The organism is Streptomyces sp. cmx-18-6, from assembly GCF_046548915.1.
Classification (GTDB): Bacteria; Actinomycetota; Actinomycetes; order Streptomycetales; family Streptomycetaceae; genus Streptomyces.
This window is the reverse complement of record NZ_JAEBEP010000019.1, coordinates 55,110-111,167: the sequence shown is the minus strand read 5'-3', so window position 1 is coordinate 111,167 and position 56,058 is coordinate 55,110. Positions and strand designations below refer to the sequence as shown.

Annotated in this window: 52 protein-coding genes, 1 pseudogene and 1 riboswitch (2 of these 54 running past the window's edge); of the genes and pseudogenes, 28 read left to right on the top strand and 25 right to left on the bottom strand. The window is 72.7% G+C overall.

Features of this window, described 5'->3' with window-relative positions; genetic code table 11:
• Both ACLJPL_RS31695 and ACLJPL_RS31690 read right to left on the bottom strand, forming a co-directional pair.
• Positions 1–60, bottom strand: the 5' portion of a protein-coding gene (locus ACLJPL_RS31695) for a response regulator (RefSeq protein WP_411084400.1). The gene continues 585 nt to the left of window position 1, outside the view; only the first 60 of its 645 coding nucleotides appear in the window; it begins with the start codon at positions 58–60; the stop codon falls past the left edge of the window.
• Positions 53–1,198 (bottom strand): GAF domain-containing sensor histidine kinase, encoded by a 1,146-nt coding sequence (locus tag ACLJPL_RS31690; RefSeq protein ID WP_411084399.1) that lies wholly within the window; start codon positions 1,196–1,198, stop codon positions 53–55. The genes ACLJPL_RS31695 and ACLJPL_RS31690 overlap by 8 nt, the downstream gene beginning before the upstream one ends.
• Before the next feature lie 345 nt (positions 1,199–1,543).
• Here ACLJPL_RS31690 and ACLJPL_RS31685 point away from each other — a divergent pair, with 345 nt between their 5' ends.
• The 3 genes from ACLJPL_RS31685 (at position 1,544) to ACLJPL_RS31675 (ending at position 4,768) form a co-directional block, all read left to right on the top strand.
• Positions 1,544–2,272, top strand: a complete 729-nt coding sequence (locus ACLJPL_RS31685; protein ID WP_411084398.1) for an SDR family NAD(P)-dependent oxidoreductase — start codon at positions 1,544–1,546, stop codon at positions 2,270–2,272.
• 353 nt (positions 2,273–2,625) lie between these two features.
• The gene (locus ACLJPL_RS31680; RefSeq protein ID WP_411084414.1) at positions 2,626–3,732 is read left to right on the top strand and encodes an S-adenosylmethionine:tRNA ribosyltransferase-isomerase; all 1,107 of its coding nucleotides are present in this window, start codon (positions 2,626–2,628) and stop codon (positions 3,730–3,732) included.
• 283 nt (positions 3,733–4,015) lie between these two features.
• Complete coding sequence (locus tag ACLJPL_RS31675; protein WP_411084397.1) at positions 4,016–4,768, top strand: transglycosylase SLT domain-containing protein; 753 nt, start codon at positions 4,016–4,018, stop codon at positions 4,766–4,768.
• A 102-nt stretch (positions 4,769–4,870) separates the two neighbouring features.
• Here ACLJPL_RS31675 and ACLJPL_RS31670 read toward each other — a convergent pair whose 3' ends face one another.
• The gene (locus ACLJPL_RS31670; RefSeq protein ID WP_411084396.1) at positions 4,871–7,456 is read right to left on the bottom strand and encodes an FHA domain-containing protein; all 2,586 of its coding nucleotides are present in this window, start codon (positions 7,454–7,456) and stop codon (positions 4,871–4,873) included.
• Positions 7,457–7,787: 331 nt separating this feature from the next.
• Here ACLJPL_RS31670 and serB point away from each other — a divergent pair, with 331 nt between their 5' ends.
• A complete protein-coding gene (gene serB, locus ACLJPL_RS31665) occupies positions 7,788–9,110 on the top strand; it encodes a phosphoserine phosphatase SerB (RefSeq protein WP_411084395.1) in 1,323 nt (440 codons plus the stop codon).
• A gap of 247 nt (positions 9,111–9,357) precedes the next feature.
• On the opposite strand, the gene ACLJPL_RS31660 is transcribed toward serB, so the two are convergent.
• From ACLJPL_RS31660 to ACLJPL_RS31645, 4 genes are all read right to left on the bottom strand, one after another.
• Positions 9,358–9,876 carry a SixA phosphatase family protein gene (locus ACLJPL_RS31660; protein ID WP_411084394.1) on the bottom strand — a complete coding sequence of 173 codons (519 nt, stop codon included), beginning with the start codon at positions 9,874–9,876 and terminating at the stop codon, positions 9,358–9,360.
• A gap of 91 nt (positions 9,877–9,967) precedes the next feature.
• Entirely contained in the window at positions 9,968–10,195 is a 228-nt protein-coding gene (locus ACLJPL_RS31655; RefSeq protein WP_411084393.1) for a hypothetical protein, read from the bottom strand.
• Between the two features lie 157 nt (positions 10,196–10,352).
• Complete coding sequence (locus ACLJPL_RS31650) at positions 10,353–10,469, bottom strand: SGM_5486 family transporter-associated protein (protein WP_015607728.1); 117 nt, start codon at positions 10,467–10,469, stop codon at positions 10,353–10,355.
• A gap of 17 nt (positions 10,470–10,486) precedes the next feature.
• Complete coding sequence (locus tag ACLJPL_RS31645) at positions 10,487–11,791, bottom strand: CynX/NimT family MFS transporter (RefSeq protein WP_411084392.1); 1,305 nt, start codon at positions 11,789–11,791, stop codon at positions 10,487–10,489.
• A gap of 152 nt (positions 11,792–11,943) precedes the next feature.
• On the opposite strand from ACLJPL_RS31645, the gene ACLJPL_RS31640 reads away from it, so the two are divergent.
• A complete protein-coding gene (locus ACLJPL_RS31640) occupies positions 11,944–12,618 on the top strand; it encodes a FadR/GntR family transcriptional regulator (protein WP_411084391.1) in 675 nt (224 codons plus the stop codon).
• A gap of 19 nt (positions 12,619–12,637) precedes the next feature.
• Here the strand turns inward: ACLJPL_RS31640 and ACLJPL_RS31635 are convergent, their stop codons facing one another.
• From ACLJPL_RS31635 to fabG, 3 genes are all read right to left on the bottom strand, one after another.
• A complete protein-coding gene (locus tag ACLJPL_RS31635; RefSeq protein ID WP_411084390.1) occupies positions 12,638–13,006 on the bottom strand; it encodes a hypothetical protein in 369 nt (122 codons plus the stop codon).
• 213 nt (positions 13,007–13,219) lie between these two features.
• Positions 13,220–13,987: an enoyl-ACP reductase FabI gene (gene fabI, locus ACLJPL_RS31630; RefSeq protein ID WP_411084389.1), complete on the bottom strand. Its 768-nt coding sequence runs from the start codon at positions 13,985–13,987 to the stop codon at positions 13,220–13,222.
• A gap of 5 nt (positions 13,988–13,992) precedes the next feature.
• Positions 13,993–14,712, bottom strand: coding sequence for a 3-oxoacyl-[acyl-carrier-protein] reductase (gene fabG, locus ACLJPL_RS31625; RefSeq protein WP_411084388.1), 720 nt, complete (start codon positions 14,710–14,712; stop codon positions 13,993–13,995).
• Between the two features lie 248 nt (positions 14,713–14,960).
• Here fabG and ACLJPL_RS31620 point away from each other — a divergent pair, with 248 nt between their 5' ends.
• The 3 genes from ACLJPL_RS31620 to tyrS all read left to right on the top strand — a co-directional run bounded on the left by ACLJPL_RS31620 (position 14,961) and on the right by tyrS (position 19,235).
• Positions 14,961–16,484 carry a TldD/PmbA family protein gene (locus ACLJPL_RS31620; RefSeq protein ID WP_411084387.1) on the top strand — a complete coding sequence of 508 codons (1,524 nt, stop codon included), beginning with the start codon at positions 14,961–14,963 and terminating at the stop codon, positions 16,482–16,484.
• Positions 16,481–17,875 carry a metallopeptidase TldD-related protein gene (locus ACLJPL_RS31615; RefSeq protein WP_411084386.1) on the top strand — a complete coding sequence of 465 codons (1,395 nt, stop codon included), beginning with the start codon at positions 16,481–16,483 and terminating at the stop codon, positions 17,873–17,875. Before ACLJPL_RS31620 ends, ACLJPL_RS31615 begins: the two co-directional genes overlap by 4 nt.
• Positions 17,876–17,963: 88 nt before the next feature.
• Positions 17,964–19,235, top strand: a complete 1,272-nt coding sequence (tyrS, locus tag ACLJPL_RS31610) for a tyrosine--tRNA ligase (RefSeq protein WP_411084385.1) — start codon at positions 17,964–17,966, stop codon at positions 19,233–19,235.
• 163 nt (positions 19,236–19,398) lie between these two features.
• Here the strand turns inward: tyrS and ACLJPL_RS31605 are convergent, their stop codons facing one another.
• A complete protein-coding gene (locus ACLJPL_RS31605; protein ID WP_411084384.1) occupies positions 19,399–19,674 on the bottom strand; it encodes a GlsB/YeaQ/YmgE family stress response membrane protein in 276 nt (91 codons plus the stop codon).
• Between the two features lie 206 nt (positions 19,675–19,880).
• Between ACLJPL_RS31605 and ACLJPL_RS31600 the strand changes: the two genes are divergently transcribed.
• Positions 19,881–20,261, top strand: a complete 381-nt coding sequence (locus ACLJPL_RS31600; RefSeq protein ID WP_411084413.1) for a DUF3099 domain-containing protein — start codon at positions 19,881–19,883, stop codon at positions 20,259–20,261.
• A 276-nt stretch (positions 20,262–20,537) separates the two neighbouring features.
• Positions 20,538–20,786, top strand: a complete 249-nt coding sequence (locus ACLJPL_RS31595) for a hypothetical protein (RefSeq protein WP_411084383.1) — start codon at positions 20,538–20,540, stop codon at positions 20,784–20,786.
• Positions 20,787–20,798: 12 nt separating this feature from the next.
• Here ACLJPL_RS31595 and moaA read toward each other — a convergent pair whose 3' ends face one another.
• The 3 genes from moaA to ACLJPL_RS31580 all read right to left on the bottom strand — a co-directional run bounded on the left by moaA (position 20,799) and on the right by ACLJPL_RS31580 (position 24,036).
• Positions 20,799–21,788, bottom strand: a complete 990-nt coding sequence (gene moaA / locus ACLJPL_RS31590; protein ID WP_411084382.1) for a GTP 3',8-cyclase MoaA — start codon at positions 21,786–21,788, stop codon at positions 20,799–20,801.
• 245 nt (positions 21,789–22,033) lie between these two features.
• Positions 22,034–23,674: a cation acetate symporter gene (locus tag ACLJPL_RS31585; protein ID WP_411084381.1), complete on the bottom strand. Its 1,641-nt coding sequence runs from the start codon at positions 23,672–23,674 to the stop codon at positions 22,034–22,036.
• Positions 23,671–24,036, bottom strand: a complete 366-nt coding sequence (locus ACLJPL_RS31580; protein WP_411084380.1) for a DUF485 domain-containing protein — start codon at positions 24,034–24,036, stop codon at positions 23,671–23,673. The genes ACLJPL_RS31585 and ACLJPL_RS31580 overlap by 4 nt, the downstream gene beginning before the upstream one ends.
• 345 nt (positions 24,037–24,381) lie before the next feature.
• Between ACLJPL_RS31580 and ACLJPL_RS31575 the strand changes: the two genes are divergently transcribed.
• From ACLJPL_RS31575 to ACLJPL_RS31540, 8 genes and pseudogenes are all read left to right on the top strand, one after another.
• Complete coding sequence (locus ACLJPL_RS31575; RefSeq protein WP_411084379.1) at positions 24,382–25,950, top strand: S8 family peptidase; 1,569 nt, start codon at positions 24,382–24,384, stop codon at positions 25,948–25,950.
• A gap of 122 nt (positions 25,951–26,072) precedes the next feature.
• Positions 26,073–29,180, top strand: coding sequence for an NACHT domain-containing protein (locus tag ACLJPL_RS31570; protein ID WP_411084378.1), 3,108 nt, complete (start codon positions 26,073–26,075; stop codon positions 29,178–29,180).
• A gap of 53 nt (positions 29,181–29,233) precedes the next feature.
• Complete coding sequence (locus tag ACLJPL_RS31565; protein WP_411084377.1) at positions 29,234–30,265, top strand: DEDDh family exonuclease; 1,032 nt, start codon at positions 29,234–29,236, stop codon at positions 30,263–30,265.
• A gap of 103 nt (positions 30,266–30,368) precedes the next feature.
• A complete protein-coding gene (locus tag ACLJPL_RS31560) occupies positions 30,369–31,262 on the top strand; it encodes an SURF1 family protein (RefSeq protein ID WP_411084376.1) in 894 nt (297 codons plus the stop codon).
• Between the two features lie 59 nt (positions 31,263–31,321).
• Complete coding sequence (locus ACLJPL_RS31555) at positions 31,322–33,133, top strand: glycoside hydrolase family 15 protein (RefSeq protein ID WP_411084375.1); 1,812 nt, start codon at positions 31,322–31,324, stop codon at positions 33,131–33,133.
• A 4-nt stretch (positions 33,134–33,137) separates the two neighbouring features.
• Positions 33,138–33,893 (top strand): SDR family oxidoreductase, encoded by a 756-nt coding sequence (locus ACLJPL_RS31550; protein ID WP_411084374.1) that lies wholly within the window; start codon positions 33,138–33,140, stop codon positions 33,891–33,893.
• 97 nt (positions 33,894–33,990) lie between these two features.
• Positions 33,991–34,860 (top strand): annotated as a pseudogene (locus ACLJPL_RS31545) (MFS transporter); the annotation flags it as partial.
• On the top strand, positions 34,850–35,452 hold the full coding sequence (locus ACLJPL_RS31540; protein WP_411084373.1) for a DinB family protein: 603 nt from the start codon (positions 34,850–34,852) through the stop codon (positions 35,450–35,452). The pseudogene ACLJPL_RS31545 and the gene ACLJPL_RS31540, both read left to right, overlap by 11 nt.
• 140 nt (positions 35,453–35,592) lie before the next feature.
• Here ACLJPL_RS31540 and amaP read toward each other — a convergent pair whose 3' ends face one another.
• From amaP to ACLJPL_RS31515, 5 genes are read right to left on the bottom strand one after another with little or no spacing between them, the layout of a single operon-like run.
• On the bottom strand, positions 35,593–36,171 hold the full coding sequence (gene amaP, locus ACLJPL_RS31535) for an alkaline shock response membrane anchor protein AmaP (RefSeq protein ID WP_411084412.1): 579 nt from the start codon (positions 36,169–36,171) through the stop codon (positions 35,593–35,595).
• A 5-nt stretch (positions 36,172–36,176) separates the two neighbouring features.
• A complete protein-coding gene (locus ACLJPL_RS31530; RefSeq protein WP_411084372.1) occupies positions 36,177–36,863 on the bottom strand; it encodes a DUF6286 domain-containing protein in 687 nt (228 codons plus the stop codon).
• Complete coding sequence (locus ACLJPL_RS31525) at positions 36,860–37,210, bottom strand: hypothetical protein (protein ID WP_411084371.1); 351 nt, start codon at positions 37,208–37,210, stop codon at positions 36,860–36,862. Before ACLJPL_RS31525 ends, ACLJPL_RS31530 begins: the two co-directional genes overlap by 4 nt.
• Complete coding sequence (locus ACLJPL_RS31520) at positions 37,207–37,398, bottom strand: hypothetical protein (RefSeq protein ID WP_411084370.1); 192 nt, start codon at positions 37,396–37,398, stop codon at positions 37,207–37,209. Before ACLJPL_RS31520 ends, ACLJPL_RS31525 begins: the two co-directional genes overlap by 4 nt.
• A gap of 40 nt (positions 37,399–37,438) precedes the next feature.
• Positions 37,439–37,924 (bottom strand): Asp23/Gls24 family envelope stress response protein, encoded by a 486-nt coding sequence (locus ACLJPL_RS31515; RefSeq protein WP_411084369.1) that lies wholly within the window; start codon positions 37,922–37,924, stop codon positions 37,439–37,441.
• A gap of 96 nt (positions 37,925–38,020) precedes the next feature.
• On the opposite strand from ACLJPL_RS31515, the gene ACLJPL_RS31510 reads away from it, so the two are divergent.
• Complete coding sequence (locus ACLJPL_RS31510; RefSeq protein WP_411084368.1) at positions 38,021–38,806, top strand: hypothetical protein; 786 nt, start codon at positions 38,021–38,023, stop codon at positions 38,804–38,806.
• A gap of 70 nt (positions 38,807–38,876) precedes the next feature.
• On the opposite strand, the gene ACLJPL_RS31505 is transcribed toward ACLJPL_RS31510, so the two are convergent.
• The 3 genes from ACLJPL_RS31505 to ACLJPL_RS31495 all read right to left on the bottom strand — a co-directional run bounded on the left by ACLJPL_RS31505 (position 38,877) and on the right by ACLJPL_RS31495 (position 41,962).
• Positions 38,877–39,668 (bottom strand): enoyl-CoA hydratase/isomerase family protein, encoded by a 792-nt coding sequence (locus ACLJPL_RS31505; protein ID WP_411084367.1) that lies wholly within the window; start codon positions 39,666–39,668, stop codon positions 38,877–38,879.
• A gap of 130 nt (positions 39,669–39,798) precedes the next feature.
• Complete coding sequence (locus ACLJPL_RS31500) at positions 39,799–40,020, bottom strand: helix-turn-helix domain-containing protein (RefSeq protein WP_006123601.1); 222 nt, start codon at positions 40,018–40,020, stop codon at positions 39,799–39,801.
• 343 nt (positions 40,021–40,363) lie between these two features.
• Positions 40,364–41,962, bottom strand: a complete 1,599-nt coding sequence (locus ACLJPL_RS31495; RefSeq protein WP_411084366.1) for an ABC-F family ATP-binding cassette domain-containing protein — start codon at positions 41,960–41,962, stop codon at positions 40,364–40,366.
• Positions 41,963–42,165: 203 nt separating this feature from the next.
• Here ACLJPL_RS31495 and ACLJPL_RS31490 point away from each other — a divergent pair, with 203 nt between their 5' ends.
• Together ACLJPL_RS31490 and ACLJPL_RS31485 are read left to right on the top strand one after the other, a co-directional pair.
• Positions 42,166–43,056, top strand: coding sequence for a neutral zinc metallopeptidase (locus tag ACLJPL_RS31490; protein ID WP_411084365.1), 891 nt, complete (start codon positions 42,166–42,168; stop codon positions 43,054–43,056).
• A 216-nt stretch (positions 43,057–43,272) separates the two neighbouring features.
• Positions 43,273–43,686, top strand: coding sequence for a VOC family protein (locus ACLJPL_RS31485; protein ID WP_411084364.1), 414 nt, complete (start codon positions 43,273–43,275; stop codon positions 43,684–43,686).
• A gap of 21 nt (positions 43,687–43,707) precedes the next feature.
• Here ACLJPL_RS31485 and ACLJPL_RS31480 read toward each other — a convergent pair whose 3' ends face one another.
• The 3 genes from ACLJPL_RS31480 to ACLJPL_RS31470 all read right to left on the bottom strand — a co-directional run bounded on the left by ACLJPL_RS31480 (position 43,708) and on the right by ACLJPL_RS31470 (position 47,237).
• Positions 43,708–45,033: a hypothetical protein gene (locus ACLJPL_RS31480; protein ID WP_411084411.1), complete on the bottom strand. Its 1,326-nt coding sequence runs from the start codon at positions 45,031–45,033 to the stop codon at positions 43,708–43,710.
• A gap of 185 nt (positions 45,034–45,218) precedes the next feature.
• The gene (locus ACLJPL_RS31475) at positions 45,219–46,346 is read right to left on the bottom strand and encodes an alpha/beta hydrolase (RefSeq protein ID WP_411084363.1); all 1,128 of its coding nucleotides are present in this window, start codon (positions 46,344–46,346) and stop codon (positions 45,219–45,221) included.
• 231 nt (positions 46,347–46,577) lie between these two features.
• A complete protein-coding gene (locus ACLJPL_RS31470; protein WP_411084362.1) occupies positions 46,578–47,237 on the bottom strand; it encodes a class II aldolase/adducin family protein in 660 nt (219 codons plus the stop codon).
• Between the two features lie 326 nt (positions 47,238–47,563).
• Between ACLJPL_RS31470 and ACLJPL_RS31465 the strand changes: the two genes are divergently transcribed.
• The 7 genes from ACLJPL_RS31465 to ACLJPL_RS31435 all read left to right on the top strand — a co-directional run.
• On the top strand, positions 47,564–48,823 hold the full coding sequence (locus tag ACLJPL_RS31465; protein ID WP_411084361.1) for an anion permease: 1,260 nt from the start codon (positions 47,564–47,566) through the stop codon (positions 48,821–48,823).
• Positions 48,824–48,835: 12 nt separating this feature from the next.
• Complete coding sequence (locus tag ACLJPL_RS31460) at positions 48,836–49,066, top strand: hypothetical protein (RefSeq protein ID WP_411084360.1); 231 nt, start codon at positions 48,836–48,838, stop codon at positions 49,064–49,066.
• A 149-nt stretch (positions 49,067–49,215) separates the two neighbouring features.
• Positions 49,216–49,348: riboswitch (cobalamin riboswitch) on the top strand.
• A gap of 127 nt (positions 49,349–49,475) precedes the next feature.
• Positions 49,476–50,471, top strand: a complete 996-nt coding sequence (locus tag ACLJPL_RS31455) for a cobalamin biosynthesis protein (protein ID WP_411084359.1) — start codon at positions 49,476–49,478, stop codon at positions 50,469–50,471.
• Complete coding sequence (locus ACLJPL_RS31450) at positions 50,468–52,297, top strand: cobyric acid synthase (RefSeq protein ID WP_411084358.1); 1,830 nt, start codon at positions 50,468–50,470, stop codon at positions 52,295–52,297. The genes ACLJPL_RS31455 and ACLJPL_RS31450 overlap by 4 nt, the downstream gene beginning before the upstream one ends.
• Entirely contained in the window at positions 52,294–54,333 is a 2,040-nt protein-coding gene (locus ACLJPL_RS31445) for a putative cobaltochelatase (protein WP_411084357.1), read from the top strand. Before ACLJPL_RS31450 ends, ACLJPL_RS31445 begins: the two co-directional genes overlap by 4 nt.
• Entirely contained in the window at positions 54,333–54,932 is a 600-nt protein-coding gene (cobO, locus tag ACLJPL_RS31440) for a cob(I)yrinic acid a,c-diamide adenosyltransferase (RefSeq protein ID WP_411084356.1), read from the top strand. The genes ACLJPL_RS31445 and cobO overlap by 1 nt, the downstream gene beginning before the upstream one ends.
• Positions 54,926–56,058, top strand: the 5' portion of a protein-coding gene (locus ACLJPL_RS31435; RefSeq protein ID WP_411084355.1) for a cobyrinate a,c-diamide synthase. The gene runs 217 nt beyond the window's last position; only the first 1,133 of its 1,350 coding nucleotides appear in the window; it begins with the start codon at positions 54,926–54,928; its stop codon lies off the right edge, out of view. Before cobO ends, ACLJPL_RS31435 begins: the two co-directional genes overlap by 7 nt.

Here is a 56,058-nt window from a genome sequence, read left to right as displayed (position 1 = left end):
GCCGCGGCGGACCACCTGGTGGTCGTCGACCAGCAGCACCCTGATGGTCTTGTCAGCCACCGGGAACCTCCATCTCGATCGTGGCGCCCTTGCCGGGCTCCGAATCAACGGTGAGTCTGCCGCCGACGCCGTTCGCCCGGTGGCGCATGGAGACGAGGCCCAGGTGGCGGCCCGCCCGGCGGACGGCGGTGGGGTCGAAGCCGCTGCCGTCGTCGGTGACGCGCAGGACGGTCGCGGGGCCGCGCCGGGCCAGGGTGACGCTCACCCGCTCCGCGCCCGAGTGGCGCAGCGCGTTGTGCAGGGCCTCCTGGGCGACCCGGAGCAGCGCCTCCTCCTGGGCGGCGGGCAGGGCGCGTACGCCGCAGCTCTCGAAGGCGACCGTGGCGTCGTGGGCCCGGTCCAGGACGTGGATCTGGGTACGGAGGGTGGCGATCAGGCCGTCCTCGTCCAGGGCCGCGGGGCGTAGCTCCACGACCGCCGCCCGCAGCTCGTCGACCGCTTCGGCGGCGAGGGCGGCGACCTGCTGGAGCTCTCCCTTGGCGCGGGCCGGGTCGCGGTCGACGAGGGCGGCGGCGGCCTGGGCGGTGAGCCGGAGCGAGAACAGCTTCTGGCTGACCGCGTCGTGCAGCTCGTGGGCGAGGCGGGAGCGTTCCTCGGCGATGGTCAGCTCGCGGCTGCGCTCGTACAGGCGGGCGTTGGTGAGGGCGATCGCGGCGTGCTGGGCGAGGATCGAGAGCAGTTCCTCGTCCTCGGCGGTGAAGCCGCAGCCGCCCTCGGGCTTGGGGCACTGCTTGTTGGCGAGGAACAGGGCGCCGATGATCTCGTCGCCGTCCACGATGGGCAGGCCGAGGAAGTCGGACATGTCGGGGTGCGCGTCGGGCCATCCCTCGAAGCGGGGGTCCTCGCGGACGTCGGCGAGGCGCTCGGGCTTCGCCTGGTGCAGCATCGCGGCGAGGATGCCGTGCTGCCGGGGCAGCGGACCGATGGCCTTCCACTGCTCGTCGCTGACGCCGTCGACCACGAACTGGGCGAAGCCGCCGTGGTCGTCCGGGACGCCGAGGGCCGCGTACTGGGCGTCGAGCAGTTCACGGGCGGAGGCGACGATCGTCTTGAGGACGTCCCCCACTTCGAGGTGCCGGCTCATGGCGAGCAGCGCGGCACTCACCGCGGCGAGGCCCGACGGTGGGCGATGACTCATGGGATCACCGTACCGGCGGGGGTACGGCACCGTATCGGGCCGAGGTCGGCGGTCGCGGGGCGGTGGGCCTAGGCCGGTCGCGGGGTGCGCTCGGGCGCAGGTCCTGGGGCGGTCGCGGGGGCGCTCGGTCGGAGGTCCTGGGTCCCTGGGAGCGCGCTCGGGCGCAGGTCCTGGGGCGGTCGCCGTCCGTGTCCGTCGCAGGTCCTAGGTCCGCTCCGGTCCTAGGACGAAGTGCCGTGTACGGGTGCGGCTCCCGGGCGAGGCGCGGTGCGGTCCGGGCTTTCTACGTTGGAGTCGCCGGGGTCGGCCCGGTGGACGCCGATGGTTCTGAAGGAGACGGTCACCATGCCGGTCGCGTTGATCACGGGTGGTTCGAAGGGGCTGGGGCGCGCGCTCGCCGAGGCGCTGGCCCGGCAGGGGTGGGATCTGGTGCTGGACGCCCGGAGCTCCGGGGTGCTGGAGGCGACGGCGAAGGAGGTACGGGAGCGGTACGGGTCGCGGGTGGCGGCGGTGCCGGGGGATGTCACGGATGCGGCGCACCGGGCGGAGCTGGTCGCGGCCGCCGGGGAGCTGGGCGGGCTCGATCTGCTGGTGAGCAACGCGAGCGTGCTGGGCGCTGAGCCGCTGGTCCGGCTGGAGGCGCAGCCGTTGGACGGGTTGCGGCAGGCGCTGGAGACGAACGTGGTGGCGGCGCTCGGTCTCGTACAGGAGGCGTTGCCGCTGCTGCGGGGGTCGGGCGCGGGAGCCGTGGTGATGGTGAGCTCGGACGCGGCGGCGGAGCCGTACGAGACGTGGGGCGGTTACGGGGCGTCGAAGGCGGCGCTGGACCAGTTGGCGGCGGTGCTGGGCGTGGAGGAGCCGGGGCTGCGGGTGTGGGCGGTCGATCCGGGGGACATGGCGACGGATCTGTACGAGGCGGCCGTCCCGCAGGAGGAGGGCGAGGCGCCTCGGCCCTCGCCGCACAGCGTGGCCCCGGCGTTCCTGCGGCTGGTGCGGGAGCGGCCGGCCAGCGGACGGTTCGCCGCCCCGGCGCTGCTGGAGGAGCCGGCGGGAGCGGACGGGGGCGCGCGGTGAGCGCGGCGGAGGGGGCCGGACGGGGGCGCGCGGCGGGGGCGGTGGGGCTGGAGGGCGCGGTGGGGGCGGCGGGCGCGGTCGGGCGGGGGCGTGCGGTGGGGACAACGGACGCGGGCGAGCAGGGACGCGCGGTGGGGGCGGCGGGGGCCGGACGGGGGCGCGCGGTGGGGACAACGGACGCGGGCGAGCAGGGACGCGCGGTGAGCGCGGCGGGGGCGGCGGGGGCGGCGGACGCGGCCGGGCAGGGGCGCGCGACCGAGGTGGCCGGGCGGGAGACGGCCGGGCGGGGATCTGCGGCCGGCGTCGCCGGGCAGGGGCCTGCGGCCGGCGTCGCCGGGCGGGCGCCGGGTGGTGTGGCCTCCGCCCGGTCCGGGGCCTCGCCCCTGGAGGCGTTGCGGGTGCCCGCCGGACTCTCGGCCCGGGTGCCGGCCGAGCAGCGGGGGGCGGGGCGTGATGACGTACGGCTGCTGGTGACCCGGGGGGCGGAGGTGTCGCACCACGCGTTCCGGGAGTTGCCGGGGCTGCTGCGGGCCGGGGACGTGCTGGTGGTGAACACGTCGGCGACGTTGCCGGCCGCGGTGAACGGGCGGGTGGGCGGCGGGCGGGTCGTCGTGCACTTCTCGACGCGGGGCGAGGACGGGCGGTGGGCGGTGGAACTGCGCGCGCCCGGCGGTTCGGGGGCCACCGTGCCGCGTCCGGGCGGGCCCGCCGGGGCGGTGGTGCGGCTGCCGGGCGGGGGCCGGCTGGTGCTGGAGGACCCGTTGGGGCCCGCCGCGGACGCCCGGCTGTGGTGGGCGCGGACGCCCGAGGGGGTGCCGGAGCTGCTGCGGCGGTACGGGCGTCCGATCCGGTACGGGTACACGGAGCGGGATCAGCCGCTGGCCGCGTACCGGACGGTCTTCGCGGTGGACTCGCCGGACGGGAGCGGTTCGGCGGAGATGCCGAGTGCGGCCCGCCCCTTCACGGCCGCCCTGGTGGCGGAGCTGGTGAGCCGGGGGGTGCAGTTCGCTCCGCTGTCGCTGCATACGGGAGTGGCGTCGGCCGAGGCGCACGAGCCGCCGTACCCGGAGAGGTTCGCGGTGCCGCACACCACCGCGTGGCTGGTGAACGCGGCGCGGGCGGCGGGCGGCCGGGTGATCGCGGTCGGGACGACGGCGGTGCGGGCGCTGGAGTCGGCGGCGGGGGCGGACGGGGTGGTGCGGGCGGCCGCCGGCTGGACGGATCTGGTGGTGACACCGCGCCGGGGGGTGCGGGTGGTGGACGGGCTGCTGACCGGGCTGCACGAGCCGGAGGCGTCGCACCTGCTGATGCTGGAGGCGGTGGCGGGCCGGGAGGCGCTGCGCCGGGGGTACGAGGCGGCGCTGGAGCAGCGCTACCTCTGGCACGAGTTCGGCGACGTCCACCTCATCCTGCCGAATGAGGAACGTAACGCTCCGGATTGCTTCAGCAACGAAAGGTGAGACCGGTACGCCCCTGATACGCCCCCGATGTGAGCCCGGGCATAGGGCCCACGTCACTTACGAACGTCCCTAGTGGACATATAAGGGCGATTTGGGTAGCCATGGGCGGGGGTTATTTCGGACTAACGGGACCCTCTTCCACTACCTGGCTTCGTACGTCACACCTTTGCCACAGCATTTTGCTGCCGCTAAGAATTGCTCTCGTCCCCAACGGAGGTGCGCATCGCCGCCTCCGGTCTCGTCCTCCGTGAGGACACCTGAGCATTCGAAGAGGTAGCCCTACATGTCTGCGACTCGCATCCCCAGCCGTGTCCGTCGTCTGAACAAGGTCCAGAAGATCTCCGTGGCCGGTGTGTCGGCCCTTGGCGTCGCCGCCCTGACCTTCTCGCTCGTCCCGTCGAACGCCGAGGCCGAGATAGCCCCGCAGGCCGCTGCCGCCGCCGCACCCGTGGCCTTCACCTCCGCGGCGGGCTCCAAACAGGCCAAGACCGTGCAGGAGAGCCTCATCGAGCAGCACTCCACCGCCGAGCAGCTGGTCAAGGCCGCCGACGCCGCCAAGGCGAAGGCCGCCGCCGAGGCCAAGGCGAAGGCCGCGAAGGCCAAGGCCGCCGCGGACGCGAAGGACAAGGCCGAGAAGGCCGCCAAGGCCAAGGCCGACGCGAAGAAGCGCGGCTCCGAGGCCGCGAACCGCTCTACCGCGCGCAAGCCCGTCTACGCCAACAACCTGGACGGCTGGATCCGCGAGGCGATGTCGATCATGAAGAAGGAAGGCATCCCCGGTTCCTACGAGGGCATCCACCGCAACATCATCCGGGAGTCCAGCGGCAACCGCTGGGCGATCAACAACTGGGACATCAACGCCCGCAACGGCATCCCCTCCAAGGGCCTGCTCCAGGTGATCCAGCCGACCTTCGACCGGTTCCACGTCAAGGGCACCAAGAAGGACCTGTACGACCCGGTCGCCAACATCGTCGCCGCCTGCAACTACGCGGCCGACCGCTACGGCTCGATGGACAACGTCAACAGCGCGTACTGATCCCAGCGGTCCCAGCGACCGCCGCCGTACGTGTACACGCCGGAGGGCGGCACCCCATGGGGTGCCGCCCTCCGGCGTCGGCATGCGTGCCAGGGGGAACCGCTACTTGCGCATGACCTCCGGCTCGTGGCGGCGCAGCAGGCGGGAGACCACGAAGCCGCAGATGACGCCGAGCGCCAGCAGGACGGTGATGTTGATCCCCCACTGGCCCGCCGTGTGCTCCCACAGCGGATCGAGGTCGGTGGGGTTCTGCGGGTCCCACGGCGGCATCAGGCGGGCCAGGTCCAGCGTGGTGCCGGCCGCGGCCATCGCCCAGCGGGACGGCATGAGCCAGGCGAACTGCTCCAGGCCGGGCGACCCGTACACCTGGAAGAGCACACCGGTGAAGACGACCTGGATGATCGCGAACATGACCAGCAGCGGCATGGTCTTCTCGGAGGTCTTCACCAGCGAGGAGATGACCAGGCCGAACATCATCGAGGTGAAGCCCAGCGCGATGATGGAGAGGCAGATCTCGACGGCCGGGGGCATGATCAGGCCCTCGTCCGGGAGCTCGCGGGTGGCGAAGCCGATGCCGCAGATGATGACGCCCTGGAGGGCGGTGATCACGCCGAGGACGATCACCTTGGACATCAGATAGGCGGAGCGGGAGAGACCGGTGGCCCGTTCCCGTTCGTAGATGACCCGTTCCTTGATCAGCTCTCGTACGGAGTTGGCGGCGCCGGAGAAGCACATGCCGACCGCGAGGATCAGCATGATCGTTCCGGCTTTCCCGTTGAACCGGGCCGGCGGCGCGGGCTCGGCCAGTCCGAAGTCCGAGGGGATGACCACGCTGACCACGCCGAGCACGGCGGGCAGGATCACCATCAGGCCCATGAAGCCCTTGTCGGACGCGATGACGGAGACGTATCTGCGGATCAGCGTCCACAGCTGCGCCCCCCAGCCCTGCGGCTTCGGCGGGCGCATCTGCTGCGGCGGCGGCATGTGGACCGGCTGCGCGGCGACGGCGTCGATGTCCGCGGCGTACATCTGGTAGTGCTGCGAACCGCGCCAGCGGCCCGCCCAGTCGTAGTCGCGGTAGTTCTCGAAGGCGGAGAAGACGTCGGCCCAGCTGGTGTAGCCGAAGAAGTTCAGCGCCTCCTCCGGCGGGCCGAAGTAGGCGACGGAACCGCCGGGGGCCATGACGAGCAGCTTGTCGCAGATCGCCAGCTCGGCCACCGAGTGCGTGACCACCAGCACGGTGCGGCCGTCGTCGGCGAGCCCGCGCAGCAGCTTCATGACATCGCGGTCCATGCCCGGGTCGAGGCCCGAGGTCGGCTCGTCCAGGAAGATCAGCGAGGGCTTGGTGAGCAGCTCCAGGGCGACCGAGACGCGCTTGCGCTGGCCGCCGGAGAGCGAGGTGATCTTCTTGTCCTTGTGGATGTCGAGCTTGAGCTCGGCGAGGACCTCGGTGATCCGGGACTGGCGCTCGGCCTCGGTGGTGTCGGCGGGGAAGCGGAGCTTGGCCGCGTACTTGAGCGCCTTGGTGACGGTCAGCTCCTTGTGCAGGATGTCGTCCTGCGGGACCAGACCGATGCGCTGGCGCAGCTCGGCGAACTGCTTGTACAGGTTCCGGTTGTCGTAGAGGACGTCGCCCTGGTCGGCGGGCCGGTAGCCGGTGAGCGCCTTGAGCAGGGTGGACTTCCCGGAGCCGGAGGGGCCGATGACCGCGATCAGCGACTTCTCCGGGACGCCGAAGGAGACGTCCTTGAGGATCTGCTTGCCGCCGTCGACCGTCACCGTGAGGTGGCGGGCGGAGAAGGAGACCTCACCGGTGTCGACGAACTCCTCCAGCCGGTCCCCGACCAGGCGGAACGTGGAGTGGCCGACGCCGACGATGTCGTTGGGGCCCAGGAGCGCCGAGCCGGACTTGTGGAGCGGCTGGCCGTTGACGTACGTGCCGTTGTGCGAGCCGAGGTCGCGGATCTCGAACCGGCCGTCCGGCGTCGCGTGGAACTCGGCGTGGTTGCGGGAGACCTGGAGGTCGGAGACGACCAGCTCGTTCTCCAGCGCACGGCCGATGCGCATGACCCGGCCCAGCGCCAGCTGGTGGAACGTGGTCGGGCTGCGGTCGCCGTAGACCGGCGAGCTCCCCGCGCCGCCGCCGTGGGCCGGGGCGGCCGGGTGCCCCGGGCCGCCCTGCTGGTGGGGAACCTGCTGGTACGGGGCCGGGTGCTGGGGCTCCGGGGCCTGCTGCTGCCACGCCTGCGGCTGGGCGGGGGGCTGGTGCGGCTGGGCGGGGGCCTGGTGCTGCTGGGCCGGGGCCTGCTGGCCGGGCCAGGCCGCGCCGGCCTGCGCCGGCTGCTGGTAAGGCTGCTGCGCGGGGGCCTGCGGGGCGGTGGCCTGCTGGGCGGTGAGATTCAGCCGGGGGCCGTCCTTGGCGTTGCCCAGGTGTACGGCGGTGCCGGGCCCGATGTCGGCCCGCTGGATCCGGCGGCCCTCGATGTAGGTGCCGTTGGTGCTGCCGTGGTCCTCGATGAACCAACTCTGGCCGCCCCAGCTGATCGTGGCGTGCCGCCACGAGACCCTGGCGTCGTCGATCGTCAGGTCGCCCTGCGGATCACGCCCGAGGGTGTACGGCCTGGACGGATCGAGCGTCCAGGTGCTGCCATTCAATTCCAGTACGAGTTCCGGCACTCCGCGCCCCACTAGTTGTCCCCCGTGTTACCCCCGTCGCAGGGAGTCTAGGGATGCTGAACATCGTGGGGAACTATTCCAGGAGCAGTCCCCGATCCGAAAGTCGGGCGGGTGAAGACCGCGCGGAGACCTGCGCGGACGCCATATGGGCGGGGGAAAACATGGACGGAAGAGGAGAAGAGCGCATGAAAGCTCTCTTACCTTCCGGTAAAGGGCAAGCGACGTCATCCCGATGGATACGGGGCGGCGGGGCGGAGGCCGGAAGCGGGGCCCCGCAGCCTCCCGTCCGGCACTCGGGACGGGCGGCCGAAGGGGGCCCCGGGACCGATACGGTGGGAACACCATGAGCGCATCTCAGCCACCTCAGCCTTCCCCCTCCCCCGGGCTCCCCGACTCTTCCCGGGTCGGCGGCGAGCCCCAGCGGCACAGCGACGATTCCCTCCGGGAGGGCGATGTCCCCGTGCCCTCCGTCGACGACGCGCCCACGCTCCTCGTCAAGATCTTCGGCAAGGACCGCCCCGGCATCACCGCGGGCCTGTTCGACACCCTCGCCGCGTACTCCGTGGACGTCGTGGACATCGAGCAGGTCGTCACCCGGGGCCGCATCGTGCTGTGCGCCCTGGTCACCTCGCCCGTCGCGGGCGGCACGACCGAAGGCGATCTGCGCGCCACCGTGCACAGTTGGGCCGACTCCCTGAAGCTACAGGCCGAGATCATCTCGGGCACCGGCGACAACCGGCCCCGTGGGTACGGCCGTTCCCATGTCACCGTGCTGGGCCACCCCCTCACCGCCGAGTCGACCGCCGCCATAGCGGCGCGGATCACCTCGACCGGGGGGAACATCGACCGGATCTTCCGGCTGGCGAAGTACCCGGTCACCGCAGTGGAGTTCGCGGTCTCGGGGACCGGGACCGGGGAGCTGCGGACCGCGCTGGCGACCGCCGCCGCCGAGATCGGCGTGGACGTCGCGGTGGTCTCGGCCGGGCTGAGCCGCCGCGCCCAGCGCCTGGTCGTCATGGACGTCGACTCCACGCTCATCCAGGACGAGGTGATCGAGCTCTTCGCCGCCCACGCGGGCTGCGAGGACAAGGTCGCCGAGGTGACCGAGCAGGCGATGCGCGGCGAGCTGGACTTCGAACAGTCGCTGCACGCCCGGGTCGCGCTGCTGGCGGGGCTGGACGTCTCGGTGGTGGACAAGGTCCGCGCGGAGGTACGGCTCACGCCCGGCGCCCGCACCCTGATCCGTACGCTCAAGCGCCTCGGCTACCAGGTGGGCGTCGTCTCCGGCGGCTTCACCCAGGTCACCGACGACCTGAAGGAGCGCCTGGGCCTCGACTTCGCCTCCGCCAACACCCTGGAGGTGGTGGACGGCAAGCTCACCGGGCGGGTCGTGGGCGATGTCGTGGACCGGGCGGGCAAGGCCCGGCTGCTGCGGAGCTTCGCCGAGCAGGCGGGGGTGCCGCTCGCGCAGACCGTGGCCATCGGGGACGGGGCCAACGACCTCGACATGCTGAACACGGCGGGGCTCGGGGTCGCCTTCAACGCCAAGCCCGTGGTCCGCGAGGCGGCGCACACGGCGGTGAACGTGCCGTTCCTGGACACCGTGCTCTATCTGCTCGGCATCACCCGTGAAGAGGTCGAGGCGGCGGACGGCCTCGTCGACTGACGGCTGCGGGCGATCCGTTTCGGAGCCGTACGGGCTCCGGGGCGCAGGAGTTTCGAAGGCGTAGGAGTTTCGGAGGCGTAGGAGTTTCGGAGGCGTAGGAGTTTCGGAGGCGTACGCGTCTCGGAGGCGTACGGAAGTGGGCCCCGGCACCGCAGTGGGTGTGCCGGGGCCCAGCGCGTTCACGTGTTCGGTGGCACCAGCTCAGCGGGCCCCGTTCGGCCGCGCCTGTCCAGCGGGACCCGGGCGGTCAGTCGTTGGGCGTCCAGTACTCGGTGAGCCTGCCGGCCCCGTGCTCCACGCTCTTCCAGGAGCCGGGGAACTCCACCACCGCGTAGGACGCGGTCGGGAAGCCGTCCCGGGTCATCCTGGCCAGGGTGTCGCCCTCGGCCGAGCCGGAGAGGGCGTCGGCGGCTCCGTGCATCCCCGGGTTGTGCCCGATGACCAGGAGGTTGCGGACCTCGTCCGGGGTCTCGTTGAACAGGGCGATCAGTTCGCCGAGGGACGCCTCGTACAGCCTCTCCTCATAGACGGTCCTGGGGCGCTGGGCGAATTCGTGGACCGCCAGCTTCCAGGTCTCCCGCGTCCTGACGGCACTGGAGCACAGGGCCAGATCGAAGTCGATGCCGGAATCGGCGAGCCTGCGGCCGGCCACGGGCGCGTCCTTGCGGCCGCGCTCGGCCAGCGGGCGCTCATGATCGGAAGCCTGCGACCATTCCGCCTTGGCATGCCTGAGAAGGACGATCCTGCGAGGTGTCTCGACGCTCATACACCTCAGCTTCGCATGAAACGCGGCCTCCGGCGCAGGGTGTTGACGTGCTGGTCCAGGAGATGACGTGCTGGTCCGGGGCGTCCTCGCCTCAGCGGGCGAGCAGCTGGAGCGTGCGCTCGATCAGCTGTCCGATGGCGGGGTCCGCGGTGGCGGCCTGCGCCTGCCCCGGGCTCATGATCATGAGGAGCAGGGCCCCGAAGGCGACGGCCGGAAGCGTCACGGCCCACCACGGCAGCCGGACCTCGGCACGGTCCGGCAGGACCTCGGCACGGTCCGCCGCGGGTCGGTGGGACCTGGGGTGCGCGGGGACCGGCATGTCCGCCTCCGTGGAGTCATCGGTTCGTTACCGAAGAACCTACGGAAGAGGCGGGGCCGGTCCCATCCGGTGATCCACCCACTTCACCCTGAGCCTGGCCCCCTAGGGGAGGTGGTGCTGGCCCCACCCCGGCGGAGTCCTGAGGGGTCGGCGGGCGTCAGGGAGAGGCGATCGTGGCGATCACACCGATGACCACCGTGACGAGAAGCATCGCCCCGAAGACGAGGAGGAGCTTTTTCTGACCGTTCTTGGGATGAGGATCGAGCACTGGCATGGGGCCAGTCTCACATCTCAGCACTCGTCCTCGATCGTCCGGTCCCGTCCCGCCAGCACCCCGGCGACCATCTGCGGGATCATCAGGCCCGCCATCAGGGCGATCGGCAGCCCCCAGCCGCCGCTGTGCTGGTAGAGCACGCCGACGAGCAGCGGGCCCGGGATCGAGAGCAGATAGCCGGTGGACTGGGCGAAGGCGGAGAGCCGGACCACGCCGGCCCCGGTCCGCGTCCGCATGCCGATCATGGTGAGGGCGAGCGGGAAGGCGCAGTTGGCGACGCCGAGCAGCAGCGCCCACGCCCACGCTCCGGCGGCCGGGGCCAGGTAGAGGCCGCCGTAACCGATCAGGCCGCACAGGCCGAGGACGACGACGATGGGGCCCTGCTGCTTGAGCCGGGCGGCGACCTTGGGGATGACGAAGGCGAGCGGTACGCCCATCGCCATGGTGACCGCGAGCAGGACGCCCGCCGTACCGGCCGGGACCCCGGCGTCGCGGAAGATCTGCGGCATCCAGCCCATGGTGATGTACGCGGCGGTCGCCTGGAGCCCGAAGAAGCAGGCGAGCCCCCACGCGGTCCGGCTACGGGTGATCCGGAGCGCCGGGGCGTCGGCGGGGCGGGCCGCGGCGGGGCCCGGGACCGGCGTGCCGGGGGCCGGGGTCCGATCCCGCAGGAGGACGATCCAGGGCAGCACCGCGAGGGCGGCGAGCCCGGCCCAGACGGCGAGGCCCGCCTCCCAGTTCCCGCCCATCGCGCCGGTCAGCGGGACGGTGACGGCCGCGGCGAGGGCGGTGCCGAGGGCCAGGGCCATGGAGTAGAGGCCGGTCATGGTGCCGACGCGGTCGGGGAACCAGCGCTTGACGATCACCGGCATCAGGATGTTGCTGACGGCGATGCCCATCAGGGCCAGGGCGCTGGCCGCCAGGAATCCGGCGGTGGAGCCGATGTACGGGCGGATCACCAGGCCCGCCGCGATGGCCGCCATGCCCGCGCAGACGACGGTGCCCGCGCCGAAGCGGCGGGCGAGTCGGGGGGCCATGACCCCGAAGACCGCGAAGCAGAGCGGCGGTACGGAGGTGAGCACCCCGGCCACGCTGCCGCTCATGTGCAGCCCCTCGCGGACCTCTTCGAGGAGGGCGCCGAGGCTGGTGATGGCGGGGCGGAGGTTGAGGGCGGCCAGGACGAGCCCGACGGCGATCAGGCGCAGCAGCCAGCGGGCCGGGGCGTCGGCCGTCCCGGGGAGCCGCGGGACCGAAGGGCCGGCGGGGGTGCGCGCGGCGCTGCCGCGGTTCAGGGTCTGGGTCTGGGTTTCGTCGTCCGCCATAGGTCCATCATAGAATCATGGGATGATTGCCTGTCCAATCCTCCCGAGCCCCCGCCCCCCACGGAATCCCCGGTTTCCCTGAGAGAATCCGGCCGGACACTCTTCACGGCCCCGCCCCGAACAAACGGCCCCCGCCCCGGACAAGGAGCACCATGGCGCTGACGTCTCCACGGCGTTCGGCACTCGCCGACCAGGTGATCGCGCAACTGCGGAACCAGATCACCTCGGGCGAGTGGCCGGTCGGTTCGCGGATCCCGACCGAACCCGAGCTGGTCGAGCAGCTGGGGGTGGCCCGCAACACCGTGCGCGAGGCGGTGCGGGCCCTGGCGCACAACGGGCTGCTGGACATCCGGCAGGGCTCGGGCACCTATGTGATCGCCACGAGCGAGCTGGCCGGGGTGATGCACCGCCGGTTCGCCGCCGCCGACCCGCGCCACATCGCGGAGCTGCGTTCGACGCTGGAGTCGTCGGCCGCCCGGCTGGCCGCCGTACGGCGCACCGAGCGCGATATGCGGCAGCTCGACACGCTCATGGCGCGCCGGGAGGGGGCCTGGGCCTCGGGCGACGCGGAGGCGTTCGTGGCCGCCGACGCGACCCTGCACCTGGCGGTGGTCGCCGCCTCGCACAACGACGTGCTGACCGAGCTCTACGCCGACCTGGGGGATCTGCTGCGCGACTATCTGCGCGGCGACGTGGGGCCCGAGCTGCGGCCGGAGAACCACATGGACCACGCCCGGCTGGTCGAGGCGATCCGGGCCGGGGACGCGGAGACGGCGGCGGCCGAGGCGGCGAGCCACGCGCTGAACTGCCTGGCGGACCGCGTGTAGCCGCCTCCCCCGGGCGCCTTCACAGCGGTGCGGGCCGGTGGCTCACCCAGGCGGTCGCGATCTCCTTCCAGCAGCGGTCCTCCAGCCGTACGGTCCGCCCCGGCGCCACCTCGACCGCCGTGCCGTCCGCGTCGACGTCCCACCAGCGGGCGCACTCGGTGTGGAGCCGGACCAGGTCGGTGGAGGGGTAGGGGTTGTGGCAGTACGCGACGACCCGGGAGCCCTCGATCGACGTACGGCACTCGGAGCCGGCCGGTTCGGGTTTCGGGGGCTCCGCCTTCGTACCGGAGTCGGCGCCGCTGGCGACATGGACTCCCAGGGGTACGGCGAGTGCGGCGGCTGCCGAGGCGGCCAGCAGGAGACGGGTTCGGCGGCGCGTGGGGCGCACAGCGATCTCCCTCCCGCAGCCTGACAAGAAGTCCGGTTCCTCCATATTCTGCGGTGAACCGGCGGACTTTTCGACCTGAGCGGCGGCGGGCGGCCACGGACGGTGAACGGCCCCCGGCCGCGTACCGCCTCCGTGATGGCGGGAGGTACGCGGCCGGGGGCCGTCCGGCAGGGGTGGGGCGCGGTCAGGCGGCCATGACCCGCGCGGGCGTGATCAGGCGCCCATCATGTGCACGCCGCTGTCGACGTGGATGATCTCGCCCGTCGTGCGCGGGAAGAAGTCGGAGAGCAGCGCGACGATGCCGCGGCCGGCCGGCTCCGGGTCGTTCATGTCCCAGGCCAGCGGGGCGCGGGTGTTCCAGACGTCGGCCAGCTCCTCGAAGCCCGGGATGGACTTGGCGGCCATGGAGCGGAGCGGGCCGGCGGAGATCAGGTTGCAGCGCAGCCCGTCCTTGCCCAGGTCACGGGCGAGGTAGCGGGAGGTGGCCTCCAGGGCGGCCTTGGCCGGGCCCATCCAGTCGTACTGCGGCCAGGCGTACTGGGCGTCGAAGGTGAGGCCGACGATCGAGCCGCCCTCGCTCATCAGCGGCTTGCACGCCATGGCGAGCGACTTCAGGGAGAACGCCGAGACGTGCATCGCGGTGGCGACGGACTCGAAGGGCGTGTTGAGGAAGTTGCCGCCGAGCGCGTCCTGCGGCGCGAAGCCGATGGAGTGGACGACGCCGTCGAGCGAGCCGAGCTCCTCGCGCACCAGGCCCTCCAGCCGGTCCAGGTGCTCCTGGTTGGTCACGTCCAGCTCGATGACCTTGGCGGGCTTCGGCAGCTTCCTGGCGATGCGCTCGGTCAGGGTGGGGCGGGGGAAGGCCGTGAGGATGACCTCGGCGCCCTGCTCCTGGGCCACCTTCGCGGCGTGGAACGCGATGGACGACTCCATCAGCACCCCGGTGACGAGGATGCGCTTGCCGTCGAGAATTCCGCTCATGGTGATCAGTGACCCATGCCCAATCCGCCGTCAACGGGGATGACGGCTCCAGTGATGTACGACGCGTCGTCGGAGGCGAGGAAGCGCACGGCGGCGGCGATCTCCTCGGGCTGCGCGTAGCGGCCCAGCGGCACCTGGGACACGATGCCCTTGCGCTGCTCCTCGGTGAGCGCCTGGGTCATGTCGGTGTCGACAAAACCGGGGGCGACGACGTTGAAGGTGATGTTCCGCGAGCCGAGCTCACGGGCCAGCGACCGGGCGAACCCGACCAGCCCGGCCTTGGAGGCGGCGTAGTTCGCCTGGCCCGCCGAGCCGAGGAGGCCGACGACGGAGGAGATCAGGACGACGCGGCCCTTCCTGGCGCGCAGCATGCCGCGGTTGGCGCGCTTGACGACGCGGAACGTGCCGGTGAGGTTGGTGTCGAGGACGGACGTGAAGTCCTCCTCCGACATCCGCATCAGCAACTGGTCCTTGGTGATGCCGGCGTTGGCGACCAGCACCTCCACGGGACCGTGCTTGTCCTCGATCTCCTTGTATGCCTGCTCCACCTGCTCGGCGTCGGTGATGTCGCAGCGGACCGCGTGGACACCGGCCTCGGCGAGGGCCCGGGGCGGCTCGCCGGAGCGGTAGGTGATCGCGACCTGGTCGCCGTTGTCGGCGAAGGCGCGGGCGATGGCGAGGCCGATGCCCCGGTTTCCTCCGGTGACGAGAACCGAGCGGCTCAACGGATCACCCTTTCCTTGGCGGTGTGGTGCTGGGTACCTGGCGGTCCGGTACGCCGAAAACCTATCGGTACCGTGCGCCGATCGAGGAATCGGGCCCTGACAGTGGCTTGTCCGGGGTGCTGTGGGGTTCCTACAGTTCGCGCCGGTGCGTGCCCGGCACACGTGTCCGCGCTGTCCGCCGGATATCCCCCGGTGCGCCACCCTCCGTCGTGGTTCACTGCCGTCGTGTATCGAGAAGGGAATTCCCTGTGCCCCACGAGGTAGATCAGTCATTCCTGGCCCTGCCGTCGCGCGCGCTGGCCGACGCGGCGCTCGCGCGGGCGCGGGCGCTCGGCGCCACGCACGCCGACTTCCGGCTGGAGCGGGTGCGCACCGCGTCCTGGCGGCTGCGGGACGCGCGGCCCGCCGGCGCTTCGGACGGTACGGACCTCGGGTACGCGGTGCGGGTGGTGCACGGCGGGGCCTGGGGGTTCGCCTCGGGCGTCGACCTGACGATGGACGCGGCGGCGAAGGTGGCCTCGCAGGCCGTGGCGATGGCGAAGCTGTCGGCGAAGGTGATCGCGGCGGCGGGATCCGACGAGAGGGTGGAGCTGGCGGACGAGCCGTCGCACGGCGAGCGGACCTGGGTCTCGGCGTACGACGTCGACCCCTTCTCCGTACCGGACGAGGAGAAGGCGGCACTGCTCGCCGAGTGGAGCGGGCGGCTGCTGGGCGCGGACGGGGTGGCGCATGTGGACGCGTCCCTGATGACCGTGCACGAGAACAAGTTCTACGCGGACACGGCGGGCACCGTCACCACCCAGCAACGGGTGCGCATCCAGCCGCAGTTCACGGCCGTGGCGGTGGACTCCACGACCGGTGAGTTCGACTCCATGCGGACCGTCGCGCCGCCCGTGGGGCGCGGCTGGGAGTATCTGACCGGGACCGGCTGGGACTGGGACGCCGAGCTGGAGCAGATCCCCGGGCTGCTCGCGGAGAAGATGCGCGCCCCGAGCGTCGAGGCGGGGAGCTACGACCTGGTGGTCGACCCGTCGAACCTCTGGCTGACCATCCACGAGTCGATCGGGCACGCCACCGAGCTGGACCGGGCGCTGGGGTACGAGGCGGCCTACGCCGGGACGTCGTTCGCCACCTTCGACCAGCTGGGGAAGCTGACGTACGGCTCCCCCGTGATGAACGTGACCGGCGACCGCACCGCCGAACACGGGCTGGCGACCATCGGGTACGACGACGAGGGCGTCGAGGCGCAGTCCTGGGACCTGGTCAAGGACGGCACCCTGGTCGGCTACCAGCTGGACCGCCGCATCGCGAGGCTGACGGGCCTCGGCCGGTCCAACGGGTGCGCGTACGCGGACTCCCCGGGCCACGTCCCCGTGCAGCGCATGGCGAACGTGTCGCTCCAGCCGGATCCGGGCGGGCTGTCGACGGAGGACCTGATCGGCGGGGTCGAGCGCGGGATCTACGTGGTCGGCGACCGGTCCTGGTCGATCGACATGCAGCGCTACAACTTCCAGTTCACCGCGCAACGGTTCTTCCGCATCGAGAACGGCAAGCTCGCCGGGCAGCTGCGGGATGTGGCGTACCAGGCGACGACCACGGACTTCTGGGGCTCGATGGAGAAGGTCGGCGGCCCGCAGACCTATGTGCTGGGCGGCGCGTTCAACTGCGGCAAGGCCCAGCCGGGCCAGGTCGCGGCGGTCTCCCACGGCTGCCCCTCCGCCCTCTTCCGGGGCGTGAACATCCTCAACACGACGCAGGAGGCCGGACGATGAGCCGCGTCAGCAAGCCGTACGAGATCGTCGAGCGGGCCCTGGAGCTGTCCACCACGGACGGTCTGGTGGTCATCGCCGACGAGCACTCATCCGCCAATCTGCGCTGGGCGGGCAACGCGCTCACCACGAACGGCGTGACCCGGGGCCGGACCCTCACCGTCATCGCCACCGTGGACGGGGCCAAGGGCACGGCGTCCGGCGTCGTCTCCCGGTCCGCCGTGACCGCCGACGACCTGGAGCCCCTGGTGCGGGCCGCCGAGGCCGCCGCCCGGGGCGCGGGTCCCGCCGAGGACGCGCAGCCCCTGGTGACCGGGACGCCCTCCTCGCCCGACTTCACGGACGCGCCGGCCGAGACGGGCTCGGAGGTCTTCGCGGACTTCGCCCCGGCGCTCGGGGACTCCTTCGCCCGGGCCCGCTCCGGCGGCCGTGAACTGTACGGGTTCGCCAACCACGAGCTGACCTCCACCTACCTGGGCACGTCGACGGGGCTGCGGCTGCGCCACGACCAGCCGACCGGGACGCTGGAGCTGAACGCGAAGTCCCCGGACCGGACGCGCTCGGCGTGGGCGGGCCGGGCGACGCGGGACTTCAAGGACGTCGACCCGGCGGCCCTGGACGCGGAGCTGGCGCGGCGGCTGCGGTGGGCCGAGCGGCGGATCGAGCTGCCCGCCGGGCGGTACGAGACGCTGCTCCCGCCGACCGCCGTCGCGGACCTGCTGATCTACCAGCTCTGGTCGTCGACCGCACGGGACGCGGTGGAGGGCCGGACGGTGTTCTCGAAGCCGGGCGGCGGCACCCGCCTGGGCGAGACGCTCTCGCCGCTCCCCCTCACCCTGCGCAGCGACCCGCACGCTCCCGGTCTGGAGTCCGCGCCCTTCGTGATCGCGCACTCCTCCGGCGACAGCGACTCCGTCTTCGACAACGGGCTGCCGCTCGCGCCGACCGACTGGGTGCGGGAGGGGAGGCTGGAGCGGCTGACGACGACCCGGCACTCGGCGGCGCTCACCGGGCTGCCGGTCGCCCCGGCCGTCGACAACCTGGTGCTGGACGGCGGCGGCGAACGGTCGCTGGAGGAGATGGTGGCCGCCACGACCGGGCGGGCGCTGGTGCTGACCTGCCTGTGGTACATCCGCGAGGTGGACCCGGCGACGCTCCTGCTGACCGGGCTGACCCGGGACGGCGTCTATCTGGTCGAGGACGGCGAGGTGGTCGGCGAGGTGAACAACTTCCGGTTCAACGAGTCGCCGGTGGACCTGCTGTCGCGGGCGTCGGAGGCGGGACGTACGGAGAGGACGCTGCCGCGCGAGTGGAGCGACTGGTTCACCCGGGCGGCGATGCCCGCGCTGCGGATCCCGGACTTCAACATGAGCTCGGTCAGTCAGGGCGTATGACCCGCCTAGACTGAATGTCGAATTTCCACCGTTGAACCTCAACGGCCTTCTGAACCTCAACGGCCTTCGCTTAAGGAGACACGGAACCGTGACGGACATCGTCGACGAGCTGAAGTGGCGCGGGCTGTTCGCCCAGTCCACTGACGAGGACGCACTGCGCAAGGCTCTCGCGGACGGTCCCGTCACCTTCTATTGCGGCTTCGACCCGACCGCGGCGAGCCTGCACGTGGGGCACCTCGTGCAGGTCCTCACCGTGCGCCGGCTCCAGCTGGCGGGGCACCGCCCGCTCGCCCTGGTGGGCGGGGCCACCGGTCAGATCGGCGACCCGCGCCCGACCGCGGAGCGCACGCTGAACGACCCGGAGACCGTCGCCGCCTGGGTGCAGCGGCTGCGGGAGCAGATCGAGCCGTTCCTCACCTTCGAGGGCCCGAACGCGGCGCTGATGGTCAACAACCTGGACTGGACCGCGGGGATGTCCGCGATCGAGTTCCTGCGGGACATCGGCAAGCACTTCCGGGTCAACAAGATGCTCACCAAGGACTCGGTCGCCCGCCGGCTGGAGTCGCAGGAGGGCATCAGCTACACCGAGTTCAGCTACCAGCTGCTCCAGGGGATGGACTTCCTGGAGCTGTACCGCCGCTACGGCTGCACGCTCCAGCAGGGCGGCAGCGACCAGTGGGGCAACCTCACCGCGGGCATCGACCTGATCCACCGGCTGGAGCCGGGCGCCACCGTGCACGCGCTGGCGACGCCGCTGATGGTGAAGGCGGACGGGACGAAGTTCGGCAAGTCCGAGAGCGGCGCGGTCTGGCTGGACCCGGAGATGACCACGCCGTACGCGTTCTACCAGTTCTGGCTGAACGTGGACGACCGGGACATCTCGCGCTACCTGCGCATCCTCAGCTTCAAGAGCCGTGCGGAGCTGGAGGAGTTGGAGAAGCTGACCGAGGAGCGGCCGCAGGCCCGTTCCGCTCAGCGTGCGCTGGCCGAGGAGCTGACCACGCTGGTGCACGGCGGGCAGCAGTGCGCGGCGGTCATCGCGGCGTCGAAGGCGCTGTTCGGCCAGGGCGACCTGGCGGAGCTGGACGAGGCGACGCTCGGCGCGGCCCTCTCCGAGGTGCCGCACGCCCGGGTCGCCGAGCTGGGTCCGCTGGTGGACCTCCTGGTGGAGGTCGGCCTCGCGCCGAGCAAGTCGGGGGCGCGGCGCACGGTCAAGGAGGGCGGCGCGTACGTGAACAACGTGAAGGTCGTCGACGGCGAGGCCGCGCCGGCCGCCGGGGAGCTGCTGCACGGGCGCTGGCTGGTGCTGCGCCGGGGCAAGAAGAACCTGGCGGCGGTGGAGGTCGTCCCGGCCGGCTGACCGCTGATTCAGCCGGCCGGTCGGCTGACCGCTCACGCGGCTGACCGGCCGGCTCACCACCCGTCCGGCTGACCGGTCGGCTGACCACCCCGTCGCGACAACGCCGCGGCCGGACACGCTCGTGCTGCGCGTGTCCGGCCGCGGCGTTGTGGTGTTCGCCGGGTCAGGTTCTGCGCTTGTTGCCCCGGATGGACTGCCAGAGCGTGTCCCCGACACCGACGACGACCACCGCACCGATCAGCTGGAGCAGATGGCGGATCCAGTCGATGCCCTTGGTGTCGTTGACGCCGATCCAGGTCGCGACGGCATTACCGAGGATGCTTCCGAGAATACCGAAGATGACCGTCAGCCAGAGTGGGATGTCCTGTTTGCCCGGCAGGATCGCTCGTGCGATCACACCGAGCACCAGGCCCACGATGATTGCCCACAACCAGCTCATTTCGCCTCCTCGTACGGCGCGGAGTGCGCGTCCGCCCAGTCTTGGCCGACCCTTCGGAGACCGCATTCCGGGCAGGGCCGTCCGGGTGGGGCCTCGTTCGGGGGGCGGTGGGGCGCGCCCCGCCCTCCGGTCCTGGAGGAGTCCGGCGTACCGTGGACGCGGCCCGGTCCGGGAGCGTCCGGCACAGAGATCTGGTGGTGGAGCACATGCTGCGGAAGAGCGACGAGGTGCAGGTCTTCCGGATCACGGGGGCCCGTCAGGGGCTGGCCGACGATGTGCGGGGCAGGCAGCGGCGCTATGTGATCTCGATGTCGGTGCGCACGGTGTCGGTGGTGCTGGCGGCGGTGCTGTGGAACGTCGAGCGGCATGTGGCGATCGTGGCGCTCGTCCTGGGGGTGCTGCTGCCGTACGTGGCGGTGGTCATCGCCAACGCGGGCCGGGAGAACGCCCCTTCGCTGCCGTCGACGTATCTCTCCGGGCCGATGCGGCCCGCCGTGGACGCGTCGGCCCCGGTCGCCGGGCCGGCAGAGCCCGAAGGCCCCGAGGGGCGGTCGGGCCGGGTGCCGCCGCCCCAGGGGCCCAGTTGAGCGCGGTCGAGTCCGCACGCCCCGCCAAGCTCAAGAAAAGCTCAGATCAATCATGACGTTCCGGTGCACCGCACCCGGGTGCCCGTGACATACTTCAGAGGCGCTCCGCATCCCCCGTCGGAGCGACGGACCGACGCCGGGCAGCTCCCCCCGTGGCTGCTCGGCGTCGCCCATTCTCCGGCCGGGGAGATGTCGATCAGCCGCCGGTGCGGTGCCTGTGTCAGGGCACTTGAGGCCCTGAAGACTCCCGCGCGGCACTGGCCTAGGCTGGATCTCGTGATCTTCCCCGAGACGTCCGCCGAGAGCGCCGCCGGCGCCCCCATCTGTTCCGCCAAGGGCTGCCGGGCCGACGCGGTGTGGGTCCTCGCCTGGAACAACCCCAAGCTGCACACGCCCGAGCGGCGCAAGACCTGGCTGGCCTGCGACGAGCACCGGGAGCATCTGTCCTCGTTCCTCGGTGTACGGGGTTTCCTCAAGGACGTCGTGCCGCTCGCCGACTGGGAGTCCGGGGGCGAGGGCGCCTGAGCCGCTGAGGCGTCAGCCGCCGATCGCGGACATCGGGCGGTCGGGCTGGAGGAAGGAGGGGTCGTCCAGGCCGGATCCCGCCTTCTTGCCCCACATGGCGACCTTCCAGAGGCGGGCGATCTCGGCGTCCGGCGCGTCCGAGCGCAGGGCGGAGCGCAGGTCCGTCTCCTCGCGGGCGAAGAGGCAGGTGCGGACCTGGCCGTCCGCGGTGAGCCGGGTGCGGTCGCAGGCGCGGCAGAACGGGCGGGTGACCGAGGCGATCACGCCGACGCGGTGGGGGCCGCCGTCGACGCTCCAGCGCTCGGCGGGGGCGGAGCCCCGGGCTTCGTCGTCCTCGGCGGTGAGGGTGAAGCGGGTGCGCAGCGAGGCGAGGATGTCACCGGCGGTGATCATGCCGTCGCGCTTCCAGCCGTGCTGGGCGTCCAGGGGCATCTGCTCGATGAAGCGGAGCTCGTAATCGTTGGCGACGGCCCAGGCCAGCAGCTCGGGGGCCTCGTCGTCGTTGAGCCCCGGCATCAGGACGGAGTTGACCTTGACCGGGGTGAGCCCGGCCGCGCGGGCGGCTTCGAGACCTTCCAGGACGTCCTTGTGGCGGTCGCGCCGGGTGAGGGTCTTGAAGACGTCGGGGCGCAGGGTGTCCAGCGAGACGTTGACCCGGTCGAGTCCGGCGGTCTTGAGGGCGGCGGCGGTCCGCTTGAGGCCGATGCCGTTGGTCGTGAGCGACATGCGGGGGCGCGGGGTGAGCGCGGCGCACTGCTCGACGATGGAGACCAGGCCGGGGCGGAGCAGGGGCTCGCCGCCGGTGAAGCGGACCTCGGTGATGCCGAGGGAGGTGACCGCGATGCGGATCAGGCGCACGATCTCGTCGTCGGAGAGCAGCTCGCTCTTGCCGAGCCACTGGAGGCCCTCTTCCGGCATGCAGTAGGTGCACCGCAGATTGCACTTGTCGGTCAGTGACACGCGCAGGTCGGTGGCGACCCTGTCGTAGGTGTCGATGAGCACGGTGGCTCCCCTCCCCCGGTGGTGTCGGCGGTCGCCCGGCCGGGCCGTCGGCCCCGCTGAGATTCCTGGCCCTGTCGGGACATCGGCTCTTTCACTGCGTTGACTCTTCCGAGCCTACGTGAGACCGGTGACATCGCAGGGGCCCGTTTGCCACGAGGTGCGGCCGGGCCGCGTCGTAGGACTCTACGACGCGGCCCGGACCACGGGGTGGGCGATGAACCGAACGGCTCGGTGAATTCCTTCTCTCAGTGCGCTCCGGTGCCGGTGAGGGACTTGACCTCCAGCTCGGCGTACTTGTCCGTGTCGGGCTTCTCCTTGGAGATCAGCGAGCCGACCCAGCCGAGCAGGAAGCCGAGCGGGATCGAGATCAGGCCGGGGTTCTCCAGCGGGAACCAGGCGAAGTCGACGCCCGGGAACATCGACGTCGGCTTGGAGGAGACGACCGGCGAGAAGAGCACCAGCAGGACGGAGGAGGCGAGGCCGCCGTAGATGGACCAGAGGGCCCCCTGTGTGGTGAACCGCTTCCAGAAGAGGCTGTAGAGGATCGTCGGCAGGTTGGCGGAGGCGGCGACCGCGAAGGCGAGGGCCACCAGGCCGGCGACGTTCAGGTCGCGGGCGAGCGCGCCCAGCGCGATGGAGACGACGCCGATGGCGACGGTGGCCCAGCGGGCGGCGCGGACCTCTTCCTTCTCGGTGGCCTGTCCCTTGCGGATCACGTTGGCGTAGATGTCGTGCGCGAAGGACGAGGAGGAGGCGAGGGTGAGTCCGGCGACGACGGCGAGGATGGTGGCGAAGGCGACGGCGGAGATCACCGCGAGGAGGATCGCGCCGCCGGTGGACCCGGAGCCGCCGCCGATCTCCAGGGCGGCCAGTGGCGCCGCCGTGTTGCCCGCCTTGTTCGAGGCGATGATGTCGTCGGACTTGAGGATCGCCGCCGCGCCGAAGCCGAGGACGATCGTCATCAGGTAGAACGCGCCGATGATGCCGATCGCCCAGTTCACGGACTTACGGGCGGCCTTGGCGGTGGGCACGGTGTAGAAGCGGATCAGGATGTGCGGCAGGCCCGCGGTGCCGAGGACCAGGGCGATGCCCAGCGAGATGAAGTCCAGCTTCGAGACGCCGGTCGCGCCGTACTTCAGGCCGGGCTCCAGGAAGGCCGCGCCCTTGCCGCTGTTGCTGGCGGCGGTGCCGAGCAGGTCGGAGATGTTGAAGTTGAACTTCAGCAGGATCAGGAAGGTGATGAGCAGGGTGCCCGCGATGAGCAGGACGGCCTTGACCATCTGCACCCAGGTGGTGCCCTTCATGCCGCCGATGGTGACATAAAGGATCATGAGTACGCCGACCAGGGCGACGATGACGATCTTCCCGAAGTCGCTGGTGATGCCGAGCAGCAGCGATACGAGGACGCCCGCGCCGGCCATCTGGGCCAGCAGGTAGAAGATCGAGACGACGATGGTGGACGTGCCGGCGGCGGTGCGCACGGGGCGCTGGCGCATCCGGTAGGCGAGGACGTCGCCCATGGTGTAGCGGCCGGAGTTGCGCAGCGGTTCGGCGACCAGGAGCAGGGCCACGAGCCAGGCGACCAGGAAGCCGATGGAGTAGAGGAAGCCGTCGTAGCCGAAGAGGGCGATGGCTCCGGCGATGCCGAGGAAGGACGCGGCGGACATGTAGTCGCCGGAGACCGCCAGTCCGTTCTGGAATCCGGTGAACTGGCGGCCGCCCGCGTAGAAGTCGGCGGCGCTCTTGGTCTGGCGGCCCGCCCACACGGTGATGAAGAGGGTCGCCACGACGAAGACGGCGAACAGGGTGATGATCAGCGGCCGGTGCTCGCTCGCCCCGTCCGCGGCGAGCTGGACGGTCGGATAGAGGGTGTGGGCGGCGCTCATACGTCGGCCTCCATACGGGACTTGATCGCTTCGGCCTTCGGGTCGAGCCGGGTGGCGGCGTGCCGGGAGTACAGCCAGGCGATGAGGAAGGTGGTGGCGAACTGGGCGAGGCCGAGGACGAGCGCCATGTTGATGTTGCCGACGACCTTGGTGCTCATGAAGCCGCCCGCGTAGTTGCAGAGCAGGACGTAGAGCAGGTACCAGGCGACGAAGGCGACGGTGAGCGGGAAGGCGAAGGAGCGGAACGAGCGGCGCAGGTCGGCGAACTCGGCACTCGCCTGCACCGCGTTGTACGCCTCGGTGGTGGGCTGGGCGGGGCTGGTGTCGGCAGGGCCCTCGGGCGGCGGTGCATCGGTAGCCACGGAATCTCCTCGCGACGCGGGTGGGGTGGTCTGGGGGGCGGTGGGTGTCAAGGGAGACCTCGTTTACCGGGGGGACGGTGGTGTGCCTCCTGGACAACGGCACGGAGGGCGCGACGAAGCGGTTCACCGGATCTTTCGCCTTCTCGGCCTCACCCCGGGTGACCGGAAACCGATCCCGGCGGCCTGAAGTCACCCGTACGCATTCGGCCGCACAGGTGCACTCTTCGAACTCACTTGCCCCAAATCGTTGATGCGCCGGGAAGATCAGCGATAGCTTCACTCGTCATGTACGCGACCGAACACGCCAGGTGTCCGGTCGACCGGCACGGATGATGTGGAGACCCCGTGGCTCATCTGGCATCGAGACGGAACCCCGAGGCCCATCCGGCAACCCGGCGGACCCGCGCGCTCGCGCTGCCCCTCGGGCTCGCGCTCGTCGCCTCGCTCGGCTTCCTGCCGGCGGGGACGGCCACGGCCGCGCCCACCGGCGCACCGGCCGCCGCGACCCCGGACGCCGACGGCCCGAAGCTGAGTTACGTCGTCAACACCGGCGGCGGCTCCAGCACCGTCCAGCAGGTGAGGAAGGCGATCGCCCAGGCCGGCGGCACGGTCGTCGTCGCGTACGAGCAGATCGGCGTCATCGTCGCCCACTCGCAGAACCCGGCCTTCGGAGAAACGATCCGGCGCGTACGGGGCGTGGAGTCGGCCGGCGCGACCCGGACCAACCCGATCGTGCCGCAGGCCACGAAGGACGTCGGCGCCATAGCGCAGCCGCTGACCGAGGCCCAGGCCGCGGCGGCCGCCGCGCGGGCCACGGCCGAGGAGGACCCGCTGGAGCCGCTCCAGTGGTCGCTGCCCGCGATCAAGGCGGACAAGGCGCACCAGAAGTCCCTGGGCTCCAAGAAGGTCACGGTCGCCGTCATCGACACGGGCGTCGACGACACCCACCCGGACCTGGCGCCGAACTTCGACCGCGCCGCCTCCGCCAACTGCGTCACCGGCGCTCCGGACACCACCGCCGGCTCCTGGCGTCCGGCGGCGGGCGAGAGCGACCACGGCACGCATGTGGCGGGCACCATCGCCGCCGCGAAGAACGGCTTCGGCGTCACCGGGGTGGCCCCGGGGGTGAAGGTCTCCGGCATCAAGGTCTCCACCCCGGACGGCTACTTCTACACCGAGGCCGTCGTCTGCGGGTTCCTCTGGGCCGCCGAGCACGGCGTCGACGTCACGAACAACAGCTATTACACCGACCCCTGGCTGTTCGCCTGCAAGAACGACCCCGACCAGGGCGCGCTGGTCGAGTCGCTCACCCGCGCGGTCACGTACGCCGAGCGCAGGGGCACGGTCAACGTCGCCGCGGCCGGCAACGCCCGCCACGACCTGTCGTCCCGCGCGATCGAGGACCGGACCAGCCCGAACGACGGCGAGACGGTCACCCGGACGATCGACCCGCGCGTCTGCCCCGACATCCCGACCATGCTGCCGGGCGTCGTGACGGTCTCCTCGACGGGCGCCAAGGGCTGGAAGTCCTCGTTCTCCAACTACGGCAAGGGCGTCATCGACGTGGCGGCCCCGGGCGGCGACTCGACGGTCTACCAGACCCCCGAGCCGCCGGCCGTCAACGGGCTGATCCTCTCCACGCTGCCGGGCGGCAGGTTCGGCTACAAGGCCGGTACGTCGATGGCCTCCCCGCACGTCGCGGGCGTCGTGGCCCTGATCAAGTCCCGCCACCCCTACGCCTCACCGGCCGCGCTGAAGGTGCTGCTGGGCCTCCAGGCGGACGCGAAGGCGTGCGGCGCACCGTACGACTACAACGGTGACGGGGTCATCGACGCGGTCTGCGAGGGCGGCAAGAGCTACAACGGCTTCTACGGGGCCGGAGTGGTGGACGCGCTGGACGCGGTCCGCTGGTAGCGGCTTCACCTGATCGGAGCGAGGGGCCGGGGAGCGTTCTCCCCGGCCCCTCGCCGTGGGGCGGGTGCGCCATAGGATCGCGGGGCGCGCGCCGAACGGCCGGCTGAGGGGGAGGAACACACGTGCCCGGTACGGAAGTCGCCCTGATCCGACTGGCCACGGCGGTGATCACCGCGGCCGCCAAGGCGTTGCTGACCCCCAGGCCGGGCGCGGGCCTGGTACCGGACCCCCTCCGCCCGTTCCCCCGCCGGCCGAAGCCCGACCGCCTGGCGAGGGTGCTGGCGGGGCGGATGGCCGACTCCTACGCGGATCTCCCCGAGCACGAACGGCTCGCCGCGCTCGCCTCCGTACAGGACACGTTCGAGGCGGCGGGCGGTCCGGAGGCCGGGCGGCTGTTCGCGCTGGAGCTGGACCCCGGCCGGCTGCGGGCCGAGCTGTCGGCCCCCGCCGCCGGGCTCTCGGCGCGCGCCCGCGAGCTGTACGAGGACCTCCTCGGCCGCTGCTGCGCGCATCTGGTGGAACAGCTCACCGCCCACCCGTCGTTCGCGGCGCGGGCGGCGGTGGAGCAGGTCCGTGCGGCGGGGCGCACCAGCGAGCTGGTGGAGGAGGTACGGGACCGGGTCGGCCCGCGCCCGGACGCGGCGGACCTGGAGTTCGAGGAGCGGTACGCCGACTTCGTCGCGCGGGCCAACAGCCGGATGGGCCTGTTCGGGCTGACGCTCGGCAGGTCGGCGGGCGAGTGGCCGCTGGAGACCGCCTACATCAGCCTCTCGGTCAGCGGCGGCCGCGAGACGAGTGACCGGCACGGTCCGGATCACCCCGTCCGGACCACGGTCAGGGTCGAACAGGCCCTCGGCGAACGGGAGCGGCTGCTGCTGCGCGGCCCGGCCGGTTCGGGCAAGAGCACGCTGGTGCAGTGGCTGGCGCTCAACGCGGCCCGGCAGACCTTCGGCGGCGAGCTGGCGGACTGGAACCGGTGCGTCCCCTTCGTCCTGCGCCTGCGCGCCTTCACGGCCCTGGACGCACTGCCCGCCCCGGCGGACTTCCTGCGCGCGGCCGGGGTCCCGCTGCACGGCTCGGCCCCGGCCGGCTGGGCGGACCGGCTGATGCGGCAGGGCCGGGCGCTGGTGCTGGTCGACGGGGTCGACGAGGTGCCGGACCGGCTGCGCAGGCGCACGGAACGCTGGCTGAAGGACCTGATCGCCGCCTATCCCCGGGCCAGGTACGTGGTGACGACCCGCCCCTCCGCCGTCCCCGGGACCTGGCTCTCCGTCTCCGGCTTCGAGCCGTACACGCTGCTGGCGATGCGCCGGGAGGACGTGCGCGCCTTCATCGGCCACTGGCACCGGGCGGCCCGCTCGGAGTGCGTGTCCGAGGAGGAGCGCGCCGAGCTGGACCGGTACGAGAGCGCCCTGCGCCGGGCGGTCGGCACCCGCCGGGACCTGGGGCTGCTCGCGACGAACCCGCTGATGTGCGCCCTGCTCTGCGCGCTGAACCGGGACCGCCGGATGCAACTGCCGAGGGCGCGCAAGGAGCTGTACGACGCGGCGCTGGACATGCTGCTGGTGCGGCGCGACACCGAGCGCGAGATCGTCGGGGTGGAGGGCGTCGACCTGACCCGCGAGGAGCAGACGGCGCTGCTCCAGCGCCTGGCGTACTGGCTGATCCGCAACGGCCTGGTCGAGGCGCGGCAGGATGAGGCGACCGCCCTGGTCGCGGACTGGCTGCGGGCCATGTCCCAGGTCCGGGGAACCCCCGAGCAGGTCTTCGCGCACCTGCTCAACCGCAGCGGCCTCCTGCGCGAACCGGCCCCGGGCTCGGTGGGCTTCGTCCACCGGACGTTCCAGGACTACCTGGGGGCCAAGGCGGCGGTGGAGGACCGCGACTTCGGCGTCCTGGTCCGCCACGCCCACGAGGACCAGTGGGACGACGTGGTGCAGATGGCGGTGGGGCACGCGCGGCCGGACGAGCGGGCCTGGCTGCTGACGTCCTTGCTGGAGCGGGCGGACGCGGAGGCGGCGTACGAGCACCGGTTGGTGCTGCTCGCGGCGGGCAGTCTCGGCCACGCGCCGGAGCTGGAGCCGGCGGTGCGGGCCCGGGTGGAGCAGCGGACGGGAAGGCTGCTGCCGCCGGAGAGCGAGGAGAGCGTCGATCAGCTGATCAGGATCGGCGATCTGGCGCTGGAGCTGCTGTCGGCGATGGCGGACGGGCTGACGGAACGGCAAGCGGCGGCGGTCGTGCAGACGGCGGGGGGTGTGGGCAGTGACACGGCGTACGAGCTGGTGAAGCACTTCCGGAACGACGAGCGGAGCCTGGTCGCCCATGAAGTGTCCCTCGCCTGGGGGGAGTTCAACGCGGACCGGTACGCGCGGGAGGTGATGGCGACCCGCGTCTGGAGCGACACGTACGCGTATGTGCGGACGTCCGCCCAGCTGGCCGCGCTCCGGCACATCCCCCGCCTGCACGCCGCGAACGTGTCAGGCGCCCATCGCGACCTCACGGCGCTGTGGTCCCGGCCGGACCTGCGGCGGCTCTTCCTGTTCAGCAACCTGGACCTCACCGATCTGGGCCCGCTGGGAGGGATGCCCCGGCTCCGCGAGATCGGTCTGAGCCACTGCTCGGAGATCCGGGACCTCGGGCCGCTCGCGCGGCCGGGGCTGGAGTGGCTGTCCCTCACCGAACTCCACAAGGCGCTCGATCCCGCCCCGCTCGCCGACATGCCGGACCTGCGGCACCTCACGCTCGGCCACGCCTTCCCCTTGCGGAGCCTGGGCGAACTGCCCGGCCGCGAGCGGGTGACCTCCCTGGACCTGCTGCCCCAGTCCTGGCCCCTGCGCCTGGAGGGCCTCGGCTGCTGGCCGAGTCTCGAGAGGCTGACCCTGCACGGAGCCACCCGCCTCCGGCAGCTGGGCAACGAACCGTCGCTGTCGGGGCTGACCCATCTGCAACTAATCCGGTTCCGGCTGGACCTGCGTCAGCTGGCCCCCCTCGACCGGCTGCGCGATCTGCTCCTGAGCCACTGCCATCTGGCCGACGACGGCCTCGCTCCGCTCGCCGTTCTCCCCGCCCTCACCGCACTGCGGCTCTACGGCGGCCACCACGCCACAAACCGGCCCTTCGACCTCGCGCCCCTGGCGGACGCGGAGAACCTGACGGTCCACCTCGGGTACGGCACCGAGGTCACCAACGCCGAACTCCTCCCGCCCGAACGCGTCGTCCGCCTCCCCTGACCACGTGGCCGACCGGCCGAATAGGGGACTGTCAGTCGTGGCCCGTATTCTCTGTGACCATGCTCGACGACCGCCAGACAGCCGCACCGTGGCCGACCGCCTACCCCCAGGGGTACGCGGTCGTCGACGTGGAGACCACCGGCCTCGCCCGTGACGACCGGATCGTGTCCGCCGCCGTCTACCGGCTGGACGCCCTGGGCAATGTCGAGGACCACTGGTACACGCTGGTGAATCCGGAGCGGGACCCCGGTCCCGTCTGGATCCACGGGCTGACGAGCGACGTGCTGGAGGGCGCGCCGCTCTTCCCGGAGGTCGCCGCCGAGTTGTCGGCGCGGCTCGCGGACCGGGTGCTCGTCGCGCACAACGCGGCGTTCGACTGGTCGATGATCGCCCGGGAGTACGCCCGGGCCTCGGTGATCGCCCCCGTCGAGCAGCGGCTCTGCACGATCGCGCTCGCCAAGGAGCTGCGGCTGCCGCTGCCCAACCACAAGCTGGCCTCCCTGGCCGCCCACTTCGGCGTCGTACAGCAGCAGGCCCACCACGCCCTGGACGACGCCCGGGTGCTGGCCGAGGCGTTCCGGCCGAGTCTGCACGCGGCGGCCCGGGACGGGGTGCGGCTGCCGCTGCTGGAGTGCCGTCCGCTGACCGAGTGGTCGGACTCCCCCGTCACGCCGCGCGTCGGCTATCAGCCGTTCCGGCAGTCGACCAGCTGGCGTCCCTCGCGCAAGCGGCCGGCCTGCCCGTATCCCAATCCGGGGCGGTACGAGAAGGAGAAGCCGCTCAAGCAGGGGATGCGGGTGGCGTTCTCCGGGGACACCTCGATCGACCGGGAGCTGCTGGAGGACCGGGCGGTGGAGGCGGGTCTGCATGTGGCGACGAGCGTGTCGCGGCTGACGAGTCTGCTGGTGACCAACGACCCGGACGCGGCGACGTCCAAGACGCAGAAGGCGAAGACGTTCGGGACGCCGGTCCTGGAGGAGAGCGCCTTCACCCATCTGCTGCGCGATGTGGAGCCGGCGGACGGGACCGCGCTGCCGCACCAGGCTTCCCCGCCGCCGCCGGAGGGGATCCCGTCGCCGGAGTGACCCGGTCGGAGCGCAGCCGCGGTACGGGGCCCATGTCGACGGCGCCGGGGCGGGCGCGACCCCTGAGTGCCGCACCCCGGGGCCCCGGTTGTACGGTCATGGGGTGTACCGCTTCCTGTTGACCCGGCAGTGGGTGATCCTCACCCTGCTCGCTCTCGTACTGATGCCGACGATGGTCGAGCTGGGTTTCTGGCAGTTGCACCGGCACCAGCACCGGGTCGCGCAGAACGAGCTGATCTCGCGGAACCTGCGGGCGCAGCCGGTCCCGGTCGCCGAGCTCACCTCCCCCGGGCACACCGTCCCGCGCGCCGACTACTGGCGGGCGGTGACCGCGACGGGCACGTTCGACAGCGAGCACGAGGTGGTGGTCCGCCGCCGCACCTCGGAGGACGACAAGATCGGCGTCCACGTGCTGACGCCGCTGGAGCTGAGGGACGGCGGCACCGTCCTGGTCAACCGGGGCTGGGTCCCCGCCGCGCCGAACCAGACGTCCTACCCCGACGTGCCGCCCGCCCCCCGCGGCGAAGTGACCGTGACCGGGCGGCTCAAGGCGGACGAGACGACCGGCAGCAGCGGCATCAAGGACCTGGCGGGGCTGCCGGACCGGCAGGTGATGCTGATCAACAGCGAGCAGCAGTCGCAGCTGCTGTCCCGGAAGGTCCTCGGCGGTTACATCGAGCAGACCGCCCCCGTGCCCTCGGGCGGGCTGCCCGAGCAGATCGCCTCCCCCGACGACGGCTCCATCGGCGCGCACATGGCGTACGCCGTGCAGTGGTGGCTGTTCGTCGCGGCGGTTCCGGCCGGCTGGATCATCCTCGTACGGCGGGAGAAGCGCGACCGTGAGGAGGCGGCCGCGAAGGGCGAACCGGCCGGCGACGTCTCGGAGGGGCCCGACGCCTCCGCACCCGCCGACGCCTCCGGGCAGGATGACTCCGGGCGGACGGACACCGCGGGGCGGGCCGACGACTCCGAGCGGGCCGAACCGGCGAGCGCCTGAGAGCTGCCGCACACCAACGGGCTGGTTGACGAGGGTCCGGTTCGGGAACACGCCAGAGCGTGACCCCACGCATCGAGGACTACGCCCTGATCGGCGATCTCCAGACGGCCGCCCTCGTCGGCAGGAACGGTTCCGTCGACTGGCTCTGCCTGCCGCGCTTCGACTCCGGCGCCTGTTTCGCGGCCCTGCTCGGCGACGAGGAGAACGGCCACTGGCGCATCGCCCCCCAGGGCTCCGGGCCATCGGACACCTGCACCCGGCGGGGCTACGCGGGTGACTCCCTGGTCCTGGAGACGTACTGGGAGACGCGGACCGGCACGGTCAAGGTCATCGACTTCATGCCGCAGCGCGACAAGGCGCCCGACCTGATGCGGATCGTCGAGGGCGTCAGCGGCACCGTCGACATGAGCTCCGTGCTGCGGCTGCGCTTCGACTTCGGGTCCGTGGTGCCCTGGGTGCGCCGGTCGCACGGCCACCGGGTCGCGGTCGCCGGGCCCGACTCCGTCTGGCTGCGCAGCGAACCGCCGGTCAAGACCTGGGGCCAGCAGTTCAGCACCTGCTCCTCCTTCACGGTCTCCGAGGGCGAGAGTGTGGCCTTTGTCCTGACCTGGCACCCCTCGCACTCGCAGCGGCCGAAGCTGATCGACCCGCACAAGGCGCTGAAGCACGCCCTGCACGACTGGGCGAAGTGGACCGAGAGGTGTACCTACGACGGCCCGTACCGGGAGGCCGTCCTGCGCTCGCTGATCACGCTGAAGGCGCTGACGTTCGCTCCGACCGGCGGGATCGTGGCGGCCCCGACGACCTCGCTGCCGGAGGAGATCGGCGGCGTACGGAACTGGGACTACCGCTTCTGCTGGCTCCGCGACTCCACGCTGACCCTGGGGGCGCTGCTCTCGGCCGGCTATCTGGAGGAGGCGGCGGCCTGGCGGGACTGGCTGCTGCGGGCCGTCGCCGGGGACCCGGCCGACCTCCAGATCATGTACGGGCTCGCGGGCGAGCGCAGACTCCCCGAGATGGAGCTCCCCTGGCTCACCGGGTACGAGAACTCCCGGCCGGTCCGCATCGGCAACGCGGCCGTGCGCCAGCGCCAGCTGGACGTGTACGGCGAGGTCATCGACTCCCTCAGGCTGGCCCGGGACACCGGCCTGGACGACAAGCCGCACGCCTGGAACCTCCAGCTCAGCCTGCTCGGCTTCCTGGAGTCGAGCTGGCGGGAGCCGGACGAGGGGATCTGGGAGATCCGCGGCGCACGCCGGCACTTCGTGCACTCCAAGGTGATGGCCTGGGTCGCCGCCGACCGGGCGGTGCGCTCCCTGGAGGAGAACCCCGAACTGCCCGGCGACGCCGACCGGTGGCGGGCGATGCGGGACGCCGTGCACGCCGAGGTCTGCGCCAAGGGGTACGACCCCGAGCGGAACACCTTCACCCAGTACTACGGGTCGCGGGAGCTGGACGCCTCGACCCTGCTGATCGTGCGCACCGGGTTCCTGCCGCCGGACGACCCCCGGGTCATCGGCACGGTCGACGCGATCCGCGACGAGCTGGCCGGCGACGGCCTGGTCCGCCGCTACAGCACCGCGGGCGCGTCCGTCGACGGGCTGCCGGGCGACGAGGGTGCGTTCATCGTCTGCTCGTTCTGGCTGGCCGACGCCCTGCGCCACACCGGGCGGGCCGCCGAGGCCGAGGCGCTGTTCGAGCGGCTGCTCAAGCTGCGCAACGACGTGGGGCTGCTGGCCGAGGAGTTCGACCCCGCGTCACAGCGTCAGCTGGGCAACTTCCCGCAGGCGTTCAGCCACATCGGGCTGGTGAACACGGCCGTGGGCCTGGCAGGCCGGGAACCGGCGGCATCCGGGGACACGGCAGGATAGGGACATGGATCTAGGACTGAAGGACCGCGTGTACATCGTCACCGGCGCGACCCGGGGCCTCGGCAACGCCACGGCGCGCGCCCTGGCCGCGGACGGCGCGAAGGTCATCGTCACCGGCCGGGACGACAAGAGCGTCGAGGAGGCCGCCGCCGAGCTGGGGCCCGACGCGGTCGGCGTCACCGCCGACAACGCCGACCCGACCGCCGCCCAGCGGCTGGTGGACACGGCACGGGAGCGTTTCGGGCGGCTCGACGGCATTCTCATCAGCGTCGGCGGGCCCGCGCCCGGATTCCTCGCGGACAACACGGACGACCAGTGGCAGACGGCGTTCGAGACGGTGTTCCTCGGGGCGGTGCGGCTCGCGCGGACGACGGCCGCCGCGCTGGGCGATGGCGGCGTCATCGGCTTCGTACTCTCCGGATCGGTGCACGAGCCGATCCCCGGGCTGACCATCTCCAACGGGCTGCGCCCCGGTCTCGCCGGCTTCGCCAAGTCACTCGCCGACGAGCTGGGCCCGCGCGGCATCCGGGTCGTCGGGGTGCTGCCCGCCCGGATCGACACCGACCGGGTCCGCGAACTGGACGCGCTCTCGGGCGACGCCGAAGCCTCCCGCACGGCCAACGAGGCGCGCATCCCGCTGCGGCGCTACGGGACGCCGGAGGAGTTCGGGAAGACCGCGGCCTTCCTGCTCTCCCCCGCCGCCTCGTATCTGACGGGGATCATGGTGCCGGTCGACGGGGGCTTCCGGCACGGGTTCTGACCGGGGCCGCCGCGCGGTCCCGGATGCGGGTTCCGGCCGGATGGCCGCACGGTCTCAAGGCACGGGTCCCGACCGGACGACAGCACGGGGCTCCGACCGCCCGCTGAACTACATCGCCGGCTCCGGCGCGCAATTGTTCGGCCTGGCGCTGGGAGGTGCGGCCGTCGCGGCAGTCGGCCCGCACCTGGCGCTCGCGGTGAGCGCCGCCCTCTACCTGGGCTGCGCGCTCGCCATCCGCATCCGGCTGCCCCGGCTGCGGCCGGGAGGGTCCGGCGGCACACCCGGCAGCGCCCGGGGCCGTGGCGGGCCCGTCCGGACAAGCCTGCACGGCGCCGGTCTGCTGCTGCGCGGACGCACGGTGCGGCGACTGATGCCGGCCCAGTGGCTGCCGCCCGCGTTCGTCACGGGCGCGGAGGGCCTGATCGTCGCCTACGCGGGAGGACGCCACTTCGCACCCGGTGGGTACGCGGTGCTGACGGGCTGTCTGCCGGTCGGCATGCTGGTCGGCAACCTGATGGCGGGCCGACTCCTACGGCCACCCACCCGGGAGCGACTGGTGGTCCCGCTGATCGTGCTGATGGGACTGCCGCTGGTCGGCTTCGCCGCCGAGCCCGGGGTGGGCGTCTCGTCCTGTCTGCTGCTGCTTTGCGGCTTCGGATTCGCCTACGGTCCCGGCCTGCAACGGCCGTTCCTGGACGCCCTGCCGAAGGATGGCCGGGGCCAGGCGTTCGGCCTGCTCGGCTCCGGCGGCATGACGCTGCAAGGCGTCGGGGCGGCCTGCCTCGGCTCGGCGGCCGCGGTCGTCGGAACAGGCGGTGCGATGGCCCTGGCGGGCGGCGCGACGGCGCTCACCGCTGGCTGGAATCTCACCCGGCACCCGCCCGCCTCCCCGGCCCCGGCCTCGGCTCCAGCTCCAGCTCCAGCCCCAGCCCCAGCCCATGGAAGGCTCATGCCGCATGATCGATGAATTCGCGAAGGACCACCTGCACGGAAGACTGCGCCGGGACCGCGAGGCGCTGCTCTGGAAGCTCGACGGCCTGTCCGAATACGACGCCCGCAGACCGTTGACGGCGACCGGGACCAACCTCCTCGGCCTGGTCAAACACGTGGCCACCGTCGAGGCCAGGTACTTCGGCGAGGTCTTCGGCCGCCCTTCCCCGGAACCGCTGCCCCGGTGGCAGGACTCGGACGGCAGCGACCAGTGGGCGGCCGAGGACGAGACCCGCGATCAGATCATCGGGTTCTACCGGCGTGCCTGGGAACACGCGGACGCGACGATCGACGGGCTTCCCCTCGACGCCCCCGGCCATGTGCCGTGGTGGCCGGAGCCCCATGCCCACACGAACCTGTTCGCCGTCATGATCCACGTCCTCGGCGACTCCGTCCGGCATGCCGGGCACGCCGACATCCTGCGCGAGGGCCTCGACGGCCGGACCGGGCTGCGCGCCGAACACGAGAAGCCGGTCGACGAGGAGGCCCGTGCGGCCCACCGCGCGAGGATCGAGCAGGCCGCCAGGTCGGCCGCGTCGATCGAAGGCTCAGTCAGACGTACGTCGTAGGCATGGACCTGGCTGGTGACCGGGGCCCGGGCTGGAGCCGTGGCCGAGGACCTTGGACAGGCCGAACACCGTGGCGGAGTACGGGGTGTCGGCCGTAGAACATCCGCCCGGCCGCCCGGTGCCGCGTGGCCCACGGGCCGTCAGGACACCCGCTCCGCGCGGTGCTTGACCGCCCGTAGCCGGACCTCGGCCGGGAGCTCGTCCAGACCGGCCGACTCCCGGGCGTGGGCCAGCGCTCCGTCCGTCACCGCGTGGAGCGCCTGCTCGGGGGCGGCGTCCGGCTCCATCAGCAGCCGGAGCCGGGCCTGCGGCGCGGTCCGGCGGCCGGTCAGGGCCGCCTTGGCCCGGGACACTCCGTCCACGCCGCCCGCCTCGTCGGCGAGCACGTTCTCCAGCGCCCGGCCGCGCACCCGCGCCCCTTCACCGTCGCCGCTGTCCACCAGCAGCTCGGACAGCCGGCCGCGGCGGAGCTGGGTGAGGAGCCACCACAGCGCCAGGACGACCAGCACGGCGAGGATCGCGATCACGGCCGGCCACCACCAGCCCTCGTCGCGCCAGCGGCCCCGGTCGGACGCGCTGAGCAGCACATCGCCCTTGCCGTCCCAGGGCCACCAGGACGGCAGGGACGCGCCGAGGCCCACGGCGAGGACCGCTCCGCCCACGGCGACCAGCAGGAGTCCGGCCAGGGCCAGCAGGACCCGGTTGACGGTGGAGCGCATGCCGCTCATCCCTTCTTCGCCGGACGGTGCACCTGGACGGAGAGGCCGGGCTGCTTCGCCAGGCCCAGCTCCTTGATGCCCGTCGCCAGTACGGTGTCCAGATCGGCGCGTACGTCGTCGAGCTCCCGGAAATGCGCGACCGCCCGGACCTTCGCCTTCTTGCGCCCCATCCGGACCCGGACGGACTGCACCCCGGGCACCTCCACGGCGCGGTCCCGCAGGACCAGGGCGGCGGCGTCGCGGTCGAGTCCGGCCCGTACGTCGGCGCGGTCGCGGCGCATCGGCAGCAGGCGGCGCAGCCCCGGGGTGAGGGCGAGCAGGAGCAGCCAGAGGCCGATCAGCGCGGCGACGCCGGCCCCGACGAGCACCGCGACGTCGTCGAGCTGCCGCTCCGCGAGGCCGTCCGCGAGGGAGCGCCGCCACTGCATGGCCGGCCGGCCGGCCCGTACGGCGGCGATGTCGTAGAGCAGCAGCCCGGCCGCGCCCAGGAGCACCAGGGCGAGCAGGGCGGCCGGGATCCGGCGGGCGGACCAGAAGCGGCCGGCCCGGCCGCCGCCGTCCCGTTCCAGGGTGGGCACCGGATCGTGGGCGGCGGAGGCCGCGCCCGGGTCGGGCCGGTGCGCGCCGTCGTGGTCCTGGTCCATCGTGGGCATCCGCCGGGTGGAGCCGGTGGGGTCGCCGGGTTCGGTCATCGGATCCTCCCCTGTGCGCCGCTCGCTCCTGCCGGGTGCAGCCGTTCGACCTGCACGGCCACCTCGGGCACGTCCATGCCCGCCAGGGCCTTGACCCGCTGGGCGACCCGGCTGCGTACGGCTCCGCACTGGCGGCCGATGTCGCAGGGGTAGCCGAGCTCCAGGCTGACCCGTACGCGGGCGGCGTCACGGTGCACGGTGACCGTGGCGCGCGGGGACGAGCCGCTCTCGGGCGCCTCGTCGACGGCTTCCTTCGCTGCCTGCGCGGCGATCTTGGCGACGACCCGGTCGGCGATCCGGGTCTCGCCCCGTTCGGCGGCGGCGACCCGCCCGGTCACCGCCGTCACCGTCGCCGGTCGCCGCGCTCGCGACTCCGGAAGAAGTCGCCGGGTTCCAGGTCACCGTCCGCGAAGCGGCCGGCGATGAAGCCGATCGCCCCCAGCGCGGCCACCAGGACGAACGCTCCGAACCCGCCGAAATACCCGGCGAAACCGAGCGCCATGCCGGCCAACAGACCGACCACAGCCATGCTCATCGTGACTCCTCAACTGCCGTTGGACGGTGTACAGGGGGAACTACTGGACGCGCTGCTGGTCTTCGTCGTCATCGTCGTCGTCCTCGTCGGGCAGCTTGACGTCGCTGACCGCGATGTTGACCTCGACGACTTCGAGGCCGGTCATGCGCTCGACCCCCGCGATGACGTTCTCGCGGACGTCGCGGGCGACGTCGGTGATCGCCACGCCGTACTCGACGACGATCTCCAGGTCGAGGGCCGCCTGGGACTCGCCGACCTCGGCCTTGACGCCACGGGTGACGGACTTGCCGCCGCCGGGGACCCGGTCGCGGACCGCGCCGAAGGTCCGGGAGATGCCGCTGCCCATCGCGTGCACGCCGGCCACGTCACGGGCGGCCATTCCGGCGATCTTCTCGACGACGCCGTCCGCGATGGTGGTACGGCCGCGGGTGCCGGGGTCGCCGCCGCCGCGCTTGCTCAGGGTGGACTTGCTCCGGTCGCCGCCGGAACCGCTGTCGGGGTTGTTGCGCTGGGAGGTCTCAGTCATCGCCGCTCTTCCCTTCGGGGGGCAGGGTTGGGACTTCCTCGCCCACGTTAAGTGCGCTTGCCCGGTCCCGCGCCACGGATACGGCAGGCTGGGGCGATGACTACGGAGCGGAGCCCGCAGAGGGCCGACGGATGGACAGCCGCGGTACGGCAGCGGCTCGGCCTGGGCAGATTGCTCCCCCTGGGGAGCGAGGCGGACGGCGCGTGGATCGCGGAGACGGCCGCGGCCTCGGTGCTGCGCGGGGCGGCGACCGGTCCCGGCGCGGTGCTCGGAACGCTGCGGATCGGGCCCGCCCTGGCGGCGACCGGCACGGAGACGACGGGTGCCGGGGCGCGAGCGGAGAGCCCGGCGGGGACGCCGGGCCCGGCTGCGCCCCCTCCCCCGCCCAGCGCCCTGCCGGCCGGGCCGCTGAGGATCGAGGCGGAGTTCTCGGCGGCCGGGGACCGGCCGCTGCCCGACACCGCGACGGCCCTGCGCGCGGCGCTCGTCGCGGCGGCTTCGACCCGGCTCGGCCTGGAGGTCGCGGAGGTGGACCTGCGGGTGACGGCATTGCTCGACGACGGTGCGCCCGATCAGGTGACGGGCCCGTCCGGCGGGTCCGCCTCGGTGCCGACCGCACAGGCCGAGGGGCCTGCCGGAACGGCCGCCGCCGGGGTCCCGGGCGTCGTCGCGCTGACCCGGGTCCTGGGCAGTGCGGTGCACACCGCCGCCGACCACGTCCGGATCGAGGTGGCGACGGCCGGGGACCGGCGGGCGCTCGACGTGGCCCGGTCGGTGCGTACGGCGGTGTCGGCCGCGCTGACGGACCGGCTGCCGGTGTCGGTGCTGGTCACCGAGGTGGTGGAGGGCGTCGGCGGCCGGGAGGAGGACGCCACCGGCTGAGGGGCGCCCGCCGCTCGGTCGGTGACGCCCGCCGGACGACGTCAGCCGGTGGCGCCCCGCCCGGACCGCGTCAGTCGGTGATGCCCGCCAGGTCGCGCAGCCTACGGCCCTGGGCGGCCCGTTCGGCGGTGCGCTGCTCCTCGTACGTACGCGAAAGGGCGCCGCTCAGCAGGGCCTTGGTCTCCACCACGGCGTCGCGCGGGGCCGAGATCAGCGCGGCGGCCAGGTCGCGGGCGGCCGCGTCGAGCTGGTCGGCGGGGACCACGAGGTTGGCGAGGCCGGTGCGCTCGGCCTCCTCGGCGTGCACGAACCTCCCGGTGGCGCAGATCTCCAGCGCGCGGGCGTACCCCACGAGGTTCACCAGGGGGTGGGTGCCCGTGAGGTCGGGGACGAGGCCGAGGCTGGTCTCGCGCATGGCGAACTGCACGTCCTCGGCGACGATCCGCAGGTCGCAGGCCAGGGCGAGCTGGAAGCCGGCGCCGATGGCATGGCCCTGGACGGTCGCGATCGACACGAGGTCGTTGCGACGCCACCAGGTGAACGCCTCCTGGTACGCGGCGATGGTCGCGTCGAGCTCGGCCTCGGGTCCGCGCGCCATGTCGAGGAAGGACGGCTCGCCGTCGAAGCCCTCGGGGGTGAACGCCTGCCGGTCGAGGCCCGCGGAGAAGGACTTGCCCTCGCCGCGCAGCACCACGACCCGGACCGTGCCGGGGAGCGCCCGTCCGGCTTCGGTCAACGCCCGCCACAGAGCGGGAGACTGGGCGTTGCGCTTGGCCGGGTTGGTGAGCGTCACCGTGGCGACCGCGTCGTCGACGGTGAGCCGTACGCCGTCCTTGTCGAGCACAGGGTCGAGCGAGGTCATGGGGGCGCCTCCGGATCGGGTGCGGTCAGCACTCAGAAATTAAGTGACTGAACAGTAACCACCCGGGCGGCCTCACGGTCGACCGGGTGGTCACCCACATTCCGATGAGCCCTCGACGCCTCCGGGGCGCTCAGGCCGAAGCGGCCTTCTTGCCCCGGGTGGCTCCGCCGCGTCCTCGCAGCGTCACTCCGGACTCGCTGAGCATCCGGTGGACGAACCCGTAGGAGCGGCCGGTTTCCTCGGCCAGCGCCCTGATGCTCGCACCGGAGTCGTACTTCTTCTTCAGGTCTGCCGCGAGCTTGTCACGCGCGGCGCCGGTCACCCGGCTGCCCTTCTTCAGAGTCTCGGCCACCCGTGCCTCCTCAATGGGAAGTGCGCTCTGGACTCTCATGATCACCCCTCCCGCGCTTCCTGGCCACCCATTCGGCAAGGTCGATGCGACCGGTTTCCGGGGCGAAGAGCTCTTCGACACAAACGGAAGCCGGTATTCCATGGGCTCCTGAGGGCACACCTGACCTACCGGCGAAAGAACCGGCAGGTCAGGGCCGTACGGGAAGGGGGTCGGCGGAAAGGGGCGCGCGGCGGGTGAGCGCCGGGCGCACCACCGCGGTACGAGACGCCCTCACGCAGATGGTGGATCACGCGTAGGCCGAATGATCTATCCGGAGAGGGTGAGGGCGAGCGTCCCGGACGGATCAGGCGAGGGCCACGAGGTCCCGGTAGTCGGCGCCCCAGAGGTCCTCGACGCCGTCCGGCAGCAGGATGATCCGCTCCGGCTGGAGCGCCTCGACCGCGCCCTCGTCGTGGGTGACGAGGACGACCGCGCCCTTGTAGGTGCGCAGCGCGCCGAGGATCTCCTCGCGGCTGGCGGGGTCGAGGTTGTTCGTCGGCTCGTCGAGCAGGAGCACGTTGGCGGAGGAGACGACCAGGGTCGCGAGGGCCAGCCGGGTCTTCTCGCCGCCGGAGAGCACCCCGGCCGGCTTGTCGACGTCGTCGCCGGAGAAGAGGAACGAGCCGAGCGTCTTGCGGACCGCGACCAGGTCGAGGTCGGGCGCGGCGGAGCGCATGTTCTCCAGGACCGTGCGCTCCGGGTCGAGGGTCTCGTGCTCCTGGGCGTAGTAGCCGAGCTTGAGGCCGTGGCCCTCGATGATCTGGCCGGTGTCGGGCTTCTCGGCCCCGCCGAGCAGCCGCAGCAGCGTGGTCTTGCCGGCGCCGTTGAGGCCGAGGATGACCACGCGGGAGCCCTTGTCGATGGCGAGGTCGACGTCGGTGAAGATCTCCAGCGAGCCGTACGACTTGGAGAGCCCTTCCGCCATCAGCGGGGTCTTGCCGCAGGGCGAGGGGTCGGGGAAGCGCAGCTTGGCGACCTTGTCGGAGACCCGTACGGCCTCCAGGCCCGAGAGCAGCCGGTCGGCGCGCTTGGCCATGTTCTGGGCGGCGACGGTCTTGGTGGCCTTGGCGCGCATCTTGTCGGCCTGCGCGTTGAGGGTCGCGGCCTTCTTCTCGGCGTTCTGGCGCTCGCGCTTGCGGCGCTTCTCGTCGGCCTCGCGCTGCTGCTGGTAGAGCTTCCAGCCCATGTTGTAGACGTCGATCTGCGAGCGGTTGGCGTCGAGGTAGAAGACCTTGTTGACGACGGTCTCGACGAGTTCGACGTCGTGGGAGATCACGACGAAGCCGCCGCGGTAGGTCTTGAGGTAGTCGCGCAGCCAGACGATCGAGTCCGCGTCGAGGTGGTTCGTCGGCTCGTCGAGGAGGAGGGTGTCGGCGTCCGAGAAGAGGATCCGGGCCAGCTCGACGCGGCGGCGCTGACCGCCGGAGAGCGTGTGCAGGGGCTGGCCGAGCACCCGGTCGGGCAGGCTGAGCGCGGCGGCGATGGTGGCGGCCTCCGCCTCGGCGGCGTACCCGCCCTTGGTGAGGAACTCCGTCTCCAGGCGCTCGTACTTCTTCATCGCCTTTTCACGGGTGGCGCCCTTGCCGTTCGCCATCCGCTCCTCGTTCTCGCGCATCTTGCGCAGGATCTCGTCGAGACCCCGGGCGGAGAGGATGCGGTCGCGGGCGAGGATCTCGAGGTCGCCGGTGCGCGGGTCCTGCGGGAGGTAGCCGACCTCGCCGGAGCGCGTGATGGCGCCGCCCGCGGGGGTGCCCTCGCCGGCGAGGCACTTGGTGAGGGTGGTCTTGCCCGCCCCGTTGCGGCCGACCAGGCCGATGCGGTCGCCCTTGGCGATGCGGAAGGAGGCGGACTCGATGAGGATGCGGGCGCCGGCGCGCAGCTCGATGCCGGAAGCGGTGATCACGGAAAAACTCCAGGGCGGACGGGACGGCGGAGGGACGAGGGCGGAGGTCTCTCGACGCCGCTAATGCGCAAGGAGAATGGCCATGGGCTCCATTCTACTGGCGGTGTGCAACTGCTTTTCCGCGTGCCCGCCGGGGGTAACCGTCCGATACTCGGCGCAGGGCCGCACCCCGCCGCCCGTCCCGAGCCGTGGGAGGTGCGAGCGTGCAGTTCGACGACGACGCCGATCTGGACACGTCCGAGGTCCAGGACGTGCGCGGCAGCCGGATTCCGGGCGGGCGGGCCACCGTGGGCGGCGGTGTCGTGGGGGTGATCGCCCTGATCCTGGCGCTGCTGTTCGGCGTCGGCCCCGATCAGCTCGGCCTCTCGTCGGACGGCTCGGATCCCGATCCGTCCGCGTCCTCGGCGGGGCAGGTCCAGGAGAGCTGTCTGAAGGGCCAGGACGCCAACAGCCGGGACGACTGCCGGACGGTGGCGGTGGTCAACAGCGTGCAGGACTTCTGGCGGCAGGAGTTCGAGCGGCGCGGCGGCGCGTACGGGGACGCCCGGACGGTCCTGTTCAGCGAGCGGGTGGGCACCGCGTGCGGGGCGGCGACCTCGGCCGTGGGGCCCTTCTACTGCCCCGGTGACAAGAAGGTCTATCTGGACCTGGGCTTCTTCGACGAGCTGCGGACGAAGTTCGGCTCCAGCGGCGGGCCGTTCGCCCAGGCGTATGTGGTGGCGCACGAGTACGGCCACCATGTGCAGAACCAGATGGGCACGCTGGGCCGGTCGCAGGACGGGCGGCGGGGCGCGGACAGCAACGCGGTGAAGGTGGAGTTGCAGGCCGACTGCTACGCCGGGGTCTGGGCGAACCACGCCACGACGACGCCGGACGAGTCGACGGGCCGGCCGCTGATCACGGAGCTGACCCGGGCGGACGTCCGGGACGGGCTGGACGCGGCGGCGGCGGTCGGGGACGACCGGATCCAGGAGAGGTTCCAGGGGCGGGTCACCCCGGAGTCCTGGACGCACGGCTCGTCCGCGCAGCGGCAGCAGTGGTTCTCCACCGGGTTCCGCACCGGCGACATGGCGCGGTGCGACACGTTCGCCTGAGCGGGACTCCGGCTGATTCGCCCGAGCGGGGCTCCGCCGGTTCGTCTGCGCCGGACTCCGGCTGGTTCGCCTGTGCCGGACCGGCTGATTCTCCTGCGCGGACCCCTGCCTGACCTGCGGTTATCTGTTCCGGGAGCGCGTTGTCAGTGCCCGGTGGAAGACTGAGACGCAGATCACAGCAGACGAGCGGCACGGATGGCGTGAGAGGTGAGGGCGATGGCAGGCGCGGCGAAGGGCGTTCCGACGATCTACCCGACCGTCCTGTACGAGGACGCGAAGGCCGCGATCAGGACGCTGACGGAGGGCCTCGGTTTCACCGAGGAGGCGGTCTACGAGGGCGAGGGGGGCACTGTGCTGCACGCCGAGCTGTCCTTGGGCAACGGCAGGGTGATGCTCGGTTCCAAGGGCCGGGAGGGCGTGTTCGCCCGGGCGATGGCGGGCGCGGGTCCGGCGGGGGTGTACGTGGTGGTGGACGAGGTCGACGAGCACCACGCCCGGGCGGTGGAGGCGGGTGTGGAGATCCTGATGCCGCCCACCGACCAGGACTACGGGTCGCGGGACTACATGGCGCGGGACGCCGAGGGCAACGTCTGGAGCTTCGGGACGTACGCCCCGGGGTCCGCGGACTGAGCGGCCCCCGGGGCGGGTGTCTCAGGCTCCGCCGGTGTGGACCTGGAACGCGGCCCGGCGGACCGCCTTGGCCAGGGCCGGGTCCGGGTGGGCGGCGGCCAGCGCGACCAAGACCTGCACGGTGCGCGGGTGGCCCACGGCCCTGACCTCGTCGAGCAGGGCCGGGACGGTGCCCTGGACGGCGGAGTCGAGGTGGCGCACCAGGAGCCCGGTCTCGCCGTGGTCGGCGACGGCGGCCGCGGTGTCGACCCAGAGCCAGGTGGCCTCCTCACGGCTGAGGATCTCCTGCGCGTCGTCCGGGTCCGCGCCCTCGTACTCGGCGAGCCAGAGCAGCGCGTACGGCCGCAGCGAGGGGTGGGTGAGAACGGCGCGGACCTCGGGCTCGGCGGACGCGCCGACGACCCGCAGCGCCTCGAAGGCCAGGCCCCGCAGCAGCGCGTCCTCTCCCCGGGCCACCGCCAGCAGTTCGGTGACGGCGCTGCCGACCGTACGGGCGGCGAGCCAGGCCCGGTATTCGTCGCGGGCCGGTCCGGGGGTGAGCCGGGCGCAGCCGAGCAGCATGTCGGCGGCGGACTGCTCGATGTTCCCGGCCGGGCTCTGGGCGGCGACGCAGATCTGTTCCAGCTTGACCCACACCGCCCAGTTGCCGAGGGGGGTGAGGGTGGCGTGCCCGCTGCCGAGGGTCAGCGCGCCGACCGCGGCGAGGCCCTCCAGCGCCCAGTCGAGCAGCAGGGCGTCGAGGTCGGCGCTCCGCTCCGGCACGGGGCCCCCGGTGGCGGGCCCGCTCGGACCGGCCGCCCTGCCCGCCCCGTACGGCACCTCGCAGCGCTCCTCGTGGAGCTCGGTGATGCGCTGGGCGAGGAGGTCGAGGAGAGCGGGTACGGGGACGGGGCCCGCGGAGAGCTGGAGGAGGGAGAGCACCTGGGGCACGGCCTCGACGGCTTCGGCCACCGCACCGGCCTCGACGCCCTCGGGCGCGGAGTGGACGAGCGACCAGGCGTCGAAGAGCGCCACCCAGCCGCGCAGGACGGCCGAGTCGTCCCGGTCCCAGGCGCGCAGCCGCCAGCCGGGGCGGGCGGTGTCGCCGTGCAGCTCGATGAGGCCGGCCAGCCGGGCCCGGTCCCAGCCCGCGCGCACCTGCGCCGGGGAGAGCTCCAGGGCGGTGGCGGCCCGCTCCAGGGCCTGGGCGGCGAGCGGGGCGGAGCTGCCGGGCGCGGGGGCGCCGGCGGCCCAGTGGGCGATGCGCACGGCATCGGCGAGGACCGCCCTGGCCTGGCGGGCCAGTTCGGGGCGGGGCGGGGTGCCCTCGGGCGGGCGGGGGGCCGGCCGGGTGCGCCGGGTGGACACGGCCCTGCGGGCGGTGGCGAGGGGTCGCGGGCGGACAAGTCGCAGCCTGGAGTCGCGCGGGGTACGGGACGTCACGGGGAGCAGTCTTGCCTCTGACGGCCCGAAAGCCCAAACGGAAGCCGATTCACCGGTGGCCGGAGGGTCCGCGCCGGGCGGTGGCCAAAGGGACCGATCCCCGCATCACCTCACATCAGGGGCGTGAGGAAGCGCCTGAGGGTCTCTTCGTAGCGGCCCGGGTCGGCGTTCCACATCGACGCATGCGGAGCCTGCGGTACGGCGTGGAGGGTGACCAGGTCCGGGCGGCGGGCGGCCAGCTCCCGGGAGGGCTGCCAGGGGGCGATGGTGTCGTCCGGGCCGTGGACGACCAGGGTCGGGGCGGGCAGCGCGGCGGCCAGGGAGGCGTCCAGGAGCGGGGCGGCGCTCATCCCGGTCCTGCCCTGGGCGGCGCGCACGGCCAGCGGCAGCAGGGCGGCGGGGACGCCCCGGGCGGCGGCCAGGGCGCGCAGCGTGGTCTGCCAGTCCAGGACCGGGGAGTCGAGGACGAGGCCGCTGACGCGGTCGCGGAGGGGGGAGTTCACGGCGGCGTGCAGGGCCATGGAGGCCCCGGTGGACCAGCCGTACAGGATGACGTCGCGGGCCCCGTAGCGCACGGCGAAGCGCATGGCGGCGTCCAGGTCGCGCCACTCGGACGCGCCGAGGTGGCCGAGGCCGTCGGCGGGGCGGGGGGCTCCGGCGTCTCCCCGGTAGGCGATGTCCAGCACGGGGAGGTGCTGTCCGTTCAGGAAGCCCATCAGGTTCATGGGGTGCGCGCGGGTGGCGCCGAGGCCGTGTGCGGTGATGACCCAGGTGTCGCGGTCGCCGGGGACCCACCAGGCGGGCAGTCCGCCGAGCTCGCCGGGGATCTCGACCTCGCGGTATTCCAGGCCGAGGGCGCTGCCGGGGTCGCCCCGGTGCAGTTCGGGGGTGAGGCGGACCTTGTCGCCCGGTTCCAGGACGCCCTCGACGACCCGCTCCAGCCTGCGGACGACGGTGTCGGCACTCGCCTCGGCCCCCTCGACGACGGGGCCGACCACCGCGTGGACGCCGTGGCCCGCGAGCCCGTACGTACCGGGCCGGAGCGCCGTGAAGGAGCGGGTCAGGGTGACCTGCCCGGCCGCCGTGGCGTGCACGGTGACTCTGCGGTCGGCGGGGAGGGGACGGCCTGGTGTCGCCTTGAGGGCGGCGTCGCTGGCGTACCGGCCGGCCGCGACCGCTGCCGCGCCGGCGCCGATGATCGTGGTGACGGCCGTTGCCGTCGCAGTTGCCGGGCGCACGGCTTCAGTGTCGTGGGCGGGGCGGCGCGATGCCAGTGGGCAGGGCCGTCCGGTGCGGCGGGCGGCGGCCGTCCGGTGCGGCGGGCGGCGCGTGGGGCGACGCCGGTCGGGGGTCGAGTCACGGGCCGGGCCCGGGCGTGTCGCGGGCCGGGCAGGGGTTGTCGTGGTGCGGACGGGGCTGCCGTGGTGCGGACGGGTCGTGGTGCGGGCCGGGCCCGGGCCGCGGGCCCCTCAGCCCGGTTGTCCGTACCCCTTGAGCGCCTCGGTCACCTCGGCCAGCTGGGCTTCGGTGAGCAGGGCCGGGGTGCGGCCCGGCAGCGAGCTCGCGGTGAGCCAGAGGCGGCAGAGCCACTCCAACTGGGCGGTGCGTTCGTATGCCTGGTCGAGGGTGTCGCCGTAGGTGACGGTGCCGTGGTTGGCCAGCAGGCAGCCGGTGCGGCCCCGGAGGGCGGCGAGCATGGCGTCGGCGAGCTCGGGGGTGCCGTAGCGGGCGTAGGCGGCGGTGCGGACGGGGCCGCCGAGGATGGCGGCCGCGTAGTGCACGAGCGGCACCTCGGGGACGAGGGTGGAGACGGCGGTGGCGTGGACCGCGTGGGTGTGGACCACGGCGGCGGCCCCGGTCTCCCGGTAGACCGCCAGGTGGAGGGGGAGTTCGCTGGTCGGCGCGAGCTTCCCGACGACCTGCCGACCGGCCAGGTCCACCCCGACCGCGTCGTCCGGTCCGAGCCGGTCGTAGGGCACCCCGCTGGGGGTCACCAGGACAAGGTCTCCGACCCGGGCCGACACATTGCCGGAGGTGCCGACGACCAGCCCGTCCGCGGCGCTGCGGCGGGCGGTGCCGACCACCTCCCGCCAGGCCCGGACGACCGGTTCCGGTTGCTGCTCGCTCATGGGGCGAGCCTAGGGCGTGTCCGGCGGACCAGGACCGGGTCCTGGTCCGCCGGACACGCCCTGGGGCCGCACGGCCGAAACCGGGACGTCATGCCCCGGAGTGACGGGGATCTCCTCCGGGGCCGAGCGCGGGTCAAAAACTTCGCCAACGGGCCGTAAAGGGCAGACCAGACAGCGCCCCACCAGCACCCCGCCGCCCCTCCACGCACAAGCGGACGCACCGCACTCCGGTTGGGGTCACCACAGCGCCCCGTTCAGTTCATCTTCCGTTCACCCAGGTTGCCTACGGTCCACGAGCCACTGACGTCGAACGATTGCCTGGGTAAATGGAACACATCACGCTGCTGCTCGCGATTGTTGTCGTGACAGCTCTCGTGTTCGATTTCACGAACGGTTTCCACGACACCGCCAACGCGATGGCCACCACCATCTCGACCGGCGCACTGAAGCCCAAGACAGCGGTGGCCATGTCCGCCGTTCTCAACCTCATCGGCGCGTTCCTGTCAGTGGAGGTCGCCAAGACGATCTCCGGCGGGATCGTCAACGAGAACGGCCTCAGAACCGAGGTCATCTTCGCGGCGCTCGTCGGCGCCATCCTGTGGAATCTGCTGACCTGGCTGGTCGGCCTGCCCTCCAGCTCCTCCCACGCACTGTTCGGCGGCCTGATCGGCGCGGCCGTCATGTCGGCCGGCTGGTCCTCGATCAACGGCGGCACCGTCGTCACCAAGGTGCTGCTGCCCGCGATCGCCGCCCCGCTGGTCGCCGGTCTCGCCGCGATGCTGGCCACGAAGCTGACGTACCGCATCAACCGGAACGTCACCGACCCGAACCAGCTCAAGTCGACGGCCAAGGGCTACCGGGCCGGACAGATCGCCTCGGCCGGTCTCGTCTCGCTCGCCCACGGCACCAACGACGCCCAGAAGACGATGGGCATCATCACCCTGGCCCTGGTCACCGGCGGCGTCCTCGCCCCCGGCTCCAACCCGCCGATGTGGGTCATCGTCTCCGCCGGCGTCGCCATCGCGCTCGGCACCTACCTCGGTGGCTGGCGCATCATCCGCACCATGGGCAAGGGCCTCACGGACCTCCAGCCGCCGCAGGGCTTCGCCGCCCAGACCAGCGCGGCGACGGTCATCCTGGCCTCCTCGCACCTCGGCTTCTCGCTCTCCACCACGCAGTCCTGCTCCGGGGCCGTGATGGGCGCGGGCCTCGGCCGCAAGGGCGGCGTGGTCCGCTGGTCCACCGCCACCCGGATGTTCGTCGCCTGGGGCCTGACGCTCCCGGCCGCGGGGCTGGTCGGCGCGGGCGCCGAGTTCCTCACCAAGCAGGGCCCGTGGGGCATCGCCGTCACCGCGATCCTGCTGGTCGGCGGCTCCTTCGCCATCTGGCTGGCCTCGCGCCGCCAGCCGGTCGACCACACCAACGTCAACGACACGGCCGACGGCGAGCCCCAGGAAATCGTCACCACGGCGATCGCCGCGGTCCAGCCGCCGCCCATCGGCACCCACCCCACCGACCTCATGACCACCATCCCGGCTCCGGCGCCGGCGCCCGACGACACGGCGCGGCCCTCGGCCACGGTGTAAGGACAGATCCGTATGAAAATCGACTGGGCAGCTCTCGCCTCCGTCTTCGGTGTCAGTCTCGTGGTCACCGTCGCGCTGGTCGGCCTCTTCACCGTGGGCATCGTCGCCCTCTCCAAGTTGTCGGCCACGTCCGGCAGCAGCGCCTCCGGCGGTTCGGCGGCGCTCGCGCGCACCGGCGCGTACGCCTCCTTCGCGCTGTGCGTGGCGGCGGTCGCGTACGGGATCTATCTGATCGTCGCCTGACCCGCGCCACCGCACTCCTTCGGGCCGGACACACCACCGTGTGTCCGGCCCGATGTGCGTCTGCGCACACCGGCCCTCCGCAGGTCAACAGCAAGTTGACGGCCGTTCTCGCAGCGTGGTGGACTGCCGGAGCCAATCACGGCGACAGCAGAGGAAGCCGGTGCGAATCCGGCGCGGTCCCGCCACTGTCACCGGGGAGCACTCCCCCACACCGGATGTCACGGCCCTCGCCACGCGGGCTGGAAGGCCGGGGGAACTGCGGATCCGGAAGCCAGGAGACTCTCGTCGCCGCTCACGTCGAACCAGGGCGCGGACCCTGAGTTAAGGACTTATCGCCATGCCTGGCCGCCGAGCGCCGCATCCCGTGTCCCCTCACGCCGGAACGCCCCGACCCGCGGCGGGCTGACGCGTGCGTGCCGACCGCGTCTTCGCGTACGGCGCCACGGCCGGGCTGATCGCCGACGCCCTGCTCGGCGACCCGCGCCGGGGGCACCCGGTGGCCGGTTTCGGCCGGGCCGCCGGGCGCGTGGAGTCCGTGCTGTGGCGTGACGACCGGGGCCGGGGCGCGCTGCACGCCCTCGTGTGCGCCGGAGGCGCTGCGGGGGCCGCCGCGCTGGCCGCCCGTGCCGTACGGGACCGGCCCGCGCTCGCCGTCGCGCTGACGGCCGTCACCGCCTGGTCGGTCGTCGGCGGTACGTCGCTGGGCAGGGAGGCCCGCGCCATCGGGGGCGCGCTGGCCGCCGGTGACCTGGAGGTGGCCCGGGAGCGGCTGCCGCATCTGTGCGGGCGCGATCCGCATTCCCTGGACGGGCCGCAGATCGCCCGCGCCGTCGTGGAGTCGGTCGCCGAGAACACCTCCGACGCCGTCGTCGGCGCGCTCGTGTGGGGTGCGATCGGCGGGGTGCCGGGGCTCGTCGGGTTCCGGGCCGTGAACACGCTCGACGCGATGGTGGGCCACAAGTCGCCCCGGTACCGGCGCTACGGCTGGGCCTCCGCGCGGCTGGACGACCTCGCGGGGTGGCCCGGGGCCCGGCTGACGGCCGCGCTGGCCGTGGTGGGCGGCGGGCGGCCCTCGGAGGCCGTACGCGCCTGGAAGGCGGACGCGGGCCGTCACCCGAGCCCCAACGCGGGACCGGTCGAGGCCGCGTTCGCGGGGGCGCTCGGCGTACGGCTCGGCGGGACGCTGGCGTACGCGGGGCGCGTCGAGCACCGGCCGGTGCTGAACGGGGAGTCGGGCCGGGACGTCCGGAGTCTTGACATCGAGCGCGCGGTGCGGCTGTCGCGCCGGGTGGGTGCGCTGGCCCTCGGGGTGTGCGTGGCGGGTCGGCTGCTCGCGGGACACGTGATCGCGCGCCGGACGGGCGCGGGGCGAACAGGCGCGGGACGGAAGCGGGGACGGGCATGAGCGGCGGGCTGCTGGTCGCGGGGACCACCTCGGACGCGGGCAAGAGCGTCGTCACGGCGGGCATCTGCCGCTGGCTGGTGCGCCGGGGTGTGAAGGTCGCGCCGTTCAAGGCGCAGAACATGTCCCTCAACTCCTTCGTGACCCGCGAGGGCGCGGAGATCGGGCGCGCCCAGGCCATGCAGGCGCAGGCCGCCCGGGTGGAGCCGACCGCGCTGATGAACCCGGTGCTGCTGAAGCCCGGCAGCGACCGCTCCAGCCAGGTCGTCCTGATGGGCAGGCCGGTGGGCGAGATGAGCGCCCGGGGCTACCACGGCGGCCGGCAGGAGGCGCTGCTCGGCACGGTCGTGGACTGCCTGGAGCAGCTCCGGTCGGCCTATGACGCGGTGATCTGCGAGGGGGCGGGCTCGCCCGCGGAGATCAACCTGCGGCGGACGGACATCGTGAACATGGGGATCGCACGGGCCGCGCGGTTTCCCGTGCTGGTGGTCGGGGACATCGACCGGGGCGGGGTCTTCGCCTCGTTCTTCGGGACCACGGCGCTGCTGAGCGCGGAGGACCAGTCGCTGGTCGCGGGGTACCTGGTGAACAAGTTCCGGGGTGACGTCTCGCTGCTGGAGCCGGGGCTGGACATGCTGTACGGGCTGACCGGGCGGCGGACGTACGGGGTGCTGCCGTACGCCCACGGGCTCGGCATCGACGAGGAGGACGGCCTGCGGGTGTCCCTGCGGGGCGCGGTCCGGGAGTCGGTCGTGGCTCCCCCGCACGGCGAGGACGTGTTGCGGATCGCGGTCTGCGCGGTGCCGTTGATGTCCAACTTCACGGACGTGGACGCGCTGGCCGCCGAACCGGGCGTCGTCGTGCGGTTCGTGGACCGGGCCGACGAGCTGGCCGACGCGGACCTGGTCATCGTGCCCGGCACGCGCGGCACGGTGAAGGCGCTGGCCTGGCTGCGCGAGCGGGGGCTCGCGGACGCCCTGGTGCGGCGGGCGGCGGAGGGCCGGCCGGTGCTCGGGATCTGCGGCGGGTTCCAGGTGCTCGGGGAGCGCATCGAGGACGAGGTGGAGTCGCGGGCGGGGGTCGTGGACGGGCTGGGGCTGCTGCCCGTGCGGGTGCGGTTCGACCGGGCCAAGACGCTGGCGCGGCCGGTGGGTTCGGCGCTCGGGGAGCCGGTGGAGGGGTACGAGATCCACCACGGGGTGGCCGATGTGCGGGGCGGTGAACCGTTCCTGGACGGGTGCCGGGTGGGGGCGGTGTGGGGGACGCACTGGCACGGGTCGCTGGAGAGCGATGGGTTCCGGCGGCGGTTCCTGGGGGAGGTGGCGCGGGCTGCCGGGCGGCGGTTCGTGGCCGCGCCGGACACCAGGTTCGGGGTGCTGCGGGAGGAGCAGTTGGATCGGCTGGGGGATCTGGTGGAGGAGCATGCGGATACGGATGCGTTGTGGCGGTTGATCGAGGGGGGTGCGCCTTCGGGGTTGCCGTTTGTGCCGCCGGGGGCGCCGGGGTCGAGCGCGGGTGCGGCGGAGAGCCGGGGCGCCGCCCCGGACCCCGCTCCTCAATCGCCGGAGGGGCTTGATGTCGCCGGGTCCGCCGGAATCGGCCCGACCGCGGAAGCCGAGACCAAGAAGCTTGATTTCGCCAGGCCCGCCGGAATCGGCCCGACCTCAGAGGCCCAGGCCGAGGGGCTTGAGTTTGCCGGGTCCGCCGGAATCGGCCCGACCTCGGAGGCCGAGGCCGAGGGGCTTGAGTTGGCCGGGTCCGCTGGAGCAGTGCTCGACGCGACCGGTCGCGTAGAAGCTGAAGAGCATGTCAACGAGGAGGCCCAGTGAGTACGCCGTATCCTTTCACCGCGATCGTCGGGCAGGACGACCTGCGGCTCGGGCTGTTGCTGAACGCCGTCAGTCCGGCGGTCGGCGGTGTGCTCGTGCGGGGTGAGAAGGGGACCGCCAAGTCCACCGCCGTCCGTGCGCTGGCCGCGCTCATGCCCGAGGTCTCCGTCGTGCCGGGGTGCCGGTTCTCCTGTGACCCCGCATCGCCCGATCCGGCGTGTCCCGATGGCCCCCACGCCGAGGCCGCCGGTGTGTCGCGCCCGGCGCGGACCGTGGAGCTGCCCGTCGGCGCTTCCGAGGACCGGCTCGTGGGGGCGCTGGACATCGAGCGGGCGCTCTCGGAGGGCGTGAAGGCGTTCGAGCCGGGGCTCCTGGCCGACGCGCATCGCGGGATCCTGTACGTCGACGAGGTCAACCTCCTCCACGACCACCTGGTGGACCTGCTGCTGGACGCGGCCGCCATGGGCGCCTCGTACGTCGAGCGCGAAGGCGTCTCCGTACGGCATGCGGCACGGTTCCTGCTGGTCGGGACGATGAACCCGGAAGAGGGCGAGCTGCGGCCGCAGTTGCTGGACCGGTTCGGGCTGACCGTCGAGGTCGCCGCCTCCCGGGACACCGACGAGCGGGTGGAGGTCGTACGGCGTCGGCTCGCGTACGACGACGATCCCGAGGGCTTCGCCGCGCGCTGGGCCGGGGAGGAGAGCGCCCTGCGGGAGCGCATCGCCGCCGCGCGCGCCCTGCTGCCCCGTGTCGTGCTCGGAGACGGCGTGTTGCGGCAGATCGCCGCGACCTGCGCCGCGTTCGAGGTCGACGGGATGCGGGCCGACATCGTGATGGCCCGCACCGCGACCGCGCTCGCCGCCTGGGCCGGGCGCGAGGAGGTGAGCGCCGACGACGTACGCCAGGCCGCGCTGCTGGCGCTCCCCCACCGGCGTCGCCGCAACCCCTTCGACGCGCCGGGGTTGGACGAGGACAAGCTCGACCAGACCCTGGACGAGGCTTCCGGGGACCAGGGGCAGGACAGCGACCCGGGCGATGACGATCCGGACCCCGGCCCCGATGGCGGCGGCGGTGGAGGCGGTGGTGTGCCGCCGCAGGCCGATGGCGACCGCACTCCGCCGCCGGCCTCGGAAGGCGGCGACACGCCGTCGCAGGCCCCTGAAGGGAGCCCCGACGCGCCCGGCAGGTCCGCCGGGGCCGAGCAGCGGCCGGTGGCGTCCGCCGAGCCGTTCCGTACGAAGATGCTCAGCGTGCCCGGGCTGGGCGAGGGGGCGGCCGGGCGGCGCTCCCGGGCCCGTACCGAGCACGGCCGTACCACCGGCGCGCGCCGCCCGCAGGGGTCGCTGACCAAGCTGCACCTGGCCGCCACCGTGCAGGCCGCCGCCCCGCACCAGCGTGCGCGCGGGCGCTCGGGGCGCGGGCTCGTGGTGCGCCGGGACGATCTGCGGCAGGCGACCCGGGAGGGGCGGGAGGGCAACCTCGTGCTGTTCGTCGTGGACGCGTCCGGGTCGATGGCGGCCCGGCAGCGGATGAGCGCGGTCAAGGGGGCCGTGCTGTCGCTGCTGCTGGACGCCTACCAGCGGCGGGACAAGGTCGGGCTGGTCACCTTCCGGGGCAAGGAGGCGGAGGTGGCGCTGCCGCCGACCTCGTCCGTGGACGCGGCCGCCTCCCGTCTGGAGTCGCTGCCGACCGGGGGGCGCACTCCGCTCGCGGCCGGGCTGCTGAAGGCCCATGACGTGCTGCGGGTGGAGCGGTTGCGCGATCCGTCGCGCCGGCCCCTGCTCGTCGTCGTCACGGACGGGCGGGCGACCGGCGGGCCCGAGCCGGTGGCGCTCGCGGGGCGGGCGGCTCGGCTGCACCGGGCCGAGGGCACGGCCTCGGTCGTCGTGGACTGCGAGTCGGGGTACGTACGCCTCGGCCTCGCCGGGGAGTTGGCCCGGGAGTTGGGAGGCACGGCCGTCACGCTCGACGAGTTGCGGGCCGACTCGATCGCCGGGCTCGTCAAGGACGTCACCGCAGCCGGGAGGGCCGCTTAATGCCGCAGGGACAGCCGACATCGGTGCCGGACGACGGGCTCACCACCCGTCAGCGGCGCAACCGCCCGCTCCTGTTCGTCCACACGGGCCTAGGGAAGGGCAAGTCGACCGCCGCCTTCGGGCTCGCGCTGCGCGCCTGGAACCAGGGCTGGCCGATCGGGGTGTTCCAGTTCGTGAAGTCGGCGAAGTGGAAGGTCGGCGAGGAGAACGCGCTGAAGGTGCTGGGCGCGAGCGGCGAGGGCGGCACGGTCGACTGGCACAAGATGGGCGAGGGCTGGTCCTGGGTCCAGCGCGACGGGCAGCTCGACAACGAGGAGAAGGCCCGCGAGGGGTGGGAGCAGGTCAAGCGCGACCTGGCGGCCGAGACGTACAAGCTGTATGTGCTCGACGAGTTCGCCTATCCGCTGCACTGGGGCTGGATCGACACCGACGAGGTCGTCGAGGTGATGCGGAACCGGCCCGGCGCCCAGCACGTGGTGATCACCGGCCGCAACGCGCCGGACGCGCTCATCGAGGCCGCCGACCTGGTGACCGACATGTCGAAGGTCAAGCACCCGATGGACGCGGGGCAGAAGGGCCAGAGGGGCATCGAGTGGTGAGCACGCCCCGTCTGGTCATCGCCGCTCCGGCCTCCGGCAGCGGCAAGACCACCGTCGCCACCGGTCTGATGGCCGCCTTCGCCGCGCGCGGGCTCGCCGTCTCGCCGCACAAGGTGGGTCCGGACTACATCGATCCCGGCTACCACTCGCTGGCGACGGGCCGCCCCGGCCGCAACCTCGACGCGTACATGTGCGGGACGGATCTCGTCGCCCCGCTGTTCGCGCACGGGTCGGCGGGGTGCGACCTCGCCGTGGTCGAGGGCGTGATGGGGCTGTACGACGGCGCCTCGGGGCAGGGGGAGCTGGCGTCGACCGCGCAGGTGGCGAAGCTGCTGAAGGCTCCCGTGGTGCTGGTGGTCGACGCCTCCTCGCAGTCCCGGTCGGTGGCGGCCCTGGTGCACGGGTTCGCCTCCTGGGACCCTCAGGTGCGGATCGGCGGGGTGATCCTGAACAAGGTGGCCTCCGACCGGCACGAGGCGCTGTTGCGGGACGCGTTGGACGAGTCGGGCCTCCCGGTGCTGGGCGTGCTGCGGCGAGCGCCTCAGGTGGCGACGCCCTCGCGGCACCTGGGGCTGGTCCCGGTGGCCGAGCGGCAGGGCGACGCGGTGGACGCCGTACGCGCCATGGGCGAGCGGGTGCGCGCCGGGTGCGACCTGGACGCGCTGATGGCGCTGGCGCGGACCGCGCCCGCGCTGCCGGACGAGCCGTGGGAACCGGCGTACGCCCCCGCGCAGGGGCCTCGCCCCGTCGTCGCCGTGGCCGGCGGGGCGGCGTTCACGTTCGCGTACGCGGAGCACACCGAGCTGCTGGCGGCGGCCGGCGCGGAGGTCGTGGTCTTCGACCCGCTGCGGGACGAGAAGCTGCCGGTGGGGACGGCGGGGCTGGTGATCGGCGGCGGGTTCCCGGAGATGTACGCCCCCGAGCTGTCGGCCAACGAGCCGCTGCGGCGGGCGATCACGGAACTGTCCCTGAGCGGCGCACCGGTGGCCGCCGAGTGCGCGGGGCTGCTGTATCTGGCGCGGGAGCTGGACGGGAAGCCGATGTGCGGGGTGCTGGACGCCGAGGCGCGGATGTCGGAGCGGCTCACGCTCGGCTACCGGCAGGCGGTGGCGGTCTCGGACAGCCC

Coding starts and splice junctions, on each gene's coding strand:
- ACLJPL_RS31485 (WP_411084364.1), top strand. CDS start 43,273: ATGGCAGGCGCGGCGAAGGGCGTTCCGACGATCTACCCGACCGTCCTG.
- ACLJPL_RS31520 (WP_411084370.1), bottom strand. CDS start 37,398: ATGAGCATGGCTGTGGTCGGTCTGTTGGCCGGCATGGCGCTCGGTTTC.
- ACLJPL_RS31645 (WP_411084392.1), bottom strand. CDS start 11,791: ATGGCGGACGACGAAACCCAGACCCAGACCCTGAACCGCGGCAGCGCC.
- ACLJPL_RS31660 (WP_411084394.1), bottom strand. CDS start 9,876: ATGAGCGTCGAGACACCTCGCAGGATCGTCCTTCTCAGGCATGCCAAG.
- fabI (WP_411084389.1), bottom strand. CDS start 13,987: ATGAGCGGAATTCTCGACGGCAAGCGCATCCTCGTCACCGGGGTGCTG.
- amaP (WP_411084412.1), bottom strand. CDS start 36,171: ATGCGCTCCACCGTCAACCGGGTCCTGCTGGCCCTGGCCGGACTCCTG.
- cobO (WP_411084356.1), top strand. CDS start 54,333: ATGCCGCAGGGACAGCCGACATCGGTGCCGGACGACGGGCTCACCACC.
- ACLJPL_RS31515 (WP_411084369.1), bottom strand. CDS start 37,924: ATGACTGAGACCTCCCAGCGCAACAACCCCGACAGCGGTTCCGGCGGC.
- ACLJPL_RS31540 (WP_411084373.1), top strand. CDS start 34,850: ATGATCGATGAATTCGCGAAGGACCACCTGCACGGAAGACTGCGCCGG.
- ACLJPL_RS31675 (WP_411084397.1), top strand. CDS start 4,016: ATGTCTGCGACTCGCATCCCCAGCCGTGTCCGTCGTCTGAACAAGGTC.
- serB (WP_411084395.1), top strand. CDS start 7,788: ATGAGCGCATCTCAGCCACCTCAGCCTTCCCCCTCCCCCGGGCTCCCC.
- ACLJPL_RS31530 (WP_411084372.1), bottom strand. CDS start 36,863: ATGACCGAACCCGGCGACCCCACCGGCTCCACCCGGCGGATGCCCACG.
- ACLJPL_RS31465 (WP_411084361.1), top strand. CDS start 47,564: ATGGAACACATCACGCTGCTGCTCGCGATTGTTGTCGTGACAGCTCTC.
- ACLJPL_RS31685 (WP_411084398.1), top strand. CDS start 1,544: ATGCCGGTCGCGTTGATCACGGGTGGTTCGAAGGGGCTGGGGCGCGCG.
- ACLJPL_RS31690 (WP_411084399.1), bottom strand. CDS start 1,198: ATGAGTCATCGCCCACCGTCGGGCCTCGCCGCGGTGAGTGCCGCGCTG.
- ACLJPL_RS31655 (WP_411084393.1), bottom strand. CDS start 10,195: ATGCCGGTCCCCGCGCACCCCAGGTCCCACCGACCCGCGGCGGACCGT.
- ACLJPL_RS31450 (WP_411084358.1), top strand. CDS start 50,468: ATGAGCGGCGGGCTGCTGGTCGCGGGGACCACCTCGGACGCGGGCAAG.
- ACLJPL_RS31550 (WP_411084374.1), top strand. CDS start 33,138: ATGGATCTAGGACTGAAGGACCGCGTGTACATCGTCACCGGCGCGACC.
- ACLJPL_RS31470 (WP_411084362.1), bottom strand. CDS start 47,237: ATGAGCGAGCAGCAACCGGAACCGGTCGTCCGGGCCTGGCGGGAGGTG.
- ACLJPL_RS31605 (WP_411084384.1), bottom strand. CDS start 19,674: ATGAGCTGGTTGTGGGCAATCATCGTGGGCCTGGTGCTCGGTGTGATC.
- ACLJPL_RS31650 (WP_015607728.1), bottom strand. CDS start 10,469: ATGCCAGTGCTCGATCCTCATCCCAAGAACGGTCAGAAAAAGCTCCTC.
- ACLJPL_RS31600 (WP_411084413.1), top strand. CDS start 19,881: ATGCTGCGGAAGAGCGACGAGGTGCAGGTCTTCCGGATCACGGGGGCC.
- ACLJPL_RS31615 (WP_411084386.1), top strand. CDS start 16,481: ATGAGCCGCGTCAGCAAGCCGTACGAGATCGTCGAGCGGGCCCTGGAG.
- ACLJPL_RS31640 (WP_411084391.1), top strand. CDS start 11,944: ATGGCGCTGACGTCTCCACGGCGTTCGGCACTCGCCGACCAGGTGATC.
- ACLJPL_RS31505 (WP_411084367.1), bottom strand. CDS start 39,668: ATGACCTCGCTCGACCCTGTGCTCGACAAGGACGGCGTACGGCTCACC.
- ACLJPL_RS31585 (WP_411084381.1), bottom strand. CDS start 23,674: ATGAGCGCCGCCCACACCCTCTATCCGACCGTCCAGCTCGCCGCGGAC.
- ACLJPL_RS31460 (WP_411084360.1), top strand. CDS start 48,836: ATGAAAATCGACTGGGCAGCTCTCGCCTCCGTCTTCGGTGTCAGTCTC.
- ACLJPL_RS31510 (WP_411084368.1), top strand. CDS start 38,021: ATGACTACGGAGCGGAGCCCGCAGAGGGCCGACGGATGGACAGCCGCG.